At 56.1% G+C, this 48251-nt stretch carries 44 protein-coding genes (1 of these 44 cut by a window edge); 24 read left to right on the top strand and 20 right to left on the bottom strand.

Going from position 1 to position 48251, the window contains the following annotated elements; translation table 11 throughout:
• Positions 1–290: 290 nt before the first annotated feature.
• Complete coding sequence (locus G403_RS0112880) at positions 291–1112, bottom strand: HDOD domain-containing protein (RefSeq protein ID WP_027854352.1); 822 nt, start codon at positions 1110–1112, stop codon at positions 291–293.
• 76 nt (positions 1113–1188) lie between these two features.
• Here G403_RS0112880 and G403_RS0112875 point away from each other — a divergent pair, with 76 nt between their 5' ends.
• The gene (locus G403_RS0112875; protein WP_027854351.1) at positions 1189–1848 is read left to right on the top strand and encodes a tRNA-uridine aminocarboxypropyltransferase; all 660 of its coding nucleotides are present in this window, start codon (positions 1189–1191) and stop codon (positions 1846–1848) included.
• 28 nt (positions 1849–1876) lie between these two features.
• On the opposite strand, the gene secB is transcribed toward G403_RS0112875, so the two are convergent.
• From secB to G403_RS0112860, 3 genes are read right to left on the bottom strand one after another with little or no spacing between them, the layout of a single operon-like run.
• Positions 1877–2341, bottom strand: coding sequence for a protein-export chaperone SecB (secB, locus tag G403_RS0112870; protein ID WP_027854350.1), 465 nt, complete (start codon positions 2339–2341; stop codon positions 1877–1879).
• A gap of 27 nt (positions 2342–2368) precedes the next feature.
• A complete protein-coding gene (grxC, locus tag G403_RS0112865) occupies positions 2369–2626 on the bottom strand; it encodes a glutaredoxin 3 (RefSeq protein WP_027854349.1) in 258 nt (85 codons plus the stop codon).
• Positions 2623–3039: a rhodanese-like domain-containing protein gene (locus G403_RS0112860; RefSeq protein ID WP_027854348.1), complete on the bottom strand. Its 417-nt coding sequence runs from the start codon at positions 3037–3039 to the stop codon at positions 2623–2625. The genes grxC and G403_RS0112860 overlap by 4 nt, the downstream gene beginning before the upstream one ends.
• 177 nt (positions 3040–3216) lie before the next feature.
• Between G403_RS0112860 and gpmI the strand changes: the two genes are divergently transcribed.
• From gpmI to G403_RS0112845, 3 genes are read left to right on the top strand one after another with little or no spacing between them, the layout of a single operon-like run.
• Positions 3217–4767: a 2,3-bisphosphoglycerate-independent phosphoglycerate mutase gene (gpmI, locus tag G403_RS0112855; protein WP_027854347.1), complete on the top strand. Its 1551-nt coding sequence runs from the start codon at positions 3217–3219 to the stop codon at positions 4765–4767.
• Positions 4768–4781: 14 nt separating this feature from the next.
• Positions 4782–5918 (top strand): murein hydrolase activator EnvC family protein, encoded by a 1137-nt coding sequence (locus G403_RS0112850; protein ID WP_051298981.1) that lies wholly within the window; start codon positions 4782–4784, stop codon positions 5916–5918.
• A gap of 16 nt (positions 5919–5934) precedes the next feature.
• On the top strand, positions 5935–7230 hold the full coding sequence (locus G403_RS0112845; protein WP_036233701.1) for a S41 family peptidase: 1296 nt from the start codon (positions 5935–5937) through the stop codon (positions 7228–7230).
• A gap of 9 nt (positions 7231–7239) precedes the next feature.
• Here the strand turns inward: G403_RS0112845 and G403_RS0112840 are convergent, their stop codons facing one another.
• The 6 genes from G403_RS0112840 to coaBC form a co-directional block, all read right to left on the bottom strand.
• On the bottom strand, positions 7240–8436 hold the full coding sequence (locus tag G403_RS0112840; RefSeq protein WP_027854344.1) for a CynX/NimT family MFS transporter: 1197 nt from the start codon (positions 8434–8436) through the stop codon (positions 7240–7242).
• 115 nt (positions 8437–8551) lie between these two features.
• Entirely contained in the window at positions 8552–9154 is a 603-nt protein-coding gene (gene slmA, locus G403_RS0112835) for a nucleoid occlusion factor SlmA (RefSeq protein WP_027854343.1), read from the bottom strand.
• 9 nt (positions 9155–9163) lie between these two features.
• Positions 9164–10069, bottom strand: a complete 906-nt coding sequence (gene argB / locus G403_RS0112830; RefSeq protein WP_027854342.1) for an acetylglutamate kinase — start codon at positions 10067–10069, stop codon at positions 9164–9166.
• A gap of 34 nt (positions 10070–10103) precedes the next feature.
• Positions 10104–11492, bottom strand: coding sequence for a phosphomannomutase/phosphoglucomutase (locus tag G403_RS0112825; RefSeq protein ID WP_027854341.1), 1389 nt, complete (start codon positions 11490–11492; stop codon positions 10104–10106).
• Positions 11493–11517: 25 nt separating this feature from the next.
• Entirely contained in the window at positions 11518–11979 is a 462-nt protein-coding gene (gene dut / locus G403_RS0112820; RefSeq protein ID WP_027854340.1) for a dUTP diphosphatase, read from the bottom strand.
• Positions 11945–13174: a bifunctional phosphopantothenoylcysteine decarboxylase/phosphopantothenate--cysteine ligase CoaBC gene (coaBC, locus tag G403_RS0112815; RefSeq protein WP_027854339.1), complete on the bottom strand. Its 1230-nt coding sequence runs from the start codon at positions 13172–13174 to the stop codon at positions 11945–11947. The genes dut and coaBC overlap by 35 nt, the downstream gene beginning before the upstream one ends.
• 123 nt (positions 13175–13297) lie before the next feature.
• Between coaBC and radC the strand changes: the two genes are divergently transcribed.
• From radC to G403_RS0112795, 4 genes are all read left to right on the top strand, one after another.
• Complete coding sequence (gene radC / locus G403_RS0112810) at positions 13298–13972, top strand: RadC family protein (RefSeq protein WP_027854338.1); 675 nt, start codon at positions 13298–13300, stop codon at positions 13970–13972.
• Positions 13973–14178: 206 nt separating this feature from the next.
• Positions 14179–14415 (top strand): 50S ribosomal protein L28, encoded by a 237-nt coding sequence (rpmB, locus tag G403_RS0112805; protein WP_027854337.1) that lies wholly within the window; start codon positions 14179–14181, stop codon positions 14413–14415.
• An 11-nt stretch (positions 14416–14426) separates the two neighbouring features.
• Complete coding sequence (gene rpmG / locus G403_RS0112800) at positions 14427–14594, top strand: 50S ribosomal protein L33 (RefSeq protein ID WP_027854336.1); 168 nt, start codon at positions 14427–14429, stop codon at positions 14592–14594.
• A 206-nt stretch (positions 14595–14800) separates the two neighbouring features.
• The gene (locus G403_RS0112795; RefSeq protein WP_027854335.1) at positions 14801–16756 is read left to right on the top strand and encodes a methyl-accepting chemotaxis protein; all 1956 of its coding nucleotides are present in this window, start codon (positions 14801–14803) and stop codon (positions 16754–16756) included.
• Between the two features lie 62 nt (positions 16757–16818).
• Here the strand turns inward: G403_RS0112795 and rph are convergent, their stop codons facing one another.
• A complete protein-coding gene (gene rph / locus G403_RS0112790) occupies positions 16819–17589 on the bottom strand; it encodes a ribonuclease PH (RefSeq protein WP_051298979.1) in 771 nt (256 codons plus the stop codon).
• A 104-nt stretch (positions 17590–17693) separates the two neighbouring features.
• Here rph and G403_RS0112785 point away from each other — a divergent pair, with 104 nt between their 5' ends.
• Entirely contained in the window at positions 17694–18557 is an 864-nt protein-coding gene (locus tag G403_RS0112785; RefSeq protein ID WP_027854333.1) for a YicC/YloC family endoribonuclease, read from the top strand.
• Positions 18558–18741: 184 nt separating this feature from the next.
• Positions 18742–19983 carry a tyrosine-type recombinase/integrase gene (locus G403_RS0112780; RefSeq protein ID WP_011784095.1) on the top strand — a complete coding sequence of 414 codons (1242 nt, stop codon included), beginning with the start codon at positions 18742–18744 and terminating at the stop codon, positions 19981–19983.
• Positions 19984–19994: 11 nt separating this feature from the next.
• Here G403_RS0112780 and G403_RS0112775 read toward each other — a convergent pair whose 3' ends face one another.
• Genes G403_RS0112775 through G403_RS0112765 form a run of 3 tightly spaced genes read right to left on the bottom strand, consistent with a single transcriptional unit; the run spans position 19995 to position 22166 of the window.
• Positions 19995–20237 carry a helix-turn-helix transcriptional regulator gene (locus G403_RS0112775; RefSeq protein ID WP_008174217.1) on the bottom strand — a complete coding sequence of 81 codons (243 nt, stop codon included), beginning with the start codon at positions 20235–20237 and terminating at the stop codon, positions 19995–19997.
• Complete coding sequence (locus tag G403_RS0112770; RefSeq protein WP_011784096.1) at positions 20230–21954, bottom strand: DUF927 domain-containing protein; 1725 nt, start codon at positions 21952–21954, stop codon at positions 20230–20232. Before G403_RS0112770 ends, G403_RS0112775 begins: the two co-directional genes overlap by 8 nt.
• Positions 21955–21965: 11 nt before the next feature.
• Positions 21966–22166 carry a helix-turn-helix transcriptional regulator gene (locus G403_RS0112765; RefSeq protein ID WP_008174219.1) on the bottom strand — a complete coding sequence of 67 codons (201 nt, stop codon included), beginning with the start codon at positions 22164–22166 and terminating at the stop codon, positions 21966–21968.
• 739 nt (positions 22167–22905) lie between these two features.
• Here G403_RS0112765 and mobI point away from each other — a divergent pair.
• The 11 genes from mobI to brxL all read left to right on the top strand — a co-directional run bounded on the left by mobI (position 22906) and on the right by brxL (position 40426).
• A complete protein-coding gene (mobI, locus tag G403_RS23255; protein ID WP_036233698.1) occupies positions 22906–23508 on the top strand; it encodes a conjugative transfer protein MobI(A/C) in 603 nt (200 codons plus the stop codon).
• Between the two features lie 250 nt (positions 23509–23758).
• A complete protein-coding gene (locus G403_RS0112755) occupies positions 23759–23968 on the top strand; it encodes a helix-turn-helix domain-containing protein (RefSeq protein WP_011784098.1) in 210 nt (69 codons plus the stop codon).
• Positions 23965–24579, top strand: coding sequence for a DUF1819 family protein (locus G403_RS0112750; protein ID WP_011784099.1), 615 nt, complete (start codon positions 23965–23967; stop codon positions 24577–24579). Before G403_RS0112755 ends, G403_RS0112750 begins: the two co-directional genes overlap by 4 nt.
• Positions 24576–25187: a DUF1788 domain-containing protein gene (locus G403_RS0112745; RefSeq protein WP_023008353.1), complete on the top strand. Its 612-nt coding sequence runs from the start codon at positions 24576–24578 to the stop codon at positions 25185–25187. Before G403_RS0112750 ends, G403_RS0112745 begins: the two co-directional genes overlap by 4 nt.
• Positions 25188–25230: 43 nt before the next feature.
• Complete coding sequence (gene brxC / locus G403_RS0112740; RefSeq protein WP_027854332.1) at positions 25231–28812, top strand: BREX system P-loop protein BrxC; 3582 nt, start codon at positions 25231–25233, stop codon at positions 28810–28812.
• A gap of 40 nt (positions 28813–28852) precedes the next feature.
• Positions 28853–30523: an ATP-binding protein gene (locus G403_RS0112735; RefSeq protein WP_027854331.1), complete on the top strand. Its 1671-nt coding sequence runs from the start codon at positions 28853–28855 to the stop codon at positions 30521–30523.
• Between the two features lie 74 nt (positions 30524–30597).
• Positions 30598–31815, top strand: coding sequence for an AAA family ATPase (locus tag G403_RS0112730; protein ID WP_245578319.1), 1218 nt, complete (start codon positions 30598–30600; stop codon positions 31813–31815).
• Positions 31812–32309: a hypothetical protein gene (locus G403_RS0112725; RefSeq protein ID WP_027854329.1), complete on the top strand. Its 498-nt coding sequence runs from the start codon at positions 31812–31814 to the stop codon at positions 32307–32309. Before G403_RS0112730 ends, G403_RS0112725 begins: the two co-directional genes overlap by 4 nt.
• Positions 32310–32312: 3 nt before the next feature.
• Complete coding sequence (pglX, locus tag G403_RS0112720) at positions 32313–35852, top strand: BREX-1 system adenine-specific DNA-methyltransferase PglX (protein WP_027854328.1); 3540 nt, start codon at positions 32313–32315, stop codon at positions 35850–35852.
• Positions 35849–38362, top strand: a complete 2514-nt coding sequence (pglZ, locus tag G403_RS0112715; protein WP_027854327.1) for a BREX-1 system phosphatase PglZ type A — start codon at positions 35849–35851, stop codon at positions 38360–38362. Before pglX ends, pglZ begins: the two co-directional genes overlap by 4 nt.
• Before the next feature lie 12 nt (positions 38363–38374).
• Positions 38375–40426 (top strand): BREX system Lon protease-like protein BrxL, encoded by a 2052-nt coding sequence (gene brxL, locus G403_RS0112710; RefSeq protein ID WP_027854326.1) that lies wholly within the window; start codon positions 38375–38377, stop codon positions 40424–40426.
• A gap of 32 nt (positions 40427–40458) precedes the next feature.
• Here the strand turns inward: brxL and G403_RS0112705 are convergent, their stop codons facing one another.
• From G403_RS0112705 to G403_RS0112675, 6 genes are all read right to left on the bottom strand, one after another.
• A complete protein-coding gene (locus G403_RS0112705; RefSeq protein WP_036233695.1) occupies positions 40459–40809 on the bottom strand; it encodes a DUF7673 family protein in 351 nt (116 codons plus the stop codon).
• A 105-nt stretch (positions 40810–40914) separates the two neighbouring features.
• Positions 40915–41073, bottom strand: a complete 159-nt coding sequence (locus G403_RS25465; RefSeq protein ID WP_169719903.1) for a hypothetical protein — start codon at positions 41071–41073, stop codon at positions 40915–40917.
• A 48-nt stretch (positions 41074–41121) separates the two neighbouring features.
• The gene (locus G403_RS0112695; RefSeq protein ID WP_027854324.1) at positions 41122–41754 is read right to left on the bottom strand and encodes a recombinase family protein; all 633 of its coding nucleotides are present in this window, start codon (positions 41752–41754) and stop codon (positions 41122–41124) included.
• Positions 41755–41874: 120 nt separating this feature from the next.
• Positions 41875–42255 (bottom strand): hypothetical protein, encoded by a 381-nt coding sequence (locus tag G403_RS0112685; RefSeq protein ID WP_245578318.1) that lies wholly within the window; start codon positions 42253–42255, stop codon positions 41875–41877.
• A 79-nt stretch (positions 42256–42334) separates the two neighbouring features.
• Complete coding sequence (locus G403_RS0112680) at positions 42335–42748, bottom strand: hypothetical protein (protein ID WP_027854322.1); 414 nt, start codon at positions 42746–42748, stop codon at positions 42335–42337.
• Positions 42741–43589 (bottom strand): hypothetical protein, encoded by an 849-nt coding sequence (locus G403_RS0112675; RefSeq protein ID WP_027854321.1) that lies wholly within the window; start codon positions 43587–43589, stop codon positions 42741–42743. The genes G403_RS0112680 and G403_RS0112675 overlap by 8 nt, the downstream gene beginning before the upstream one ends.
• Before the next feature lie 655 nt (positions 43590–44244).
• Here G403_RS0112675 and G403_RS0112670 point away from each other — a divergent pair.
• From G403_RS0112670 to G403_RS0112660, 3 genes are all read left to right on the top strand, one after another.
• Positions 44245–44502, top strand: a complete 258-nt coding sequence (locus tag G403_RS0112670; protein ID WP_027854320.1) for a hypothetical protein — start codon at positions 44245–44247, stop codon at positions 44500–44502.
• Positions 44499–46175, top strand: coding sequence for an RNA-binding domain-containing protein (locus tag G403_RS23250; protein WP_051298977.1), 1677 nt, complete (start codon positions 44499–44501; stop codon positions 46173–46175). Before G403_RS0112670 ends, G403_RS23250 begins: the two co-directional genes overlap by 4 nt.
• 210 nt (positions 46176–46385) lie before the next feature.
• Positions 46386–48251, top strand: the 5' portion of a protein-coding gene (locus G403_RS0112660; RefSeq protein ID WP_027854319.1) for a molybdopterin oxidoreductase family protein. The gene runs 210 nt beyond the window's last position; the window shows 1866 of its 2076 coding nt (coding positions 1–1866); the start codon lies at positions 46386–46388; its stop codon lies beyond the right edge, outside the window.

Below are 48251 nucleotides of genomic sequence, written 5' to 3'. Positions count from 1 at the left end.
AAGAACCCCGGTACCGCAAGGTATCGGGGTTTTTTAATGTTCGGAGTGGTGAGGATCTGCTGTGCACTACCTGGCCCATGTGACCACGCGTGTACCGAAGGTACGGCGGGGAGGCGCCGCAGGCGTCCGAAGGATCGCAAGCAGCGCTTGCGACCTATTGCAGGTCATCGTCCCGTCGGTATAACCCGGGCTTGATCATTACAGGTCGTCCCGTCAGCACACGCCGAGTCTGATAATTGTAGATCATCGCCCCGTCAGCTGATCCCGAGCCTTCTCAGGTAAACTCCCCCTCAAGCCCCCATCTGTTCGAGAATCTGTTCTTTCATGTTCAGATAGTCGATATCGACGATAGACAGGTAACTCAGGGCAGGTTGAAGCCGTGAAAGCTCTTCATTGCGGGCTATGCGCCAGTAGTAACGGTATTCAGAGCTGATGTCCTGAGCCAGAACGAGCACCGCGAGAAGGTGCCGGGTACGTTCATCTGTCTCGATCTGATCGTTGAGTACTGCTTCCGTAGAGGGTTGTAAGCGGATTGCGTCGGACAGATGCTGCGGGAGAAACCAGCGCTCTGCCATGCGTGCGCCTATCTGATAATGGCTGAAACCAAAGCGCGCGAACTCCTTCTCTGCTAATAGAGCCGGCTCGATATTGCCGCAGTCACGCAGGAAGTCGCGGTATTCAGAAAACGCCTGGACCATCAGTGGAAGTCCGCAGTCATGTAGCATCCCCAGCGTGTAGCTATCGTCCTGGTCCAGTTTGGTGAGACGCTCTGCGAGCGTCATGGAAAGCTCCGCTACATCCCGAGCTGAGTCCCAAAACCGTTCCATACGCCCGGTTTTTTTCAGTGTATTCCTCAGCACGGTCAGGCGAATGAGGCTGAATACACGCTCAAAGCCCAACAGGCTCAATGCCTTTTCAACGGATGTTACCGTCACAGCCAGCCCGTAGTAGGGGCTGTTAACCGCTTTCAGAACTGTCGAGTAGAGGGATACATCTGCTTTAACGAGTTTTGCGACCCGCTTCTGATCCGGATATTCGGCTTTGAGCTCTTTTGCCAGCTCAACCAGGATTTCAGGTTGGGGCGGTATCAGGGTGCTGAAATCACGTTCCATAGCAGATTATGTACTCGGCTTGTTCAAATTGAAAAAGCCAGTATAGTGCCCTGCACTTACACTTTCAGTAGTTACTATGGCTAAGATCGAAAATCCACCCCGTAAACCCTTTGTCGCGCGAGGCTCATCGATTGAGCGTTGTCCTCAGTGCCGCGTAGCGCTGGATGCCTGTATTTGTGAGCATCGTGGAGAACGTTCAAAGCCGAGCTGCGAGTTTTGGCTGCTGATGCACCACAACGAATTCTACAAACCTACCAATACGGGGCAGCTTATTCGCGATGTGATTGCGAATACACGGGTGTTTGAATGGTCACGTACCGAACCCTGTGATCAGCTATTAACACTGCTTGACGATCCAGACTATGCGCCTTGCCTGGTGTTCCCCGCGAGTGATGACTACGTTGATCGAATGGTGGATACACTGCCGGCGGATGGCCGCATACCGGCATTTATCATTCTGGATGGGACCTGGCGGCAGGCAAGGAGAATGTTCCGACTGAGCCGTTATCTTCAGGCTTTGCCGGTTATTGAGCCAAAAACGGACCGTCTATCAAACTATCAGCTGCGTCGATCAACGGTGGCTGAACACCTGTGTACTGCGGAGGTCGCGATCGCTTTGTTAGAGCAGTTCGGAGAGCAAAAGGCGGCTGATCATCTGGAAGGGTATTTCAACCGTTTCAATCAACAGTATATCGAATCGCGCCGTCGGTGGGACAAGGCGCTCCGGGACGTATAAGGCCCGGAGCGACCTGCTGAATAAACGCTTAGTGCGTTTCTTTCTCTTCTGCGGCCTTCTGCTGAGCCTGCTGTTGCTGTTGAGCATACAGGGCATCGAAGTTGACCGGGGCCAGCATCAGCGCCGGGAAGCTGGCTTTGCTGGCCAGGTTGTCGATCGCTTCACGGGCATAGGGGAATAGAATGTTCGGGCAGAAAGCACCCAGTGTATGTTTGGTTTCCGCTTCACCGAGGCCGGACAGCATGAAGATACCGGCTTGCTGTACTTCGACCAAAAAGGCGGTTTCACCGTCGTTTTTGACCGTAACGGTCAGTGTCAGTACCACTTCGAAGTGATCTTCATCCAGGGGGGTGCTGCGCGTGTTCAGGTCGAGGTTGACCTCGGGCTGCCAAGCCTTGGTGAAGACCTGGGGCGCCGCTGGAGTTTCCAGTGAGGCGTCTTTCATGTAGACACGCTTCATGGCGAACTGGGGTTGTTTCTGGTTCTCAGACATCCGAAATTTTCCTTTCTTGATCGCTCGTTAATCTTCCAGCATGGGGTCCAACTGGCCCTGGCGTTCCAGCGCGAACAGCTCGTCACAGCCACCCACGTGGGCTTCACCAATAAAAATCTGGGGCACGGTATGGGCGCCACCAGCCCGCTCCTGCATGACTTTGCGCAGGCTCGGGTCGGCGTCCACATCGATGGCGTTATAGGCAACACCTTTATGATCCAGAAGCATCCGGGCTCGGGTGCAGAAAGGGCACCATTGCGTCAGATAGATCTCTACGGGTTTCACGCTTTCACCACAGGCATGTTTTGGCCGCGCCACTCGTTCATTCCGCCTGACAGGCGGATCGGGTTATTGAATCCGGCGGCCTTCAATTTTTTGGTCGCAGCACCAGCAGTCTGGCCCATATTGCATACGACAATGATCGCCTTATCCTCTTTGCCCTTGAGCTCAGCCAGACGGCGATCCAGGTCATTCAGAGGGATATGCGTCGCGCCGGTGATATGGCCGGTGTCCCACTCTTTCTTGGGACGAATATCGAGAACGACAGCCCCTTCCTTGTTGATCATTCGGGTGGCTTCAGCCGGGCTGACCGACTTGCCCGATTTGCGGCTTTCGTTCCAGATCAACATGGCGAGGGTCAGCACCCACGCAGCGACCAGGTAATAATGTTGAGTGGCAAATTCAATTACACGATCCATAAAACATCCGTACACAGGGCTGTTGGAGTAGGGCGGACAGTATACATTGCTCAATAGCGAGGCATAAGGCTTGAGGCTAATTCCGGGCCCAGGTTGTGGACTTTGCGGTTCGCTAATTCAGGGTGTAATCAGTAAAATAAGAGGCTAGCGATTAACCAACCGGACAATTAGCTGACGATGACTGAAACACGCGCACCCAAAGCACTGATCATACTGGATGGCTTCGGTATCGAAGCCACCGCATCTTCGGCGATCGAGGCCGCGAGTACCCCGACGTGGGACAACTTGCTGGCGACGCATCCCAATAGCCGTATACACACCTCAGGTATGGCGGTGGGTCTGCCGGACGGTCAGATGGGCAACTCTGAAGTGGGCCATATGAACATTGGCGCGGGTCGTGTGGTGTATCAGAACCTCACGCGCATCAGCAAAGCGATCGAGGATGGGGATTTTTTCGAAAATCCGACACTGGTACGGGCGATCGACAGTGCGGTTTCCAAGGGAAAAGCGGTCCACCTGCTGGGTCTGCTTTCACCGGGTGGCGTACACAGCCATGAGGACCACATTTTTGCGCTGGCCAGGATGGCGGCCCAGCGTGGTGCCAAAGCCGTTTACCTGCACGCCATACTGGACGGCCGTGATATGCCGCCGCGCTCGGCGGAGCCTTCCATTGCCGCTGCCGAAAAATGTTTTCGGGAGCTCGGTGTCGGTGCAATCGCCACCGTGGTAGGGCGTTACTACGCCATGGATCGCGATAACCGCTGGGAGCGGGTCTCGCTGGCCTATGATGCGATGACACTGGGGGATGCGCCTCAGCGGGCGCAGTCCGCGCAGCAGGCCTTGGCCGAAGCCTATGCCCGGGACGAGAACGATGAGTTCGTGACGGCGACCGTGGTTACCGATATGGCCGGGCACCCGAAGGGGCTGATTCAGGATGGAGACGCGGTGATCTGCGCCAATTTCCGGCCCGACCGAGCGCGCGAGATCACCCGTTGTTTCGTTGAGGAACAGTTTACGGGCTTTGAGCGCCGCAAGCGTCCCGAGCTGGCCGATTATGTGATGATGACCGAGTATGCGGCGGATATTCCCGCCAGTTGCGCCTATCCGCCGCAAAAGATCAGTAACGGGCTGGGTGAGTATCTGGCGAGCTTGGGTAAGACTCAGCTCAGAATCGCCGAGACGGAAAAGTACGCCCATGTGACCTTTTTCTTCAATGGCGGCGAAGAGGCCGTTTACCCCGGCGAAGAGCGAATTCTGGTGCCATCCCCGCAGGTTGCGACCTATGATCTCCAGCCCGAGATGAGTGCGCCCGAGGTAACTGACAAGCTGGTCGAGGCGATCCGGAGCCGTAAGTTCGATCTGATTGTCTGCAACTTTGCCAACGGGGATATGGTGGGGCACACCGGTAAGTTCGATGCCGCCGTGAAAGCGGTTGAAACAGTGGATCAGTGCGTCAAACGAGTGCTTGAGGCGATGGCCGAGGTGGAAGGTGAAACTCTGATCACAGCCGATCACGGTAACGTGGAGCTGATGGTCAACCCCGACAGCGGGGAGCCGCACACCTCTCATACGAACTGGCCGGTGGCACTGATTTATGCGGGCCCCCGTGCCGACCGGATTCAGCTACGTGACGGAGCCCTTTGCGATCTCGCGCCGACCCTGTTGCAGCTGATGGATGTGGATGCGCCGGCGGAGATGACCGGTCACAGCCTTGTTGAATTGCGCTGAGAGGAGCGGTTTTGATGCGCGGGCTGTTAGCGATGGCCCTGCTGTTGATGTCCTTGGGTGTGGCCGCTGCCACCGAGGCTGAAAAGCAGGAAACCGAAGCCCGAATCAAGGCACTGCAGGCTGATATGGCTCAGCTTCAGGCGCGCATGGAGCAGCGGGCGGATAAGCAGCAGGCGCTGCGCCAGGCACTGAAGCGTAGTGAGCAGCAGATCAGTGAAGTGGTCGCTCGGCAGCGGACTCTGAATCAGGAGTTGGCGGGACTGGATACTGATCTCAGCCAGCTCAAAGCTCACGAGGCGGAGCTTGAGGCCGCGCTGGCCCGTGGCGCAAAGCGCATCCGAGAGCAGTTGCGAGCACAGTATCAGCAGGGTCGACAGCCCCGACTTCAACTGATGCTCAGCGAGAGTGATCCCGCCCGTGCCGAGCGGCTGCTGGCGTATTTCGATGCCTTGAACCGCACGATGGCCGAGCAGATCGATACCTACCGCCAGCAATTGATGGCACTGGATCAGACGCGCACCAGTGCCGCGCAGACCGTCGAAAACATGGCGGATACACGGCAGTCTCTGACAGAACAGGAAACGGCCCTGCAAGCGGCGCGTGCGGAACGTGAAAGCGCGTTGGAGAAGCTCAAAACAGCTCAGCAGGCAGACCGGGAGCGTCTTGCCCGGCTCGAGGGCGATCAGAAGCAGTTGCAAGCTTTGCTCAAAGAGATCGAAGCGGCACTCGAGCGGGCTCGCCTGGCCACGGCTAATCAAGCTTTTGACCAGTTAAAGGGAGAGCTGCCCTGGCCGATAAAAGGTCGATTGAGCCGGCGTTTCGGCGATAAAGTGAACGATCTGGCTTACGAGGGCGTATTAATCAAGGCCTCTGTAGGTGAAGAGGTTCGGGCGGTACATGCCGGGCGTGTGGTATTCGCGGACTGGCTGCGCGGTTATGGTTTGCTCTTGATCATCGACCATGGGGGCGGTTATATGAGTCTCTATGGACACAACCAGAGTCTGCTTCGGGACACCGGAACCTGGGTTCGTGCCGGTGAAGTGGTCGCCACCTCCGGCGAGAGCGGGGGTTATGAAGATACCGGGCTCTATTTTGCGATTCGTCACCGAGGCCGCTCCATCGATCCGGGCCAGTGGCTCGCCGGCCTCTAACGCACAAGGACTTTTTATGGCTATCCATGCTTCGATAAAACGCGCCACACTTGCCATCGGCACAGTGACATTGTTGGCGGCTCCCCTGGGGATGGCGGCGGAAGCTGACAGCCAGTCGCAGCCCAAAGCGCTTCCCCTGGATGAGCTGCGAATGTTTGCTGAGGTCTATGGGCGCATTAAGGATGCCTATGTGGAGCCTGTAGAGGATGACAAACTGCTGCAGGATGCGGTGCGAGGCATGCTGGCCGGGCTTGATCCGCACTCGACCTACCTGGAGCCGGAAGCGTTCGAAAGCCTGCAGGTCCATACCAGCGGAGAGTTCGGAGGGCTGGGTATCGAGGTGGGCCTGGAAGATGGTTTTGTTCGGGTGATTGCGCCGATTGACGATACCCCGGCCAAGCGGGCAGGCATTAAAGCCGGCGATCTGATTATCAAGCTGGATGATACGCCGGTTCAGGGTATGGGCCTGAACGAGGCGGTGGATATGATGCGCGGCGAAATCGGCAGTGAGATTCGGCTGACCATCGTGCGGGATGGTATCGAGAAGCCTTTCGAAGTCACCCTGGTACGTGATGCGATCAAGGTCGTCAGCACCAAGAGCCGGGTACTTGAGCCGGGCTATGGTTACCTGCGGATTACCCAGTTCCAGCTCAATACCGCCGAAGACTTGAGAAAGGCGCTGGCGGAGCTGGGCGAAACGCAGCCGCTGAAAGGGCTGGTATTGGACCTGCGCAACAACCCAGGAGGAGTGTTGCAGGCAGCGGTGGATGTGGCGGATACCTTCCTTGATGATGGCCTCATCGTTTATACCGAAGGCCGGCTGAGCAGCTCACAACTGCGTTTCAGTGCCGGGCGGGAAACCCAGGCTCCGGATCTGCCGATGGTTGTCTTGATTAATGGCGGCTCCGCGTCGGCGTCAGAGATTGTCGCGGGTGCACTGCAGGACCATCGTCGGGCGGTATTGATGGGTACGGACAGCTTTGGCAAGGGGTCAGTACAGACCGTGCTGCCGTTGGCCGGCGAGCGCGCGTTGAAGCTGACCACCGCCCGTTATTACACACCCAGTGGCCGCTCTATCCAGGCACAGGGAATTCACCCGGATGTATTGGTCGAAGAGGGGCGTCTGACCGAGGTTCAACACGACAATCTGATTAAGGAGCGCGATCTGGCCGGGCACCTTGAAAACGGTACTCAAAGCGCTGAAACGGCAGAAGATGCGGATCTGGCCCAGAGTGATTTTCAGCTCTATCAGGCGCTTAATCTGCTCAAGGCCCTGAATATCGTAGGAACACCCAAGGCAAAACAGGGCTAAACGCCCTGTTCAGCCATCGCTCAAGGTGCCGGCGCGCCCGGCACTGAGCCCCATGAAAAACTGCGCGATCTGCAGGATCAGCAGCAGAATCAGTGCTTCTTCCCAACCACCACGCAGGTCATGCAGCGCACCGACGACCAAGGGACCCAACGCCGCGATCAGGTAGCCGATCGATTGCGCCATGGCCGATAGTGCGACGGCCTGGGTGGTACTGTCCGAGCGCAGTGCGAACAACGTGAGCGCAAGGCTCAGTGAAGACCCCGCTCCCAGGCCGAGCATGGCGGCCCAGAAATAGGTCGCCGTCATCGGTGTTATCAACAGTCCGCCCAACCCCAGGATGCTGACGACAGCGACGAAAATAACCACCGGGCGCTGATCTTTCAGCCGGGTGGCGATCATCGGTACCAGCAGATTTGCGCTGATTCCCACTATATTGAGCAGTGAGGCGGTAAACCCTGCATCCGCTTCATTCATCCCATTATCGATCAGCAGGTTGGGTAACCAGGTGGCGATGCAGTAGAAATAGGTGGATTGCAGGCCCATATAGCCGGTGATCGCCCAGGCGCGACGGTTGCGCCAGAGCTTTATTTTGGGCGTCTGCGGCGGTTGATAGGTGCGGATATGCACCCGTAACAGGTAGAGCCAGGGCAGTGTGCAGACTAATGGCAGCAATGCCCAGAGTGTCATCGGTGCGCGCCAGTCCTGGTAGAGGTCGCGTACCGGAATGGCGATGTAAACAGCCATTGCGGCACCACCGGCCAGCGTCACGGAATAAAGGCCGGTCATGACGCCCGGATGCTCGGGGAAGTAGCCCTTTACCAGCCCTGGAATCAGTACATTCAGCAGCGCGATGGCGGAACCGAGCATCAGTGTCCCGCTCATGATCCAGAAAAACTCCGGTGTGATGCGCAGCCAGGCGCCCAGGCTGATCAGTGCCAGAGCACCCAACACCAGCATCGCAGGCCCAAAACGACGAGTGAGTAGCGGGACAAAGGCGGAGACCACCCCAAAGCAGATCAACGGCACGGTCGTCAGCATGCTGAACTGACTGGCGCTCAGTGCCAGGTCGCGGGTGATATCGGTAACCAGCGGGCCGACCACCACGAGACCGCCACGCAGGTTGATGGCGGCCAGTAACAGGGCGGCGATGGCGATGGCGCCAGCCAGGGGACGGCCATGAAAGGGGCCGCGAATCGGTTCAGACATGAACTCTTCCGGTTGAATAGCGAAACGGAGCATTGTACGAACTGGATGGTCTGTTGCAGAGTGCTGTTTCACGAAACAACGAAATCAGCCCCTGCAACGGACGTGCGACGCAGTGTCAGTGGCGGAATAGGCCCTGAGCCAGCCGGCTCCATTGCTCTGGCCAGAACTCGGTGGGGCGGCGTTTAAATTCGCTGCGTACAAACTGCCGTATCCGACCTTCGGCGGTCGCCAGTATCAGGTTCGCAGCAGAGCCCGCCGGTATCTCGGTACGCAGTCCTTCACGCACCTCGGCTTCCCGCATGATCTGCTTGAGCTGGGTTTCCAGCCGTTCAAACAGCTGATGCACACGGTCGCGCAGACGTTCGGTTTCGCCGGACAGGGCATCGCCGGTGAGAATCCGGGCCATGCCCGGATTTTTTTCCACAAACGCCAATAGCAGCGTGATGATCTGCTCACACTGGCGTTTGCCGCTGGCATCCGAGCCTACAATAAGAGTGACCCGGGAGAACAGCGTCTCCTCGATAAAGCCGATCAGCCCCTCGAACATCCGCGCTTTACTGGGAAAGTGGCGGTACAGAGCCGCTTCCGATACGCCAACCTCCTTGGCCAAGGCCGCAGTAGTTATACGGGCACCGGGGTTGACCTCCAGCATCTGCGCCAGGGCTTGAAGAATCTGCTCCCGCCGGGAGATTTTCTGCTCTTTTTGTTTTTCACTCATGCGCGCCCCTTAGCCCAGGCTGCGGTTGGTGATCAACGTACCCACACCCTCGTCGGTGAAGATCTCCAGCATGCAGGAGTGCTCCACGCGGCCATCGATGATATGGGCGCTGTTGACGCCGCTTTTCACGGCGCTCAGGGCACAACCTATCTTGGGCAGCATACCGCCATAAATGGTGCCATCCTCGATCAGGTCATCGACCTGCTTGGTGGACAGCCCGGTCAGCACCTTGCCGTCCTTATCCATCAGCCCCGCGATATTGGTCAGCAGAATCAGCTTTTCCGCCTGCAGTACCTCGGCGACTTTGCCCGCCACCAGGTCTGCATTGATATTGTAGGAGTCACCATTCCCGTCGACACCGATCGGCGCAATCACCGGGATGAAGTCGGAGTTAACCAGCATCTCCAGCACTTTGACATTAACGCGGTCGACTTCGCCGACATGGCCGATGTCGATGATCTCCGGCGCTTCCATCTCCGGGGTCTTATGTTTGACCTTGAGTTTTCGGGCGCGCAGCAGTTCGCCATCCTTACCGGTGAGGCCGATCGCTTTACCACCGGCGGCATTAATCAGGCCCACGATCTCCTTGTTGACCATGCCGCCCAGAACCATCTCCACCACGTCCATGGTCTTTGAGTCGGTGACACGCATGCCGTTGATAAAGTGAGACTCGATATTGAGCCGTTCCAGTAGATCACCGATCTGTGGCCCGCCCCCATGAACGACGATGGGGTTAATGCCGATCAGCTTCATCATGACGATATCGCGGGCAAAGCTGGCCTTGAGTTTCTCGTCCGTCATGGCGTTACCGCCGTACTTGATCACCAGCGTCTGGCCAACGAAGCGCTGGATATAGGGCATCGCTTCGGACAACACCTGAGCGGTGGATATGGCCTGGTTACGTGTCAGGGGCATGATCGTTTCCTCTTCTGATAATTCCTGTGTGCGCTTATTCGTGGGGGATGTTCAGCGCGGGGTCGACGCCGTGCAGGCGCTGCTGGAACTCGTCGCGGATTCGGTTAAGTGCCGCTTCGGTTTCCGCCTCAAAGCGCAGTACCAGTACCGGTGTGGTGTTGGAGGCACGTACCAGGCCCCAACCGTCCGGATAGTCCACGCGCACACCGTCGATGCGGCAGGCTTCGCCACCGGGGAAGTCGAGCTCCTGCAGGGCTTCGACGATCTGGAACTTGTTCTCTTCGGTGACCTCGATGTTGATCTCCGGTGTACTCATATCTTCCGGATAGGCGTTGAAGATCGCATCGGCGCTCTCGCTGCGTTTGGCCAGGATCTCCAGCAGACGTACGGCACTGTAGAGACCATCATCAAAGCCGTACCAGCGCTCCTTGAAGAAGATGTGACCGCTCATTTCACCGGCCAGCAGTGCGCCGGACTCTTTCATCTGGCGCTTGATCAGGGAGTGGCCGGTTTTCCACATAGTGGGCTTGCCGCCGGCCTGTTCGATCACCTTGGGAAGCAGACGCGAGCATTTCACATCAAACAGGATCTCGGCTCCGGGGTTGCGTGAAACCACATCCTCGGCAAACAGCATCATCACCCGGTCCGGGTAAACCACCTTGCCCTTCTCGGTGACTACGCCGACACGGTCGCCATCGCCATCAAACGCGAGGCCCAGATCGGCACCGGTCTCGGCTACCTTGGTGATGACATCCTGCAGGTTTTTCAGTTTGCCCGGGTCCGGGTGGTGGTTGGGGAAGGTGCCATCCACCTCGCAGAACAAGGGTATGACTTCCACGCCCAGCCGTTTTATCAGCTCAGGTGCCAGAATACCCGGGATACCGTTGCCGCAGTCGACTACGACTTTGAGCGGCCGACCCACGTGCACATCGCCGATGATCCGTTGCAGGTAGGCTTCCGCCACATCCTGTTCACGCAGGCTGCCCTTGCCTTCGGTGTAGTCGCGGGCTGCGATGCGCTGACGCAGGGCCTGGATCTCGTCGCCGGAGAGCGTATGGCCCGCCAGCATCATCTTGAAGCCGTTATAGTCGGAGGGGTTGTGGCTACCGGTGATCATCACGCCGGTTTGGTGGGCCTGCTGGTGAGCGGCAAAATAGAGCACCGGCGTGGGCACGTAGCCGATATCGATTACATCGCTACCGCCGTCGCGCAGACCTTCAGCGAAGACCTCTTTCAGGCGCGGGCCGGATAAACGGCCATCTGCGCCCACGACCACTTCCCCGATACCCTCTGCATGGGCGGCTGCCGCAAAGGCTCTCCCCAGATGATAAACCAGCGGTTCGGTCAGTGATTCGCCGACGATGCCGCGGATGTCATAGGCTCGGAATACGCCGCTATCAAAGGTGTCCAGTTCAAAGCTCATTACAGGCTCCTTAATCGCAATTCTTTCAGTGCCGACCGGAAGATCCAAAGCCACCGTCCCCACGGTCGCTGTCGGTAAACTCCTCGACCACTTCAAAGTCGGCTTGCACAACCGGTACCAGCACCATTTGAGCGATACGCTCGCCGGGCTCCACAGTGAACGTGGTCTGGCCGCGGTTCCAGCAGGAGACGAACAGCTGGCCCTGATAATCAGAATCGATCAGACCCACCAGGTTGCCCAGGACAATCCCGTGTTTATGCCCTAAACCGGACCGTGGCAGGATCATCGCGCACAGGTTCGGGTCTTCGATATGGATCGCAAGGCCGGTGGGAATCAATTCGGTCTGCCCCGGGTCCAGTTTCAGCGGTTCGTCCAGACAGGCACGCAGGTCGAGCCCGGCCGAGCCGTCGGTGGCGTAGGCGGGCAGAGGGATTTCATTGCCGATGCGCGGATTAAGAATCTTTACCTGAAGTTTTTGCTTGCTCATTGAAATATTCAGCTATGCGGTTGATGAGCTGGCGGGCCAGCTGCTGTTTCTGGGTTTGAGGCAGTACCTGTTCGCCTTGAGACGAGATCAGCGTGACGGCGTTTTCGTCGCTGTTAAAACCGATACCGGCCGCCGATACATCGTTGGCGACGATCAGGTCCAGGTTCTTGCGCTTGAGTTTGTCCTGGGCGTAGTGCACCACGTCGCGGGTCTCTGCGGCAAAACCGACGGTAAACGGTCGCTTCGGCGAGGCGGCGACGGTGGCTACGATGTCCGGATTTTTAGTCAGACGCAGCTCCATGATCTCCTCGGCACCTTTTTTAATCTTGTGCTCGGCCACAGCCACCGGTCTGTAGTCAGCCACGGCGGCAGCTGAGATAAACAGATCACAGGGGCCGAGCTCGGCCAAAGAGGCGTCGAGCATCTGTTGGGCGCTTTCCACCTGCACACATTCGACGCGGTCGGGCACTGCAAGGTTGACCGGCCCCGATATCAGACGAACCCGCGCCCCGGCATCGCGGGCCGCTTCCGCCAGCGCATAACCCATCTTGCCGGAGCTGTGATTAGAGATGTAGCGCACCGGGTCCAGCGCTTCGCGGGTAGGGCCCGCGGTAATAACGACGTAGCGCCCACTGAGCGCCAGCGTCTCGAACTGATCGGCACAGCGCCTGGCAATCTCGTCAGGCTCCAGCATCCGGCCCGGACCCGTATCGCCGCAGGCCTGGGCGCCACTGCCTGGGCCGAACAGGTGAATATCGATGCTCTTCTGAAGTCGCTCCAGATTCTGCTGGGTACGTGGGTCGCGCCACATCGCCTGATTCATGGCAGGCGCCAGGCAGATCGGGGCGTCGGTGGCCAGGCACAGGGTGGTGAGGAGATCATCACCCATGCCGGCCGCCAGGCGGGCGATAAAATCGGCGCTGGCCGGGGCCACCAGAACCAGGTCGGCCCATTTGGCCAGCTCAATATGGCCCATGCCCGCTTCCGCTTCGGGATTCAGTAACTGCAGATGCACCGGGTTACCCGAAAGCGCCTGCAGCGTTAACGGCGTAATAAACTCGGTGGCGGCAGGCGTCATGACGACTCGGACATCGGCACCGGCGGTTTTCAGCTGGCGGGTCAGCTCCGCACTTTTATAGGCGGCGATACCACCTGTGATACCGAGCAGAATCCGGCGGTTAGTAAGTCTGTGCATACCCTGTATATCCGATAAAATCTGGACTGTCGTTGGGGGTGTTAATCACTTAAGATACCACCTCGGACCCGGATTGCGTAGTCCGGGTGGTGGCAGACAGCCAAGGCCACAAGGAGGTGGAGCATGGCGATATCGGATTGGCCGGCGCAGGAGCGGCCTCGCGAAAAACTGTTGAGCCGGGGCGCGAGGGCGTTGTCGGATGCCGAGTTACTGGCGATTTTTCTGCGTACCGGTGTGAAGGGAAAAAGCGCCGTGGATCTGGCGCGGGAGCTGCTGGAGCGGTTCGGTGGGCTGCGCCCGCTGGTCGAGGCTGATCAAGCCCGTTTCTGTGCGGCGCTGGGGCTGGGCGAAGCCAAATATGTGCAGCTTCAGGCTGTCATGGAGCTTTCTCGACGGCATCTGGCTGCCACGCTTGAGCGTGGCTCTGCGCTTGAGAGTCCCCAGGCTGTACGGCAATTTCTGGCGGCACAGTTGCGTCATGAACGGCGGGAGGTGTTTGCCTGCCTGTTGCTGGATAACCGGCACCGCGTCATCTCTTTCGAACCCCTGTTCTATGGCACCATCGATGCGGCCAGTGTCTATCCGCGCGAAGTCGTATCACTGGCGTTGCGCGAAGGGGCCGCTGCTTTGATTCTGGCCCACAATCACCCTTCCGGTGTGGCAGAGCCCTCCAGGGCTGATCGACAAATCACACAGCGGTTAGTTGATGCCCTGGCGCTGGTGGATATCCGCGTGCTGGATCACCTGGTGATCGGTGATGGCGAGAGCAGTTCCTTCGCCGAGCGAGGCTGGATTTAGGTGTTTGGTGGATAGTCTGGTGAATAAATAAACAAAAGGCTGGTCTTGCAGGCAGCGAGTCTGTATTATACGCGGCCTTCTATCCCTTAATGGTACGGTATTCTGTCCGGGTCATTGGACGCTCCGCCTGAGAGAGTGGCGTTATCGCTCTCGATAAACATCGGATAGAGATTAAGAAGAAACCCTTTAAGATAAGGTTTAACACTATGTCTCGAGTTTGCATGGTAACGGGCAAGCGCCCGGTAACCGGGAACAACGTTTCCCACTCACATCGCAAAACCCGTCGTCGCTTCCTGCCGAACCTGCACTGGCACCGTTTCTGGGTTGAGAGCGAAAACCGTTTTGTACGTCTGCGTGTCTCCTCCAAGGGTATGCGTATCATCGATAAGAAGGGCATCGATTCGGTTCTGACCGAGCTGCGTGCCCGCGGCGAGAAAGTTTGAGGAGCTAAGTCATGGCTAAAGGCGCACGCGAGAAGATCCGACTGGTTTCCTCTGCCGGTACTGGTCACTTCTACACTACCGACAAGAACAAGCGTAACACTCCGGACAAGTTCGAATTCAAGAAATACGATCCGGTTGTTCGCAAGCACGTGATCTACAAGGAAGCCAAGATCAAGTAATTGGTCTCGCTTCTCAAAAAACCCGCCAACTGGCGGGTTTTTTTATGCCTGGAAAGAGGCAAAGTCGGTAGAAATAGACAATTATTCGGTAGAAACGGAACAGATTCGTCCTGGCGGTCGGCGGTAATATCCGCTATTCAGGCGTCTGCCTGATCCGGGCAGGGATGCGTGAAATACACCTATGAACTCAAGTTTGGTCCGTGGCCATGAAAATAAAGCACAAGCTGGCGTTGGCCTTCACCGCCACGACGCTGCTACCGGTACTGTTTCTTTCTGTGTACAGCATCACGCAGTCGCGAGAGCAGGCCGAGCAGCGCTTTAGCGAAAGCAGCGCACGTGCGCTGAAATCGATTGATCAGCAGTTCACAGCGTTTTTTGATGATATCGCCCGCAACGTAGAGTTTCTCGCCCGTGCTCCGGAGCTACGCCAGGCGGATAATAGTTTAACCACCTACTACGATCGCCCCGCCGGGGAAGTTGCAGCCGAGGACAACGGTGGCAATGACGCGGAAATCTTCCGCCTGTTTGAACGGTTTGCCGAGACCCACCCGGGATTCGCCTATGTCTATATGGGGACGCGCGATGGTGGCTATATCCAGTGGCCCCGGGGTCAGCTCACCGATAACTACGATCCGCGCAAGCGGCCCTGGTATCAGCGGGCATTCGAGTCCCCCGGCCAGATTGCGCTGACGGGCGCGTATTACTGGGCCGCCGACGACGCTACATTGATGGGCGTGGTCAGGACGTTCCGCAACCAGAACGGCGACGACTATGGCGTTATGGCCATGGATGTTTCCCTGTCGGCACTGACGGATATGGCCCGGGACGTCCGCCTGGGTGAACGCGGTTACCTTATATTGGTTGAGGACAGTGGAACGGTACTGGTCGACGCGTCCAACCCGAAGCATAACTTCAAACCACTGGCTGATTTGGGTAGCGCATACGCTCGGCTGGCGGCAGCTGATCCGGGTGTATTGAATGTGGAGATCGAGGGTGAGACATTTGAAGCGCGCGTCCATAATGCCCGTGAGCTGGATTGGAAGATGATCGCCCTGATGCCGCGCAGCGAGATTTTGGCTCCTGCGCAGGAGATGATGTGGACCACGCTCGCAATCACCAGTGGGCTGCTGTTGGCGGTAATCCTGATCGCGTTTTGGCTCTCCGGGGTTCTGGTTCGACCGATCATGATGGTGAGCGAAGGCCTGCGTGAGATCGCCAAAGGCGGCGGGGATCTGACTCAGCGGTTGGAGATTGACAGCCGTGACGAGACCGGGCAATTAGCACAGTGGTTCAACCAGTTTCTGGACTCCATCCAGGCACTGGTCAGCCAGATCAACCAGAGTGCTCAGCATGTGGCTGAAGTCGCCGAGCAGGGGCGCAGCAGTGCCGCATCGGTGAACCGGGCCAGTGAGCATCAGCTGAATGAAGTGGAAGCGATGGTTGCGGCTGTTAATCAGATGTCTGCCACGGCTAATGAAGTGGCCCGCAGCTGTGCCCAGACCGCCGAGGCGGCTAATCGTGGACAGGCGGCCAGCGAGCAGGGGCAGGCGGTGATTGCCGAGACCGAATCCAGCGTCCAGACGTTGGGTGATCAAGTCTCCCGTTCGGTGGAACACATTAATGAGCTGGAGCAGGAGACGGGGCAGATCAACCGGATTCTGGAAGTGATCCGCGATATTGCCGACCAAACCAACCTGCTGGCGCTCAACGCGGCCATTGAGGCGGCGCGGGCCGGTGAAAAAGGACGCGGGTTTGCGGTGGTGGCTGATGAGGTACGAACGTTGGCACAGCGTACGCAAGAGTCCACCCAGGAGATCGGCAACCAGGTTGAGCGTCTGAACAGCCGGACGCGGCAGGTCGTTGAAGCCATGTCTGAAAGCCAGGCACAGTCGGACGAAGCGGTGCGCTCGGCGGTACTGGCCCGTGAAGCCTTTGTCGAGATCAAAAGTTCGGTGGATCATATCACCGACATGGCGGCGCAGATTGCCAGTGCGGCTGAACAGCAGCACCAGGTATCCGAGGGAATCAACCGTAATATTGAGGCGATTCACGGAGCGGCCAATGAAGTGAATCGGGTCTCCAGCGATGTCTCCGAAAATGCGGAGCGCCAGGCCAGTCTGGCTCAGGGGCTGACCGCCCGGGTCAATCAATTTAAGGCCTGAACGCGAAGAGCCCGGCGGTTGCCGGGCTCTTCTGTTTGAGCTGTGTGCTGTTTACCAGGCCCTTATTGGGACAGAGCAGCACTCTGGATCGCGACCAGCTCCTTAATCCCTTTGCTGGCCAGGGCCAACATGGCGTTCAGCTCGTCCTGGGAGTAGGGTTCGCCCTCGGCTGTACCCTGCACCTCCACGAAGCCGCCGCTGGCGGTCATGATTACGTTCATATCCGTATGGGCCTTGGAGTCTTCGGCGTAGTCCAGGTCCAGTACCGGTTCGCCTTCGTAAATACCCACGGATACGGCAGCCAGCTGATGTTTGATCGGATCGCCTTTCATGGCGCCGTTCTTGTCCTTCTTGAGGAAATTGACCGCATCCTGGAGCGCGACGAAAGCGCCGGTGATTGAGGCTGTGCGCGTGCCACCATCGGCCTGGAGCACATCGCAGTCGATGGTGATGGTGTTCTCGCCCAGCTTTTTCAGGTCCATCGCCGCGCGCAGGGAGCGGCCGATCAGGCGTTGGATCTCTACCGTGCGTCCACCCTGCTTACCGCGCGCCGCTTCTCGGTCACTACGGGTGTTGGTAGAGCGTGGCAGCATGCCGTATTCAGCGGTGACCCAACCCGAGCCTGAACCACGCAGGAAGCGAGGTACGCCACGGTCCACGGAGGCGGTGCAGATCACCTTGGTGTCACCGAACTCGACCAGCACCGAGCCCTCTGCATGTTTGGTGAACTGCCGGGTGATGCGAACCTCGCGCATCTGATCCGGTTGGCGGCCACTTGGACGGAGCTTGTTCAAACCCAGGTTCTGCAGCTGTTCGGAAAGCGTGGAGGACATTGATATACCTTAAGTTGCGGGTTCCGCCCCCGGCGATAGAGCCCTGACCGAGGGACTGTTAATATGTATCAGTGAACCCACCATTTTAATCGAGATCGCCCCATATGACACGTAGCATGACCGCATTCACCCGTCAGGAGGTTCAGCAGCCCTGGGGAACCCTGACCTGGGAGATTCGCTCCGTGAACCACCGCTATCTGGAGCCCCTGATGCGGTTGCCGGAAAGCCTGCGTGAACTGGAGGGCGCACTCCGGGAAAAACTGCGCCGCACACTGAGTCGAGGCAAGGTGGAATGCACGTTGCGCTTCGTGCCGGAAGCCGGTGCTCAGACACTGCAGGTGGATACCGAACGCGCCCGCGAGCTGATCACTGCCGCAGAAACCGTCAGCGGCCTGATGACCAATGTCGCCCCGCTGGATAGCCTGCAGGTCTTGGGCTGGCCGGGCGTTCTCGTTGAGACCCAGCTGGATATGGAGGCGGTACGCAAAGCCGCACTGTCCCTGTTCGATCAGGCGTTGGACGATTTGTGTCAGGGACGTGAGCGAGAAGGCAAGGAACTGACCCAGCTGATTCAGCAGCGTCTGGATTCAATCAGCGAGATCGTGACTGAGGTGCGTACATTGATGCCACGTATCCTCAAGGCGCAACGCGACTCGATGCAGGCTCGCATCGATGAACTGGACATTGAAGCGGACCCACAGCGCCTGGAGCAGGAGCTGGTACTTATCGCTCAGCGCGCCGATGTGGATGAAGAGATGGACCGTCTCGATACCCACGTGCAGGAGGTACGCCGGGTTCTGGGACAGAAAGGCCCCATAGGTCGTCGCCTCGACTTCCTGATGCAGGAGCTTAACCGGGAGGCCAATACGCTCTCCTCAAAATCGATTGTGGCGGCCACCACCCAGCGGGCGGTGGAGCTTAAGGTTTTGATCGAACAGATGCGCGAGCAGGTCCAGAACATTGAATGATGTTCTTGGGTGTTCGACGTTGTTCTTGATTGCATTATAAATCAAATAGTTATGTAATTTCGACGCTCATAGTGTTCGTGTAAGTTCTGCCAAGTTTGGGTAGTGATGGGTAGTAGATTGGGGAGTATTTTCTCGCTATATTATGTCGGCGAGATTGTACTCCCCAATTTTTTAAGGCAGGAAAGTGGGCAAGCTATACGACAAGACCGTCAAGAAACTGATCAAAGAGAAGCCATCCGTGCGGCATGCCGATGGCAATGGTCTCTACCTCATGACCCCGAAGCGCGGCGATGCCTACTGGATGCTGCGCTATACCACCCCAGCTACCAAGCTCCGGCGCGAATACACCATCGGCAAGGTGGACGACTGGTCATTGGCCGACGCCCGTGATGAGGCGGCGAAGCTGAGGTTGGCGATCAAGCGTGAGGGTGCTGACCCGGTTCAAGAGCGGCAGAAGGTCAACCAAAACCCCTTCAAAACGCTCAATGACCTGTACGCGGACTACTACGAGCTTCGCAAACGAGAAATCGCGTCTCACCATAAAGAGAAGAGCCTGTACGAACGCGAGGTGGCCTGGCGCATCGGGAAGGTGGAGCTGGAAAAGATCCGGCCAGTGGATATCAGTGAAATTCTGCGCGACGTGGCCAATGGCTATGACGACAATAAGCCCCGCCCAACCCTCTCAAATGACTTGATGCGTCTGTTGAGGAATCTGTTTGATCATGGCATCAAACTGGACGTCACCAGGTTCAATCCGGCCTCGCCATTCCGTCCCAGGGACGCCGGCGGAGAGGAGAAGGCCGCCAACTACCCAATGAATGAAGACGAAGTCACCGAGTTCTTTACCAAACTTAGGGTGATTCCGGCGCAGTTCAGTCGAGAGAACTACTTGGCCTGCGCGTTGCTGATAGCGACTTGTACGAGAAAGATGGAGCTTTTGGCCGCGCCTTGGTCGGAATTCGATCTGGAGAACCGTATCTGGTACCTGCCCGAGGAAAGGACCAAAAAGAGAAGGGCCATCGATATCCCGTTGGCGGAACCCGCCGTGGAATGGTTGAATGAACTGAAAGTACGCTCCTGTGGGAGTGAGTGGGTCTTCCCAGCTCGCAGGATCAGCAAAAAAGCACGGACTCCGCACGTATGCGAGAATACGCTCAACCATGCGCTCAAGAAGCTCTTTGAGAAAAAGCTCTTCTCATTTGACAAGCGCCGCGTCCACGATCTTCGCGGCACGGCCCGTACGAAACTGGGTAAGCTCGGCTTTGATGACAATCTGGCCCAGCGCTGCCTGAATCAGCTGCCCGGCAACCGGACTGACCGGGTCTATAACAAGCATGCGTATTTTGAAGAACGAAAAGAGGCTCACGAGGCGCTCTGCGAATGGTTAGCGCCCATCGTGAGAGGTGAAGTTAGTTCTGGAGAGTAAAAGGGGCCAAATCAAGCCCCTTGCTGTTCGATCCAAGCCAACAGATCCGATAGTCGCCACGCCACCGAGTTGCAGCCCAACTTGAGCCGTGCCGGAGCCACTCGCTTTCTTTCCAAAGTCCACCACTGCGTCCGACTGACACCCGTAATCGTTCGACGGTCCGACTCCCGAACCAGCCGCTCACACTGTCCAGAACGAGCCAGAAGCTTGGTGCGCACCTCTTCCGAAGGCGGACTGAAGGTTTTATCAATCATCCTCCTCTACCTCCGAATCACCAGTGGGAATAGTGGGAAACTGGGAAAGTCCATCTCCATCCGGTAGCGCTTCCCAATACGCCTTGATGCGATCAGGCCACAGGGCGAAAAAACGCTCCGATCGATCCCGCAGCTTGATTTTCATGGTGCCACGGCTCTGCTCATTGGTTTCCATGAAATCTCTCTGGATAAGCGGCTCAATTTCCCGAGTGTATCGACTACGAAGGCCAAGCTCCTTGATCAGAGTATTTTTGGGTATCAGCCACTGCGTCTCACCGGCCACTTTGCGTCGCAGACCAATTGCTCTTCCGTAATCCCCCCGCTCTATGTCAACAAGGCGGTGATTCCATTTGTAAATCGCATCGCGAAGGCGAGCCAAAATGCGGTGCTCCTCCGAATTGAAGATGTGACCTCGGCTCCGAAGCCAGGCTCCAACTGCTTGGTGTACCGCTCGAACTGACTCCGCTTCCGACCAGGGGAGTAGGTAGTTCCGGCAGGCTAGGCACAGAGCAGCGGTGATCAGTGCGAACCGCCTGATCACCCGGAGGACTTGCGAAGCCATATGAGAGGTCTTCCATTGGTCCGTCAACCGGGCGACCTCATTCTGGATATAGCCGGGCAAGTCATCCACATCTTCTGTGAGACGCTCAAGCCAGTGCCGGAACAGCGTGCCATGGTAGTGCCTGGTGCGGCTTTTCAACGCGTCCACGAACTCTTGGGGGCTGCTGAAGCCATGCACCTCGTCAAAGGCTCCAAATTTTCCAAAAACGGGGATCTCGACAAGACGATTCTCTTGGCCGGCTTTAACCGACTTTCCTATTTCCTGAAACACTTCCGACAGCCATACCTCACCAGTACTTAACGCCAGCGTTCGCCAGTGCGTTTGTTCAGCAAGATCCCCTGAGATATTCGCGCGCAGCTTACTGGCACCGGTCATTATGTGATACGTCGCCACATCGACATCTTCCGGCCGAGCCAGGCCAATCTCGTCCAACGCTAACAACATGTCGTTGTGCTCAGCAGCGACGGCTGCCAAGCCATTGGCAGTCGCTACCCAGTTCCGCACGAACGTTGGTGCTCCACAAACACTCGCGGCCACCTGCAGCAACGTCGTTTTCCCGGTGGAGCTATTACCAACCAAGTGAAAGGCCCCATTTTCAAGCTCCGCATGCTTTAGCAGGGGCGCCGCGAGTGCCACCCCGACGCTGAGGATCGCCAGCGGGTTGCCGCCACAGAGCTTCCCCACTTGATTCTGCCAGTCTTGAAGAGACCCGCTTTCCTGGAGCAACGGTGAGGTCGATAGCTGCCCTACAAAGTGGTGCTGCTCATCCGCCTGACCTGCCGTCCAGCTGCTCGTCGCGAAAATAGGCCCATGCCAGCCGCTGCGGTCGACGGTTGTGGCCGGAGGCGCCTTTGCCATTTCCTCCAGCAAATACCGCTGCAGTCGTGTCCAGCTAATATTGCCGGGTTCGAGCGGATAGCCGGTGTCCACCAACAGCTCCCGTATCTGTCGGGCGTTATCGCCGTTCAGGTTGCGCGCATACACCACCTCGCGGAGCAGGACGTTGTCCATATTTTTCCACTGCAGCAGCGCACCGTGGCCGTGTTTTTTATTGGAGAGGCGGGTTCGGGCAACAACCTCTATCCACCCGCCAACCCTCTGCCACTCTTCAGAGCTGTAGCAGTACAGCCCTGAGTCTCTCAATTGATATTTCATTCGCGCCTCCGTCACAGCCGGTCTAGCCAGTCACGAACATCCTGAATCCGGAACCTGACGGCCCTTCCTTGCGGGCTTGGCTTTATGGGGGCAGGGAAACGACCGGCTTTCACGTACCGTCGAAGCGTGGCTTGCGAAAGCTGGGTGACGGCACAAACCTCTTCATAGGTGAGCAAACGCTCGTTCGTCTCGTTGAAATACTGTCGTTGCATAATCCACTCCTGATTCGTTGTTTAACGGTCAGGAGTGATTATGAATAGTCCTGAATTCACACCAGAACCGTGGAATTGGCCAATTTGGGCGCAAAGAGAAAAAGATATTAAAACGCTGAATTTAAAGGATAAATTTTAGGGTTTAGGCGCTTTCTATGTGGCGGCCATCGGTTTTTGGATAAATTCTGGCGAAAATGTGAACAGTCTCCGCTAGCCGCCATCATCACGGCATCATTTTATGAAGCGGTAACTCCCGCTGACTTTCACATGTGAAAGTCAATGCTGGACGTGATCAAAACAGCCTCTTAAAGAGCCTTTTCGAGGCCCTGTTATTTTACGGGGCATGCCCGTATCACACCGGGGCTCCAAAAGGTCTCTTACAAGCCCTTTATAAGAACCCTGCGCAAGTAGCGGGAATTGTTGTAGCGACGACAGTCAGCCCGGTTACATCAAGCCACCGGATACCGGTGTTGTCACTGAGGTGGGAAGCCAGGGTCCCAAATAAATAATGGAGCGCGGACCCTTCAGTCCATGCGAGCTATTTCATGGCGCGTGGGAGCGCAGCGGCAAAGTCCCAAATCAGGTAGTCACGTGGACAGGAATTGGAAAGGTCCCATGGCTTGGAGGAAGGAATCTACCTCCGCCCCCGCCTTTGTGTCCAAAAAGGACAAAAGCACATGGCAGCTCAAAGCACTCGACTGATTACGATTGTTGGCAAATCCATAGCGAGGAGCCAGCCATGAGCAAACGAATGACTCACCAGGAAATCTGCGAAGAGTGGGAGGCGGTCAGCCGAGCAAAAAATGTGAACCACCAGCGTGGTACCAAAGCGGCCATCACGCAATGCCGGCAATTTCTGACGGCGATTCACCAGCAAGCAGACGTGGAGCAAGCCAGGTACCGCTATCTGGCGCAGCGTCTCTGTGATCACTTCTGGTCACACAACGTCGCGCACCGTACCGATAAGACACCCGGATATCCCGGGCATTTCGGCTGCCGCGTCCGACTCCGGAAAAGAAAGTTGGAGTTGTCCTGGTACTACAATCGCTTCGTCCCGAAGAAGAGCGGCGAGGGTCGATCAGTGTTCAGTGAGTACATCCGCAAAGAAGGTCGGTTCCGCTATCACAAACCAGCCTTCACGCGGGCCCAGGACTGGGAGCAACCGCTCATCACGGAAACTGAGGACGGTTTTGAAATGTTGCGAAGGCTCAATGCCAATCAGGCGGAGCTTTGTCGAATCGTACGGAAAAGCGAGCGCCTTCTGAGAGATCTGGAGGAGCACCTCGGTGGACTGAAGGAGGCTGCCAGCGGGAGTGCAAGCCCCTCAAGCGAGGAGGGATGAGGGCTGTTTGGCGGTAAAAGGCATGCCGCTCACACCGCAGGTGTTGATTGCGTGGGGCTATTGATGGGATCGCCCAGATTTCAGGTGGCTATATATGCCGTTCTTTGCTGGTCTATCCGGGTCAAATCGGTTGAATGCAGCGTGGCACCTCTATATATTGATCAGTCAATGTAGTGTAGGGCTGTTCCGCCCATCAGACCGTGCCGCCTCAGTTAAGGTGGCAACACCATCGCCCATAGGAAGCGAAAACATGGCCGAGATGGAAGATCGCTGGTTATCCGTAGACGAAATTGGCAAGCACCTCGGTGTCAGCAATGACACCGTGTACCGCTGGATCGACAAGCACGCAATGCCCGCCCACCGCATGGGGCGATTTTGGAAGTTCAAAAAAATCGAAGTGGATGAGTGGGTCAAGGGCGGTGGAGCCGCCGAAACGAGCAAGGGCGAGCGTTCCGAATGACCCAAGGCCGGTATCGCATCTCCTTCACGTCCGGCAGCTTGTATCACCGCGAATCGGTGAAGCTGGCCGAGCTGTACCTGTCGCTTCATGACTGGGAAGAGGTGCGTGTTCAGGCGCTACGAGACAATCTGCTACAGACCAGGACAGAGAGCACGGCAAAGCGAACTTGTAGAGAGGTGATTGTACGTCTGAAGACGTTGACCGAAAGCGAACTGACTTTCCTGGCCGAGGCAAACCACCAGGACCAGGCACATCTCCTGTGGGTTTCCGTGTGTCGCCTTTATCGCTTTATCGCAGACTTTGCGGTGGAAGTGCTCCACGAACGGTTTGTCGCGATGAAGCTGGATCTCAGTTTTGAGGATTTCGATGCCTTCTATAACCGTAAATCGGAATGGCATGACGAACTGGATAATGCCAGCGCCTCAACGCGCGATAAATTGCGACAGGTCCTGTTCAGAATGCTGCGGGAGGCAGGGTTGTTAGCTAAGGACAAAACCATAAACGCAGTACTGCTAAGCCCCAGGCTGATTGAGTTGCTGCGTAAGAACAATCCTGACGAGTTTTTCTACTTTCCAGTCTATGAATCCGATATCAGGGGGATGTCAGCTTGAGAAAGGACATTGCCAAAATGCCGATGCAGGAGCGACTACAGCACCTGTTCAGCGTGGTTTCCGGCCAGCGGTTCCTGAACAAACAGGGACTGGGTAATGAAGTGCCTTTCTTCATCTGCCCCTACCGGCCTGAAGAAGCGGTCGAGATGGAGCGTCTTCAGCGGCAGTTGGTTAACCGGCTGGAGCAGGCGGGCATCCGGATCCTGAGTATCAATCTGTACGACCTGGCCGTCGATATTTTGAAAGAAAGAGACATCTGGGAGCAGGTGTTAGAGCTCGAGCCCACGGTCTCAAAGGATCAGCTGAAAGAACTGCTACAGGGAGTGCTGGACCCGGAAGCCCATTTGGTGCCCGCTATTGCGGCAAAACTCCAGTCCGTTGAGTTTGACGTGCTGTTTCTCTCAGGGGTGGGCGAGGTCTTCCCCTACATACGCTCCCATAACGTGCTCAACAACTTGCAGAGCACCGCCAAAGACCAGCCAACGGTGATGTTCTTCCCGGGCTCCTATACCCACTCGCTGGAAACCGGTGCATCGCTGGATCTGTTCGGCAGGTTGCATGACGACAAGTACTACCGTGCGTTCAACATCTTTCATTACGAAGCCTGAGCGGACGATACGATTCGAGGCGTAATCATTAAGGGAAAGTACAATGACATTGAAGAATATTTTTCTAAAGCCCGTTGACCGCCCCATTGAAGGCGTTATCAAAGCCGACGATGAAGCCAGTCTTCGCCTCGAAATTGAAGAATACGTACTGACCAACGAAGTCGAGAAGCGTCTCGAAGAGTTCCTGGACGCCTACAATAACTACGAAGGGGCGAACGGGGTCTGGGTATCCGGCTTCTTCGGCTCGGGTAAGTCACACCTGCTTAAGATGCTGGCGCTTCTGCTTGAAAACCGCGAGATGGACGGTGCTACAACCCTGGACCTGTTCCTTCCCAAATGCAGCGAGAATGAAATTCTCCGGGGCGACCTGAAACGAGCTGTCTCAATTCCGGCGAAGAGCATTCTGTTCAACATCGATCAGAAAGCCGATGTCATCAGCAAAACCCAGATCGATGCGCTTCTGGCCGTGTTCGTTAAAGTCTTTGACGAAATGTGCGGTTACTACGGCAAACAAGGGCACATTGCCCAGTTTGAGCGCGATCTGGACGGCCGTGGCCTGTACGAACAATTCAAAGTCGAGTACGAGGCCATCGCCGGCCGCCCCTGGCAGAAAGGCCGGGAGCAAGCCCTTCTGGAAGGCCCGAATATTGCCAAAGCCTACGCCGCTGTGACCAGTGGCGACCCGCAGTCGGCAGCGGGCATTCTGGACAAGTACCGCAGCGAATACCGCGTTTCAATTGAGGACTTCGCGGACAATGTGAATGCCTATATCGAGAAGCAGGCAAAAGAGGGTGGCCACAAAGAGTTCCGCCTGAACTTTTTTGTGGACGAGGTCGGCCAGTACATTGCCGACAACACCAAGCTGATGACCAACCTGCAAACCATTGCCGAGAGCCTCGCCACTAAGTGTCGGGGCCGGGCCTGGATTATCGTCACCGCCCAGGAAGAGATGAAAAACGTGGTTGGCGAAATGGGCAAGCAGCAAGGTAACGATTTCTCGAAAATTCAGGCGCGTTTCAATAACCGCATGAAACTGTCCAGTGCCGATGTAGCGGAAGTGATCCAGAAGCGCCTGCTGACCAAAACCGAAGAGGGCGTTAACCAGCTGTCAGATCTTTACCACGATCAATCCAATAATTTTAAAACGCTCTTCGATTTTTCGGATGGTTCGGCTACCTATCGGAATTTCCGGGATCGCGACCACTTCATCCACAGTTATCCCTTTATCCCCTACCAGTTCGCGCTGTTCCAATCGGCGATCCAGAATCTGTCCCAGCACAACGCCTTTGAAGGTAAGCACAGCTCTGTTGGTGAGCGCTCCATGCTAGGGGTTTTCCAGCAGGTGGCCATCCACATCGGCAACCATGAGGTGGGCCAACTGGCCACCTTTGACCTGATGTTTGAAGGCATCCGCTCTGCACTGAAATCACAAATACAGCGGGCGATTATTCAGGCCGAGAACCACCTCGATAATGCCTTCGCCATTCGTCTGCTGAAGGCCCTGTTCCTGGTCAAATACGTCAAGGAATTCAAGCCCACGGTGCGCAACCTTTGCGTGCTGATGCTGGATGCCTTCGATCAGGATCTGCCGGCACTTCGCACCAAGGTCGAGGAGGCCCTGAGCCTTCTGGAGCAACAGACCTACATACAGCGCAACGGCGACCAGTACGAGTACCTGACGGACGAGGAAAAGGACGTCGAGCAGGAGATCAAGAACACAGAGGTCGAATCATCGGACGTGGCTGACGAGCTGGAAAAGATCGTTTTCGACTTTGTCATCAAGCAGCGCAAAATCCGCTATGACGCAGGCTCCTCCCAGAACCAGGGGCAAGACTACTCCTATTCGCGCAAACTGGATGATCGTCTGCATGGGCGTGAATACGAACTCTCGATCAATGTCATCAGCCCGTTCCACGAGCATACTGACAACGAGCAGATGCTACGTACAGCCTCGACCTACAAGGCGGACGAGCTGTTCGTGCTCATGCCGTCGGACGAGCGCCTGGTGCGCGATCTGCTCATGTTCAAGCGCACCGAGAAGTACATCAAGCAGAACATTTCCGTTACCCAGCAGGAAGCCGTAAAGCGGATCCTGAATGACAAGGGCTTTCAGAACCGTGAGCGCGAGGCCAGGCTCCGGCAGCAGGTTCAGACCCTCATTGGCAAGTCCAAGTTGCTCATTGGCGGGGCTGATGTGGAGGTCGCGAATGAGGACCCCCAGACCCGTATTATTCGGGGCTTCCATGAGCTGATTTCACGGGCTTACCCGAACCTCCGCATGTTGCGTGGCGTTTCCTACACGGAAAATGACGTCAGCAATTGCCTCAACCGTACAGACGATGGTCTTTTCGGTAATGATGCCACGGCCCTGGCGGAATCCGAGCAGGAAGTGCTGGCGTTCATTCAGAGCAACAACCGGGGCGGTGTCCGCACTACCCTCAAGAGCCTGCTGGAGAAGTTCGAACGCAAACCCTACGGCTGGTATTACGCCGCGATTCTCTGCACCCTGGCCAACCTGTGTGCCCGTGGCAAGGTGGAAGTTCGTCTCGACGGGAACATCCTGGAGGACAGCGAGCTGGAGCGCGCCCTGCGTAACACTCACGGCCACGGCAACGTGGTGCTGGAACCACAGATTGAGTTCACCGCCTCTCAGGTCCGAGCCCTCAAGTCGTTCTACGAGGACTTCTTCGACAGCCCGCCCCGCAGCAGCGAAGCCAAGGCCCTGGGTAAAGAGGCCGGCGAAGCCTTCCAGGACATGTACCACGACCTGGATCGGCGGATAGCGCAGGTCGATCAGTACCCGTTTCTCAATGCCTTGAAACCTGCCCTGGTGACGCTGAAAGAGGTCGCCGGAAAGCCCTACACCTGGCACTTGACGGAATTGGGCAAGCAGGAAGACCAACTGCTGGACCTGAAAGAGGATGTCATCGACCCCATCCGCAAGTTTATGGGCGGTTCACAAAAAGACATCTACAACCAGGCTCGGTCCTTCCTGCAGAGCCAGGAGCCCAACTTTATCTATGTGTCCGGGGATGAGATCGAGCAGATCCGCACCATCCTGAACGACCCCAACTGCTACAAAGGGAATCGCATTCAGCACCTCAAGGGCCAACTGGATAGCCTGCAGGAGCGCATCGACGAGAAAGTGCAGCAAACCCGAGCTCAGGCAGAAACCTCCCTGAAGACCATGCAGGAACGCATGCAAAGTATGGACGAATATCAGTCCCTGCCGGAACCACGCCAGGATGAGCTCAACAAACCGTTCCGGGATCTGGTCGACTACATCGGGCAGGAGCGCCTGATTGCCGTGATCAAGGACCGTACCCGGTACTTTGAAGAAGAGGGCTACCAGAAGCTGCTGGGCAAAATGGTGGCGCTGGCCAATCAGAAATCAGCACCGGCAGACGACCCCGATCAGCACCCAGGTAGCCAGAGTGAAGACCAGAGTGACGGGGGGACTCCCGAGGTCAAGGAATCGCCCGCCGACTATGTTCACACCCGCAACCTCCGTGTCGCGTTCGACAAGGCCTGGCTGGCCGACGAGGGGGATGTGGACCGCTATCTGAATGCCCTGCGCGAGGCCCTGCTGGTTGAAGTCCAGCAAGGCCGCAAGGTCCAGATCTAAGCGTGCCGAACCGTCTAATCGGTCAAAGTTGGGGATAGCCATGCACGAAGCCGAACAGGAAATCCAGGCGCTCATTCGCGGCGGCGAAAGCCTTGCCGTCGAGTTCAAAAGCGACGTCAAAAGCCTGCCGGACCGGGATCTGGTAGCTGCGGTGGTGGCCCTGGCCAACACCGAGGGCGGCGACCTGTTCCTGGGCGTTGAAGACGATGGCACCCCGACTGGGCTGCATGCCAATCACCGCAACCTCGCCGGCCTGCCCGCGCTGATTGCCAACAAGACCATTCCCTCGCTGGCTGTGCGCGTTGAGTCCCTGGAGCTGGACGGGCAACCTATTGCCAGGATCCAGGTGCCCAAGTCCCGGCAGCTGGTGTCCACTTCGGATGGCCTGCTGCAACGTCGGCGCCTGAGAATGGACGGCACTCCAGAGGCTGTGCCCTTCTACCCCCATGAGTTTGTTCAGCGCCAGTCAAGCTTGGGGGTAACGGACCCCTCGGCCTTGCCGGTGGAAAACCTCGCGGTTGAGGACCTGGACCCGATTCAGCGCATCCGCATCCGCAACGCCATCAAGAAGTACGGTGGCGACCAGAGCCTGATGCCCCTGGCGGATGATGAGCTGGACGGCGCCCTGGGGCTGACTGTGAGCGTGGGAGGCATGCGCCGCCCTACGGTTGCAGGCCTGTTGCTGCTAGGGAGTGAGATGCAGCTCCGGCAACACCTACCCTCCCACGAGGTAGCCTTCCAGGTGCTGCGCGGTACCGATGTGCTGGTCAACGAGTTCTACCGCAAACCGCTGCTGGAGACGTTTGAAGAGGTCGAAGTGCTGTTCCGCGCCCGGGTGGAGGAAGAGGAGATTCAGGTCGGGCTGTTTCGCGTGCCCATCCCCAACTTCGACCGTCGAGCCTTCCGGGAAGCCTTCGTAAACGCCCTGGTTCACCGCGACTACAGCGCCCTGGGTGCCGTGCACGTCAAACTGGACGACGACGGCCTGAGCATCAGCAATCCCGGTGGTTTTGTGGAGGGCGTCAACCTGGACAACCTGCTGGTGGCTGACCCTCGCTCCCGTAACCCATTGCTGGCTGACATCATCAAGCGCATTGGCCTGGCCGAACGCACTGGCCGAGGCATCGACCGGATCTTCGAGGGTATGCTCCGCTACGGGCGCACCGCCCCCGACTACTCCATGTCGTCCGCTCACACCGTCTCCGTGCGCATGAGCGCAGCGGACGCGGACGCCGAATTCCTGCGGATGATCGTCGAGCGTGAGGAACAGACCGGCGCCGCCATGCCCATCGACAGCCTGATCATCCTGTCCCGGCTGCGCAATGAGCGGCGCTTAAGAACGGCGGACCTGGCCAAATCCGTGCAAAAGCCCGAAACCGTGGTCCGGGGCACCCTGGAAAAGCTGGTGGAAGCAGGCATGGTGGAAGCCCACGGCACCGGCAAGGGCCGCACTTACACCCTGAGCGCCAAGGTTTACCGGGGGGCGGGACAGAAGGCGGCCTACGTTCGCCAGGCGGGGTTCGATGCCATCCAACAGGAGCAGATGGTGCTGAATTTCATCGATACCCACGGCAGCATCAAACGAGCGGATGCCGCTGATCTGTGCCATATCAGCCCTTTCCAAGCCACTCGGCTGCTCAACCGCTTGAAAGACAAGGGTGTGATACGCCCGGTAGGCCAGGGGAAGGGGACTCGATATGAGCGAAGCTGATAAAATACGTGCGGCGCACGAAAAATACGAGCGGATACGAGCGCCGCGCGTATTTCCGCGTGCAAGTGAGGGCAGTGGCCGACCGGGTGCTGGATCAGGGGATAGTGAACAATCGGGAAGTAATGATGATAGACCGGCTTGAACTCAAAAACTTTACGTCATTCGGTGATCTGAACATCGATTTCTCACCCAAGATCAACGTGATCATTGGTGAAAACGGTACCGGCAAAACACACTTGCTCAAGGCGGCCTATGGGCTTTGTGCCGGCGCATCGTTTTTCAAGAGCAAGCCGGATCTCGGTAAAGCCGAGCTCGAAGCGGCCTTAACTACCAAGTTCTTACGCCTGTTCATGCCTCTGGATGACAAGCTCGGGAAGATGCACCTCCACGGGGCCAGGGAGCACGCCAGTTTAACCGCACAGTTTGCAGAGGGGCAGAAGGTCAACGCGACCTTTTTCAACAACTCCTCTGAACTTTCGATCAAGGATTCGCAAAGCTACGCCAAGTACCGGGCTGAGCCAGTGTTCATCCCAACCAAAGAAGTGCTCTCTCTGGTCAAGGGTATGGCCGACGAAACACACGATCAGAAGACGGTTGAGCTGATATTCGATGATGGCTACGTCGATCTTGCCAAGGCCCTGACCAAATCCAGTGATGACGACCTGGACGTGCGAATCAACCAAGATCCGAGGCTGAGTTCGATCGTTCCGCAATTGGTCAGCCTGATTGGTGGCCGTTATCAGTGGGAAAACGGCGGCTTCTGCTTCCAGCCAGGTGAATATCGGGAAAAGCCCTCTCCTAAACGAACCAATTCCAAGTCCGCCCAAGCGTATCAGGACTCCACAGTGACGGAGTTCGTCGCAGAAAGCGGTCGTCAGTACTCCAGCAGCATGACAGCGGAAGGCTTCAGAAAGATCGGTATTCTGCACAGGTTGCTAAGTAACGGCGTGCTGTCTCCTGGTTCCAGTGGCCCCCTGTTCTGGGACGAACCAGAATCCAATATGAACCCCAAGCTGATGAAGCTGCTTGTTCAGGTTCTTCTGGAGCTCGCTCGAAATAACCAGCAGGTCATTCTCGCCACCCATGATTATGTACTGCTCAAATGGTTTGACCTGCTGGTCCGACCGGGCCAGGGGGATCACATTCGCTTCCATGCCTTGGTCAACGAGGGTGACCGAGTCACTATTCAATCAGCGGATAGCTATAAAGAGCTGGATAACAATGCCATAGCGAACACGTTCAATGATTTATACGACGAAGAGATCAAGCGCTCGCTCGGGGGAAAGGTATGACTCTTCTCTCCGAGGACGATCTGGAATTCGATTTCAGCGATGCTATTGAAGCCGTCCGCTTCGATGACGACGCGCTACATGGGCAAAGCACCATGAAGCGCGTTGATTTTATTGCAGAGTATGAGGATCGCTTGGTTTTTGTGGAAGTAAAAGACCCTGACAACCCTGTCGCGACCAATCCTGAAGCATTCAGACAAAAGCTCGTCAGTGGCAATTTGATACCCGAATTGGCGGGGAAGTATAGAGACAGCCTCTGGTTCCGAGCCCTCAGCGGTAAGGCGGGAAAACCCGTTCATTATATCGTCCTGCTTTCCATGGCCGCTCTCGATCCCGCATTGCTGCTCGCCAAACAAGATCAGCTGCACCGCTGCCTGCCGTTGAATCACAAAGACTGGTCTCTGCCGTTTGCACAGGCGTGCGTCATTCTCAATCTGGACCAGTACAAGAAACAATTTGGACCCCATACCGTCCGCAGAATAAGCGCGGGAGCCTAATTCATGGAAACATCGAAACTTAAAAAATTCGCCCAATTCGCTCGACGGAGCCTGCTCGAACAGGTTACAGCTAAGCTCAAACTGGTATTGGCCGAGGAGAGTCCTGCCCGGCGGGAAAGCCCGGCGGCGATCAAAAGGCTCGAAAAGGCGATAGCCGACCAGGACAAGGAACAGCTTATCGAGCGGGTAGCCTATATTTGGTTTAACCGCTTCTGCGCGCTGCGATTCATGGATGTGAACCGCTACAACCGCATTGGCATAGTTTCCCCTGCTGAAGGGCAGTTCCAGCCTGAGATTTTGGCTGATGCCAAAATGGGCCACATCAATGAAGAAATGGTGCCGGAACCAACCCGTCAAAAGATCTTCGCCCTGCTGGACGGCAAATCGCCCAGCCAAGACCCACAGGGAGAGGCCTATCGTTTGCTAGTCGTTGCCGCTTGCAACCACTGGTACGGCGCCATGCCGTTCCTTTTCGAACGCATTGACGATTACACCGAGCTTTTAATGCCGGATGATCTGCTTTCGGGCAACTCGATCCTGGCCTATACCCGTGAAGCCATGACACCGGACGCCTGCCAGGATGTTGAGGTAATCGGTTGGCTGTATCAGTTCTATATCTCCGAGAAGAAAGACCAGGTATTTGCTGACCTCAAGAAAAACAAGAAGGTTACTCCCGAGAATATCCCGGCGGCGACCCAGCTGTTCACGCCGCACTGGATTGTCCGCTATTTGGTGGAAAACTCTCTGGGGCGCCTCTGGATGCTAAATCGCCCTGATTCTGGCTTGATCGAGCAGATGGATTACTACATCAAGCCGGAAGAGCCCGAGACCGACTTTTTGCGGATCAGTGGCCCGGAAGAGATCAAGATCTGTGACCCGGCCTGCGGCTCGGGACACATGCTGACGTATGCCTTCGATTTGCTGTATGCCATTTACGAAGAGGAAGGCTACGAACCTAGCGATATTCCAGCCCAGATTCTGACTCACAACCTATACGGCATTGAGATCGACGAGCGTGCTGGAGAATTGGCCGCTTTTGCACTAACGATGAAGGCGCGGGCCAAGCAACGCCGGTTCTTTCGTAAGCCGGTTCAGCCCAATGTTTGTGTCCTTGGGAGTGTACATTTTGAAGATGGTGAACTGAAAGAATACATGGACTTCGTCGGGCACGACCTATTCACTGAGCCGATGCTCACTACCCTTCGCCAGTTCGAGGAGGCCGATAACTTCGGCTCTCTGATCCGTCCCGATATCACTAACGCCTCCGGTATGTTAAGAGTTGTCGAGTCAAAGGATGTCTCCGGGCAGCTGTTTATCAGCATGACTCATCAAAAGGTTCTGCAAGTCTTGAGACAGGCCGAATACCTGAGCCCTAATTACCACGTGGTAATTGCCAATCCGCCTTATATGGGCAATAGAAGCATGGCGGGGCGATTGCAAGCATTCGCAAAGAATAATTACCCAAGCAGCAAATCAGATCTATTTGCAATGTTTATCGAGCGTAATCTAGATCTGACTAAAAAGTGCGGTTCAGTTGCAATGATAACCATGCAAAGCTGGATGTTTTTATCTTCATTTGAGACCTTGCGCACCACTATTCTCGATAAATACACAATTGCTTCCATGGCTCATTTAGGCGCAAGGGCCTTCGATAGTATTGGTGGGGAGGTTGTCTCAACTACTGCGTTTGTAATAACTGATTCAAGAAGAACCAAATCCAAAGGGTCTTTTCTGAAACTCTCTGACGGTAAAAGTGAGGCGGAGAAGGATGCGAATCTTAGAGAACGACGCTCAAATCCTTTTCTCGCCTCAACAGAAGATTTCAAGAAGATACCGGGTAGTCCTATTGCTTACTGGGTAAGTGATACTGTTCGTCAAGTCTTCGCCAATGCTACTTTATTTGGAGAGGTTGTAAAGCCTAGAGTTGGTTTGCAAACAGGATCAAATGACATATTCATGAGAGCGTGGCATGAAATCTCTATAAAAGAGATTGGCTTTGGGCTCGCATCACGCGATGAGGCATCTGAAACGAGCTTAAAGTGGTTCCCATACAACAAGGGTGGCGACTGGCGTAAGTGGTACGGTAACTGTGAGTATGTCGTTGATTGGGAAGATGACGGAACCCGCATCCGAAATTTTAAGGACGAGAACGGCAAAGTACGATCCAGACCTCAAAATACGGAATATTACTTCAGGGAGGGAATCACATGGGCTGACATAACTACAAACTCATTCGCTGCGAGACACGCACCTAATGGTTTTATTTTTGACGTTAAAGGCTCTTCAGGCTTCCCAGAAAGAAACATGTTGAAGCAAGTGATCGGATTGATGAATAGCAAGCTAATGCTTGGGTTTATGCAAATTCTCAATCCAACCACCACGTTTCAGGTTGGAGATATGGCACGAGTTCCGTTTCTGCGCCCTGAAAATAGTAGGCAGCACTTGGATGCCAATGTTAATCGTTTGATATCCCTTGGTAAAATAGACTGGGATGCCTATGAGACATCTTGGGATTTCCGTTTGGCGGAATTGCTGCATCGAAACTACCGTCAGCCAACCTTGAAAGATACCTACCAGAAGCTTCGTGCACACTGGAGAGAGGTAACGCTTGAGATGCAACGGTTGGAGGAAGAGAACAACCGGATCTTCATTGATACTTACGGCCTGCAGGATGAGCTGACGCCCGAAGTCCAACTCAACGAGATCACCCTGACCTGCAACCCGCGCTACCGCTACGGCAACGACAAGAGCGAGGATGAACTGGAGGCGCTACTCTTGGCTGATACCATGCGTGAGCTGGTTTCCTACGCCGTGGGCTGCATGTTCGGCCGTTATGCGCTGGACAAGCCGGGACTGATCCTGGCCAACCAGGGTGAGACCATCGAGGACTACCTCAAGCAGGTTCCGGAGCCCAGCTTCCGGCCCGATGAGGACAACGTCATCCCTATGCTCCACGGCGACTGGTTTACTGACGATATCACAGAGCGCTTCCGTGAATTCTTGCGTGTGGCCTTTGGCGACGAGCATTACGAGGAGAACCTCCGCTTTGTTGAGCAGGCGCTGAACATCAAAGGCAGGCTGAACTACGGCATCCGCGACTATTTTCTTGGCGAGTTTTACAACGATCATATTGCCACGAATAAATCTTATCGAGCTGGTTATAAAAAGCGCCCCATCTACTGGCTGTTCACCTCACCCAAGGGCTCATTCAACGCACTGATATACATGCACCGCTACCGTCCCCATACAGTAAGCGTGGTGCTGAAATATCTGCGCGACTTCAAAGATGAAAAACTCCTTAATGAAAAAGAGCACTGGGAAGAGAAGAGTATTAGCAAAGATGCAACACCGGTAGAAAAAACCAACGCTATTAAAGAAATCGAGAAAATTAACAAGACACTAATCGAATTAGATGAGTACGAGCGGAACGTGCTTTACCCGTTGGCCACCAAACAGGTGGAAATTGATCTCGATGAAGGAGTGAAGGCCAATTATCCGAAGTTCGGCGAAGCTTTAAAGAAGATTACTGGGTTAAGCCAATGAGTGATCGTATTAACCAGGCTCTGAGCCGACTGTTCGATAAGCACCGCATCGTGTTCTGGTACGACACCAAGCAAGAGTTGCGCAGTGACTTCGAGGCGGTTTCCATCACGGACGTGGAGAAGCTGGAGATCGCGAACAACGAGTACGGCCTGAAATACCGTATTTTGCGAGAGTCACCGGAACAGAGGTTTCTTCTATACAAAGAAGGTCCGCAGCCGGAGGATCTGGATAACTGGTTGCTGGATGTGCAGTTGGCCCACGGCGAGTTCCGGACTGACCAGGTGGCCATCTGGCTGTCCGAACTGGAGCTGGGCCTGGAGTTCGCCGAGGTGGCCCAGGCCCACGCGGAATTTTTCCAGGCGATCAAGCGCAAGGAGGCGCTGAAGAAGTTGCTGAAGCTGGATGACACTGCCGGCCAGCTGCGCCTGAAGATGCTGGCCGTGTGTGCCGGTAGTGAGCCCCGTATGGACTCGGTGGTGGAAACCCTGCTGCAGCAACTGGCGGAAGAGCGCGATGATGGCATCAGGCTGATCGAACGGTGCGGCTTGGATAGCTTCCTGTGGGAACAACTGACCCGTTTCTACGGCTACGAGGCCAGTGAACCCAGCCTTCGCGACTTCGTGATTGAGCTGTTCAAGTCCTGCTACGCCATGACTGTGGGTGGAGAGCGCACCGATGGCGAAGTCAAACTGACCGGCGACGCCCTGGTGTTCCTCAAGCGCTGGAAAGACAGCCGGCAGTTCGAGCAGGGGTTTGAAACCCTGTCTGCCGAGTGTGCCGAGGTGCTGGGCATTGAGCAGGATCTCGGTAAGCGGGATTTCCGTGACCTGGTTGAGCTGGACTACTTCCGGCTAATCGACCAGAAGATTATCAGTGACCTGGTGCGGGCGGTGGTAGGCCGCACGGTCACCAGCGGTGATGTGGCACTGTGGGTGCGGCAGCGGCGCCAGGGCCATTGGTACGGGGAGTTCCGCCACCTGTATGAAGCCATTGAGTTTGCGGCCCGTTTTGTCCAGATGCTCGGTGAGGCTCGTCTCACCATGGACAGCCTCTCCGACGGCGTTCAGCGATACAGCCGCTCCTGGTTCCAATTGGATCAGCTCTATCGCAAGTTTACCTACCATGTGCGCATGTCTGGCCAGGCATCGTTGATGGGCGAGCTCAGTGAGCAGGTGGAGAATCTGTATTCCAACAACTACCTGCTCAAGCTGGGCGATGGCTTCCAGGTTCACGTGGACGCCGCGCCGCGTTGGGAGGCCTATCCGGTCGTTCAGCAAAAAGCCTTTTTCGAGCACTGGGTTCGCCCGTACCTGCGCAAGGACAAACGGATCTGCGTGATCATTTCCGACGCCATGCGCTACGAGATTGGTGACGAGCTGCTGGGCCTTATCCGGCAGGAGGATCGCTACAGCGCGGAGCTCGAGCCGGCTCTCTCAACCCTTCCCAGCTATACCCAGCTCGGCATGGCGGCGCTGCTGCCCAACAAGTCCTTGGCGATCGCCGACAATGATACCGGTACGGTACTGGTGGATGGACAAAGCTCACAGGGTACAGTCAATCGTACCAAAATCCTGCAAGCCGCCCTGGATGGGCGGGGCCAGGCCGTCAAGGCGGAGGATTTTATGCAGCTCAACCGGGACGACAGCCGGGAGCTGCTCAAAGGTAATGATGTGCTGTACATATACCACAACCGCATCGATCACACCGGCGACAAGATGCATTCAGAGGGGCAGGCCTTTGAAGCCGCAGAACAAACCCTGGATGACCTGATTCGTCTGATCAAGAAACTCACAGCGGCCAACGCCAATAACCTGCTGATCACCGCTGATCATGGCTTTATTTACCAGAACCGTGAGCTGGATGAGAGTGACTTCCTGGGTGATGCCGTTTCTGGCGATGATATTCGCTACCGGGACCGTCGGTTCGTGCTGGGTAAGGGGCTGTCCGCCTCTCCGGCGTTCCATCACTTCTCGTCTGAGCAGCTTGGGCTGGATGGCGATATGGAAGTGCAGATTCCCAAGTCTATCAACCGGCTGCGCCTTAAAGGCTCTGGCAGCCGCTTTGTGCATGGCGGCGCATCCCTTCAGGAGGTGGTGATTCCGGTCCTGAAGGTCAATAAGAAGCGCCAGAGTGATGTCAGCGCCGTTGAAGTGGACATCCTGCGTGGGGCCAGCTCGGTGATCACTTCCGGCCAACTGGCCGTCACCGTGTATCAGTCCGGGCCGGTTACCGAGAAAGTACAGCCTCGCCACCTGCGGGCCGGGATTTATACCCAGTCAGGGGAGTTGATTTCGGACAGTCACGAGCTGTCGTTTGACCTGACCTCGGAGAACCCCCGCGAGCGGGAGCTTCAGGTGCGCTTTGTGCTCAGCCGCAAGGCGGACGAGGCTAATGGCCAGGAGGTTTTCCTAAAGCTGGAAGAACAGCACGCCGGCACCTCCCACTACAAGGAATACAAGTCGCTCAGGTATTTGATGCGGCGGTCCTTTACCAGCGATTTTGATTTCTGAGGGTTATAGCCAATGAGCACGCTTGACCAAAAGATCAACGAGCACTTCCAAGGGTTGGTGGTCCGCAAAGACTTGGTGAAAACGGTCAAGGGCAACGCCATCGTCCCCTCATACGTGCTGGAGTATCTGCTCGGCCAGTACTGCGCCACCAACGACGAGGCCACGATTCAGACCGGTATCGAAACGGTCAAGGAGATTTTGGCCAAGCACTATGTTCACCGGAACGAGGCCGGGCTGGTGCGCTCGAATATCAAGGAAAAGGGGCGCTACAAGGTCATCGATAAGATCAGCGTGGCCCTGAATGAGAAGACGGATGCCTACGAGGCGCAGTTTTCCAACCTGGGAATCAAGAAGGTATTGGTGGATTCTGGGACCGTGAAGGCCCACCCCAAACTGCTGGTAAGCGGCGTCTGGTGCATTGCGGACATCGAATACGTATTTTCTGAAGACCAGAACGTCAGCCCCTGGATTCTGTCCACCCTCAAGCCGATTCAGCTATCTCACTTTGACTACGACGCCTACGTTGCCGCGCGGCAGCAGTTCAGCACCGATGAGTGGATTGACCTGCTGATACAGAGTATCGGCTTTAACCCGGAGATGTTTGGTCGGCGCAGCAAACTGACGCAACTGGTCCGATTGATTCCGTTCTGCGAGCGGAACTACAACCTTATCGAACTTGGCCCCAAAGGGACGGGTAAATCCCACGTTTACTCTGAATTCTCGCCCCATGGGATCCTGGTTTCCGGTGGTGAAGTCACCGTACCCAAGCTGTTTGTGAATAACTCCAGCGGCAAAATCGGCCTGGTGGGCTACTGGGATTGCGTGGCCTTCGACGAATTCGCCGGCAAGCAGAAACGCGTCGATAAAGCACTGGTCGACATCATGAAGAACTACATGGCCAACAAGTCCTTCTCCCGGGGAGTGGAAACCCTGGGCGCCGAGGCGTCCATGGTGTTCGTGGGGAACACCCGGCACACTGTTCCTTACATGCTGAAGCATTCAGACCTGTTCGATGAACTGCCGGACAAGTTCTACGATTCTGCCTTTCTGGACCGAATCCACTTCTACATCCCCGGGTGGGAGGTCGATATCATCCGGGGCGAGATGTTCTCCGACGGCTATGGCTTCGTGGTGGACTACCTTGCAGAAATCCTGCGCTCGATGCGGAACTACGATTATTCCGATCAGTACCGGGAGCACTTTACCCTTTCTTCGGATATCTCGACCCGTGACCGGGACGGTATCAACAAGACCTTTTCCGGCTTGATGAAGATCCTGTTTCCCCAGGGCGGAGCAACCAGGGATGAGGTTGAAGAAGTGCTGCGTTTTGCCATCGAGGGGCGCAAGCGGGTCAAGGACCAGTTACAGCGGATTGATACTACTTACGGCGAAGTCCGATTTTCCTATCAGGATCAGCAGGGCCAGGAAACGTTGGTCACCACACTTGAGGAAGAAGAGTATCCGGGTTACTACCATCAGACAGTGTCTACTCCTGATGACGGGGGATTAGAGCCCGAGCCAGCAGTAGACGTTAAAGGTGGCGAGCCCAAAGAGCCCCGCGCCCCTGAGCCTGCGCTGGAGGAAAAACACCTGACCTTCCAGGAGAACCAAAAAGGCATCTCATTCGACGGCTTGTTTGGCGCATACCTGAAGGGCGCCCGCAAGATCACCGTCACAGACCCCTACATTCGGCTTTTCTACCAGATCCGCAATTTCATGGAGTTTCTCGAGGCCATCGTGAAGAACAAGGCCGAGGAAGATGAAGTGGCGGTTCACCTCATCACCGTCCGGGACGAGTTCAAGGGGGATCTGCAAGACGAGAGTTTTGAAAAGATCCAGGAATCCGCTCGCACCGTGGGCATCGACTTCACCTGGCAGTTTGACGAAAGCGGGACCATTCATGCCCGTCATATCGTTACAGACCACGGCTGGAAGATTTCGCTGGATCGAGGGTTGGACATCTTCCAGCACTACGAGATGAATGAAGCCTTCGCGTTTGCTAACCGGTTGCAGCAGTTTCGGTCTAGCAAGGCCTTCGAAGTTACCTTCATTAAACAGCCATAGATCCACTCGGGAGTGCAATGGGATGTGGGGTGTCAGGTATTCAACTCCCGCTCCCACCATGACTGAAACAGCTCATCACCACCCGGCACATAGGTGTGAACCTCCCGGCCATTCCAATCCAGCGCCAGAACCTGCAACGCAGCCTGCTGCAGCTCGGTATCCAAGGCCCTCAGCCGGTTCAACTCGAACGGCCAGTGGCTGGCGTTATAAAGGCCAAGCAGGAATCGCCGGATATGCCGAGCCTCGCCACCACCGCTGTGAGCGGCGTCGATTAGTACTGTGAGAGCCGGACGCCCCGCGTCCTCTCGCTGCTGCCTCCGTTTTTCTTCCTGCTCCAATAAAAGAAGAAAGCTGTCGGGAAGCCTGGCTGTTCTGTCCTTCATGTGCATAACCTCATATCGACTTCACGATTATGCTGCCATGGACGACGCAGTAGGTACCGCTCTCAAACTGCCCGTTTTGGGCAAGAACACCGCTTTGCCCCGAATTTATTTCAGATCGCCATTGTGACGGTGTGATCTTTTTCGGAATTTACGCTCTACGAACGCTTCCAGACGGTCCGCGTTTCGGTAGGCGATAACGCAGATAAAAAGTACGACTGCGACAAAGCTCAGGAATGCAATCAGTGTGGCAGATAGGTTCAGCATATTCAGGTCTCCAATGGTTGATTGCCCTTTCAGGGCGCTTTGTTGGTTTCAGGCCGCAGCATCGGCCTGTCTTTGCTCTTTGGCGACAGACGCGATCAGGTGCCGGGAGCAGCTCAGAATCTCCTGGATCTCGCTGTAGCTGTGGCCGCTGCGCAGAAGGCTGGCGATGTGCTGCCTGCGTTTCTGATCTGGCTGCCGCCCCTGGTACTTGCCCTCCGCTTTGGCTTTGTGGATGCCTTGAAACTGGCGGCGTCGGCGGTCTTCGTAATCTTTGCGGGCCACGGCAGCCAGCATGTCGAGCATCATGGCGTTGACTGCCCGGAGAATAGAGTCGGTGAATCCGGTGTCGTCTTTCTTTTCTAGGGCGAGCCAACTGGTCGGTAATTCCGGGGAGACGATGGCTAACCGCTTGGCGGCCAGTTTTTGTTTGAGAGAGTCCCAATCATTCTGTTTGAGGCGAGCCAGCCGGTCGATCTGTTCGACCAGCACAATGTCGCCCTCGCCGGAATCTGCAATCAGCTTCATCAGCTCGGGGCGGTGTAAGGTGGCGCCGGACACGTTCTCCACATAGAAAGCCGCAATGCGCTGACCGTGGTTGGCTGCGAACTGTACCAGTGACTCCCGGGCTCGCTCCGCATTCTGTTCCTGCGTGGATGCCCGAAGGTAGGCTCGAATAAACATCGTCGGTTCCTCAGTCTGTTATAAGTGGTTCTCTCTGGCCGGTCTGGTTTAGGTGGTTCCGGTGGTCGTTACCGGGGTCGAACCCCTGGTTCTCCTGATCTGTACCCATAAGGAACCACCTTAAGAGTCGAGAAACTCCCCGAACGGATCGTCCGCTCGATAAATCTGGTTGATTCTGTCGTCATCGAAGAAACCCTCAGTACCGCCATCGCTCCCATTGCCGGAAGTTGCCTTGCTGCTCGCGCCGGTTGCCTCCTCACCACTGCCTCGACTAAACGACGCCATCTTTTCCTCAAACTCGGGAAACGTCATTTCCCCATCGGGTCCCTTGGCGAAAGCCGTCTTGTAGGCATCGACTGCGGCCAGGGCGAAGCGAGTGAACAGTGCGACCACCCAGAGCACGAACAATAGATACCATGCGTAAAGCGCAGCATCAGCCCCCCTAAAGGCGATCTCCACAACGCCGATTCCGGCGAGCCCCACTGCTACGAGTTTTGCCACTCTCACCACGGCCTCAGTCCCCGATAGTTCTTTACACTGAAGCTACCAGAACCTGAGAAAATGCAAGTTTTGCCCGGCGTCAGGCCGCTGCGGCTTGCCCGGCCAGCCACGGCAGTTTCACCTTGCTGTAGGCATCATTCGTCATCGCCCTCAAATCTTCCACGTTCAGGTGTGGAACCAGCAACGCCGTGCCTTGGTACCGAACTCGCGGGTAGTTGGATGGCTGGAATACACCATGAGGGAGGTCGTCCTCATCGCCCAGCCACTGTCTGAGCCGGAGATCGACACACCAGCCCTGTTCGAGCTCGATCCAGCAATGGGGAGCGGTGGTCATTCGGCTCAGTCGGTCCTCCGCGTATCCGATCCGGCATTGATGGAAGATGCCTCGCTCGCTCAGGGCATTGCTGATCACAAAAGTCATGTAGACGCTATCGACTCTCAGGTCCTCCAGCGGCAGCAGTGCCAACTCAAGTTCATCGTGCCAGTCACTCATGGTTGGGCTCCCTGAACATCAGCTGTTGGCCCTGTTCATACAGCACCGGATAGGGAAGCGGCTCGCCGTCCTGGATCACGGTGTTCGGTGGAAAGTACATCACTATCCAGGGAGGCATGCCGGCGCTGACAGCGCCATAGAATTCATCTACTGGAAAGGTGAGTTCATGGCCGGACTGCCGAAATACCAGTCGGGAGTACTTCTCGGGGTGGTTGGCAGCGATGTTGTAACTGGCTGCTTCACCGCCGATGACATAGCTTGGGGTCTTCCAGTGATTCGGTTGTTGGATGTTGTAGGCGATGAGGCAGTTGCTATCGGCACAGCCATATCGCTCCGCTGTCACCGACCACAGCATGAGCGGGTGCCCGTCAATTTCTGGCGTCTTCACGTCTGTGAGTTTCGTTGCCGTAATTGCCATCGATTCGGCGGCCTGGGTGATGGCCTCATCCACGACGGCAACATAGTGGTCATAGGCGTCATCCTCGTTTGCCGCCAGTGATTCCGGCATCCAGCCCATCAGGCTGGGTCGCGCCGAAGGGTTGTCCGGCGTCATCATGATGTCAGTGGCGTTGAAGAACAGCGTCTGGGTGCCAGTAAGATGACGAAGCGGCGCATCTAATGAAGTAGCCAGACTGGCCAGGTTGAGGGCGCTTACCAACAAACCCTTTCGATACGAGCGCGTCCCGTCTGGTGAGTCTCGAAGGTCCTGATCGTAGACGCCCCCGGCACGGGCCAGGTTCAGTGCGCGGGACGATTCGTCGTCATAGTGTCGAGGCGTAGCAGCGCAACCCGCGAGCGCGGCTGTAATTACAGCAAAACAAATGGTCTTCAACTTGGTCATTTTGAACTCCTGCGTTTTCTAAAATACTCGCACGAAGTTTCAAATATGCAAGAGAAAAAATAAAAAATAATCAATAAAATCAATGGTTTGTACTATCAGTACAAACTTCGCTGTATCAGCAGAGGTGCGCTGGGAGCGCCGCTCTTGCTAGACTTGCTGGCAGGTTTTCTTCGGTTGAGACGAGGTGACGGGAAACCGGAAAAGATCAGGAATTCCCAGTTTCCCACTTATCCCAGTTTATAATCATGAGTAGTAACTATGTGGGCTACTCAGAGATAAAGTTTCTATTCATGGGTAGTAAATTGGGTAGTACCGATCATTTATCACAAGAGAAAACGTTTTAATCACCTGTTTTTGAAGGGTTTTATATTTTTATTCTTCGAGCAGATCCAGAATATAGAATAACGCCCTGGCGTTTTCTGTTGTAGTTTGTTCGCAATCTGGCTGGGTTCTACATATACCGTCGGTAACTCATTCGGTCGCTTATGCTATTCGGTCAATAGAGTGTGAGCACCGTTTCGCCTTACCAAAGCATACCTGGTACGACAGTTGACCCCGGTCCTAGTCACATTGACAATCCTTCTACACTGCTCACACACCAAAGAGTAAGAAAAAGAGATACGCTATGCTTGTCTGAGTAGCTGGAGAGGGACCTATGGCGGAAAGCAGCAACTTCGAGTTTCTTCGTGAACGCGATCCTATCTGTGTGCAGTTGGCGTCCGCAGCGGAGCGCTCTTTCGCCTGTGATCCTAATACCACGTTTATCAAGTTACGGCAGTTGGGTGAAGCGTTCGCTCAGAATTTGACAGCTGAGAGGTGCGAGCAGAACGCTGAACTGATCGGTGGTGAAAACTCCGCCGAGGCGATGCTGGCGGGGATTCAGGCCAATGGCCGCAAGAAGACGATCGCATGACGCACGATGACTTGTTGATGATTCTGGACGAGCTCCGCGCTATGCCCGTGGAAACTGAATGGCTGGAGTTCAAGGAAGCCAAGCGTAACTACGACTTTGCCAAGCTCGGACGTTACTTCTCGTCTATCGCCAACGAAGCCAATCTCAAGGACCGCGAGTATGGCTGGCTCCTGTTCGGTGTCGAGGACAAGAGTCATGAAATAGTCGGTACAAGCTATCGTAGTGATCCTAAGCAGCTTGAGAGCCTGAAGAAGGAAGTGGCTGACAAAACGAGTGGCAGGATTACATTCCTCGATATTTTTGAGGTTTGGGGCGACGGCAAGAGAGTACTTATGCTCCAGGTTCCAGCCGCCTCTAAGGGGGCTCCTGTGGCTTGGGATGGTCACTATTATGGCCGGGACGGAGAATCGTTGGGGCCACTCTCTCTGGACGAAATCGAGCGCATTCGCCAGCAACGCCCACAGCCGGACTGGTCTGCAGTACCTGTGCCCGAGGCTTCGATAGATGATCTATCATCCGAGGCGCTTCAGGAGGCTCGCCGGCTCTACTGTGAGCGCAACCCACACTTGGAAGATGAAGTCGCTAGCTGGGATGATCCGGCCCTGCTGAAAAAGCTGCGGCTGATGACGGATCAAGGTTTGAATCGAGCTGCCCTGATTCTGTTAGGGAAAAGTGAAGCTGCGTCCCTGTTGCCCGAGAGCAATCTACAGATTAGTTGGATCGTTCAAGATCGCGATGGAATCCCTATCGATTACCGCCACTTTGGCCTGCCATTTCTGTTGAACAGTACCCAGGCGATTGCTGCAGTCAGAAACCTTACCTATCGCTATATGCCGGACGACTCTCTTTTCCCTACAGAGCTGCCGAAGTACGACGGCTGGGTATTGCGAGAAGCGTTGCACAACTGCATTGCGCATCAGGACTACAGCCTGGGCGGAAAGATCAACCTGGTTGAAAAGCCAGACGAGCTGATCTTCAACAATCTGGCAGATTTCATACCTGCAGATGTCTCAACGGTACTGAACCAGGATGTACCGCCCGAGCGCTACCGTAATCCCGCATTGGCACATGCCATGGTTGAGCTGAAGATGATGGATACCATCGGCAGCGGTATCAAGCGCATGTTCAGAGCCCAGCGGCAACGCTTCTTCCCACTGCCTGAGTACAACATCGATCGCGTAAGTAAGCGGGTTGAAGTGCATATCATCGGGCAGGTGTTAGACGAGAAGTACACGCGCCTGCTGAAGAACGGTCCGGACCTGCCATTGGATATGGTGATCTGGCTCGATGCTGTCCAGAAGAAGAAGTCGGTGCCGGAGAACGCTTTGAAGCAGCTTCGTAAGCTGAAGCTCGTAGAGGGGCGCAAGCCTAACGTGTTTCTCTCAGCTGCCGTTGCTCAGAAGCCCGAGGATCGCGCTACCTATACTAAGCACCGAGCTTTGGACAAGGACTACTACAAGCAGTTGATTCTTCAGCACCTACAACAGTTTGGTTCTGCTAGCCGTGCGGACATTGACCGGCTGCTGTATGACAAGCTATCAAGTGCTCTGACTGATGAGCAGAAGACGAATCAGATACGAAATCTACTGACCGAGATGCGGGCGAAGGATCATACCATTCAGAATATCGGCAATAACCGTACACCCAAGTGGGTATTAAGTGATTGTAAGTAAATGTTAGTAATACTTTCTGCGGTAGCTGAGCGGTTAATGCCTTATAAATCAACTAACTATAATTGCTAAGCTCGGTTGTTATGTCGCCGCTAGCGATAGGTTCTTAGTAATTGGTTAAGACTATACTATCGCGCTGCCCAAGAACAATTTAGGGTGTTGCTAGCCCCTCAGTCCAGCCCCTCAGGTTTTGTTATTCACAAGGAACGAGCGATGACGAAAAGAAAACCGGAGGCAAGCCGCCATTACGCTGTCTGCCCCCATGACTGCCCGTCGACCTGTGCTCTTGAGGTTGAAACCCTGGGCTCTCAGCGGATTGGGCGAATCCATGGCAGTAAAGCAAACGCCTATACGGGGGGCGTTATCTGCGCCAAGGTCGCTCGTTATGCCGAGCGGGTTCATCATCCGCAGCGTCTGTCTCAGCCATTAAAACGTGTCGGGCCCAGGGGCGTTGGATTAGAAGCCTTTGAGCCGATTAGCTGGGACGAAGCGCTGGACTGTATTGCCGAACGTTTTCAGCAGATTACCGATCAGTTTGGTACTGAGGCGATCTGGCCCTATTTCTACGCCGGTACCATGGGCTGGGCGCAAAGGGGAGCGACCGATCGTTTACGCCATGCCATGGGTTACTCCGGTCAAAAGGAAACGATCTGTGTAGCGATCTCAAACGCGGGCTGGAAAGCCGGTGTGGGTGTGGTGCGCGGGGTTGATGCGCTGGAGATTGAGGAGAGCGAGCTGATTCTGGTGTGGGGCGGTAATCCGGTACATACCCAGATCAATGTGATGACTCATATCGCCAAAGCTCGGAAGCGGGGCGCCAAGTTGGTGGTGATCGACCCCTATGAAACGCCGACGGCGAAACAGGCCGACCTGCACATCAAGCTCAGGCCCGGCACCGATGGCGCGTTGGCCTGCGCCATGATGCATCAGATCCTGGCGGATGGGCTGGAGGATAAGGATTATCTGGCGCGCTACAGCGACTTTGACGATGAGGTGCGCCGACACCTGAGTACAAAGACACCGGCCTGGGCGGCTGACATTACCGGCGTGTGCGCCGACCAGATCATCGAATTTGCCCGCCTTTATGGGCGCACCCGTAAAAGCTATATCCGAGTCGGCTATGGTTTCAGTCGCTCACGTAACGGCGCGGCCAATATGCATGCCGTCACCTGTTTGCCCGCGCTCACCGGTGCCTGGCAGTACCCGGGGGGCGGAGCGCTCTACTCCAACAGTGGGCTTTACCAGCACATCGACCGTGCGCCGCTGCAGGGGCTGTCATTGCGCAAGCCCGGTGTGCGGATGCTGGATATGTCGCGAATTGGACCGGTTCTTACCGGGAACAAGCAGGATCTGGGGGCCGGGCCGCCGGTGAAGGCACTGTTTATACAGAATACCAACCCCATGGTTGTAGCTCCTGAGTCGGCACGGGTGCGCGAGGGGTTTCTGCGTGACGATCTCTTCGTTGTGGTGCATGAGCAGATGATGACCGAGACTGCGGCCATGGCCGATATCCTGCTGCCCGCGACGACTTTCCTGGAGCACGATGATATCTACTCCGCCAGCGGGCATACCTCCATTCAGGTGAGCAAGGCGGTCATCGAGCCGTACGCTCAGTGCCGTAGTAACCATCGGGTGGTCAGTGAGCTGGCGCAGCGACTGGGCGTACGTGACCGGTTTTTTGAAGTGGATGAGCTCTCCCTGGTCGATCAGGCGCTGGAGGGTAGCGGTCTGCCCCGTGCTGATGAGATCCACCGACGGCAAGGCGTGGACTGTGGGTTGCCGTTTGAGACCGCACATTTTCTGGATGGCTTTGGTCATGCGGACAACCGTTTTCACTTCCGGGCCGACTGGCGGGCACTGGGAGACGCTGACGGGTGTTTACCAGAGTTACCGGATCATGTGTCGTTGATCGACAGTGCCGATGCGGACCACCCGTTCCGGCTGGTGACGGCGCCGGCACGCACTTTTCTGAACTCCAGTTTCACGGAAACACCGGGCTCGCAGCGCAAGGAAAATCGGCCGCAGGTCATGTTACATCCGGACGATGGTCGGGCGCTGGGTGTTGGTGAGGGCGATCTG

This window comes from Marinobacterium litorale DSM 23545, from assembly GCF_000428985.1.
Classification (GTDB): domain Bacteria; phylum Pseudomonadota; class Gammaproteobacteria; order Pseudomonadales; family Balneatricaceae; genus Marinobacterium_D; species Marinobacterium_D litorale.
Note: the sequence above shows the minus strand (reverse complement) of the source record. Positions and strands in the feature narration are given on the sequence as shown.

Excerpts from the sequence above, each read along its gene's own strand:
- G403_RS0112880 (WP_027854352.1), bottom strand. The coding sequence starts at position 1,112 with ATGGAACGTGATTTCAGCACCCTGATACCGCCCCAACCTGAAATCCTG.
- G403_RS0112875 (WP_027854351.1), top strand. The coding sequence starts at position 1,189 with ATGGCTAAGATCGAAAATCCACCCCGTAAACCCTTTGTCGCGCGAGGC.
- secB (WP_027854350.1), bottom strand. The coding sequence starts at position 2,341 with ATGTCTGAGAACCAGAAACAACCCCAGTTCGCCATGAAGCGTGTCTAC.
- G403_RS0112860 (WP_027854348.1), bottom strand. The coding sequence starts at position 3,039 with ATGGATCGTGTAATTGAATTTGCCACTCAACATTATTACCTGGTCGCT.
- gpmI (WP_027854347.1), top strand. The coding sequence starts at position 3,217 with ATGACTGAAACACGCGCACCCAAAGCACTGATCATACTGGATGGCTTC.
- G403_RS0112850 (WP_051298981.1), top strand. The coding sequence starts at position 4,782 with ATGCGCGGGCTGTTAGCGATGGCCCTGCTGTTGATGTCCTTGGGTGTG.
- G403_RS0112845 (WP_036233701.1), top strand. The coding sequence starts at position 5,935 with ATGGCTATCCATGCTTCGATAAAACGCGCCACACTTGCCATCGGCACA.
- G403_RS0112840 (WP_027854344.1), bottom strand. The coding sequence starts at position 8,436 with ATGTCTGAACCGATTCGCGGCCCCTTTCATGGCCGTCCCCTGGCTGGC.
- slmA (WP_027854343.1), bottom strand. The coding sequence starts at position 9,154 with ATGAGTGAAAAACAAAAAGAGCAGAAAATCTCCCGGCGGGAGCAGATT.
- argB (WP_027854342.1), bottom strand. The coding sequence starts at position 10,069 with ATGCCCCTGACACGTAACCAGGCCATATCCACCGCTCAGGTGTTGTCC.
- G403_RS0112825 (WP_027854341.1), bottom strand. The coding sequence starts at position 11,492 with ATGAGCTTTGAACTGGACACCTTTGATAGCGGCGTATTCCGAGCCTAT.
- dut (WP_027854340.1), bottom strand. The coding sequence starts at position 11,979 with ATGAGCAAGCAAAAACTTCAGGTAAAGATTCTTAATCCGCGCATCGGC.
- coaBC (WP_027854339.1), bottom strand. The coding sequence starts at position 13,174 with ATGCACAGACTTACTAACCGCCGGATTCTGCTCGGTATCACAGGTGGT.
- radC (WP_027854338.1), top strand. The coding sequence starts at position 13,298 with ATGGCGATATCGGATTGGCCGGCGCAGGAGCGGCCTCGCGAAAAACTG.
- rpmB (WP_027854337.1), top strand. The coding sequence starts at position 14,179 with ATGTCTCGAGTTTGCATGGTAACGGGCAAGCGCCCGGTAACCGGGAAC.
- rpmG (WP_027854336.1), top strand. The coding sequence starts at position 14,427 with ATGGCTAAAGGCGCACGCGAGAAGATCCGACTGGTTTCCTCTGCCGGT.
- G403_RS0112795 (WP_027854335.1), top strand. The coding sequence starts at position 14,801 with ATGAAAATAAAGCACAAGCTGGCGTTGGCCTTCACCGCCACGACGCTG.
- rph (WP_051298979.1), bottom strand. The coding sequence starts at position 17,589 with ATGTCCTCCACGCTTTCCGAACAGCTGCAGAACCTGGGTTTGAACAAG.
- G403_RS0112785 (WP_027854333.1), top strand. The coding sequence starts at position 17,694 with ATGACACGTAGCATGACCGCATTCACCCGTCAGGAGGTTCAGCAGCCC.
- G403_RS0112775 (WP_008174217.1), bottom strand. The coding sequence starts at position 20,237 with ATGATTGATAAAACCTTCAGTCCGCCTTCGGAAGAGGTGCGCACCAAG.
- G403_RS0112770 (WP_011784096.1), bottom strand. The coding sequence starts at position 21,954 with ATGAAATATCAATTGAGAGACTCAGGGCTGTACTGCTACAGCTCTGAA.
- G403_RS0112765 (WP_008174219.1), bottom strand. The coding sequence starts at position 22,166 with ATGCAACGACAGTATTTCAACGAGACGAACGAGCGTTTGCTCACCTAT.
- mobI (WP_036233698.1), top strand. The coding sequence starts at position 22,906 with ATGAGCAAACGAATGACTCACCAGGAAATCTGCGAAGAGTGGGAGGCG.
- G403_RS0112755 (WP_011784098.1), top strand. The coding sequence starts at position 23,759 with ATGGCCGAGATGGAAGATCGCTGGTTATCCGTAGACGAAATTGGCAAG.
- G403_RS0112750 (WP_011784099.1), top strand. The coding sequence starts at position 23,965 with ATGACCCAAGGCCGGTATCGCATCTCCTTCACGTCCGGCAGCTTGTAT.
- brxC (WP_027854332.1), top strand. The coding sequence starts at position 25,231 with ATGACATTGAAGAATATTTTTCTAAAGCCCGTTGACCGCCCCATTGAA.
- G403_RS0112735 (WP_027854331.1), top strand. The coding sequence starts at position 28,853 with ATGCACGAAGCCGAACAGGAAATCCAGGCGCTCATTCGCGGCGGCGAA.
- G403_RS0112725 (WP_027854329.1), top strand. The coding sequence starts at position 31,812 with ATGACTCTTCTCTCCGAGGACGATCTGGAATTCGATTTCAGCGATGCT.
- pglX (WP_027854328.1), top strand. The coding sequence starts at position 32,313 with ATGGAAACATCGAAACTTAAAAAATTCGCCCAATTCGCTCGACGGAGC.
- pglZ (WP_027854327.1), top strand. The coding sequence starts at position 35,849 with ATGAGTGATCGTATTAACCAGGCTCTGAGCCGACTGTTCGATAAGCAC.
- brxL (WP_027854326.1), top strand. The coding sequence starts at position 38,375 with ATGAGCACGCTTGACCAAAAGATCAACGAGCACTTCCAAGGGTTGGTG.
- G403_RS0112705 (WP_036233695.1), bottom strand. The coding sequence starts at position 40,809 with ATGAAGGACAGAACAGCCAGGCTTCCCGACAGCTTTCTTCTTTTATTG.
- G403_RS25465 (WP_169719903.1), bottom strand. The coding sequence starts at position 41,073 with ATGCTGAACCTATCTGCCACACTGATTGCATTCCTGAGCTTTGTCGCA.
- G403_RS0112695 (WP_027854324.1), bottom strand. The coding sequence starts at position 41,754 with ATGTTTATTCGAGCCTACCTTCGGGCATCCACGCAGGAACAGAATGCG.
- G403_RS0112680 (WP_027854322.1), bottom strand. The coding sequence starts at position 42,748 with ATGAGTGACTGGCACGATGAACTTGAGTTGGCACTGCTGCCGCTGGAG.
- G403_RS0112675 (WP_027854321.1), bottom strand. The coding sequence starts at position 43,589 with ATGACCAAGTTGAAGACCATTTGTTTTGCTGTAATTACAGCCGCGCTC.
- G403_RS0112670 (WP_027854320.1), top strand. The coding sequence starts at position 44,245 with ATGGCGGAAAGCAGCAACTTCGAGTTTCTTCGTGAACGCGATCCTATC.
- G403_RS23250 (WP_051298977.1), top strand. The coding sequence starts at position 44,499 with ATGACGCACGATGACTTGTTGATGATTCTGGACGAGCTCCGCGCTATG.